General features: G+C 71.4%; 51 protein-coding genes and 1 tRNA gene (2 of these 52 only partly in view). 31 read left to right on the top strand and 21 right to left on the bottom strand.

From position 1 onward, the window contains the following. The 6 genes from ACIQGQ_RS10680 to ACIQGQ_RS10705 form a co-directional block, all read left to right on the top strand. Positions 1 to 175: the 3' portion of a DUF5063 domain-containing protein gene (locus ACIQGQ_RS10680; protein ID WP_402393224.1), read on the top strand. 485 nt of this gene lie to the left of the window's left edge; 175 of the gene's 660 nt are visible here — the last part of the coding sequence; its start codon lies beyond the left edge, outside the window; the stop codon is at positions 173 to 175. Positions 176 to 284: 109 nt separating this feature from the next. Further along, positions 285 to 2,408, top strand: a complete 2,124-nt coding sequence (locus tag ACIQGQ_RS10685; protein WP_402393226.1) for a LamG domain-containing protein — start codon at positions 285 to 287, stop codon at positions 2,406 to 2,408. 272 nt (positions 2,409 to 2,680) lie between these two features. Beyond that, a complete protein-coding gene (locus ACIQGQ_RS10690; RefSeq protein WP_366289068.1) occupies positions 2,681 to 3,952 on the top strand; it encodes an aspartate kinase in 1,272 nt (423 codons plus the stop codon). After that, complete coding sequence (locus ACIQGQ_RS10695) at positions 3,949 to 5,013, top strand: aspartate-semialdehyde dehydrogenase (protein ID WP_402393230.1); 1,065 nt, start codon at positions 3,949 to 3,951, stop codon at positions 5,011 to 5,013. The genes ACIQGQ_RS10690 and ACIQGQ_RS10695 overlap by 4 nt, the downstream gene beginning before the upstream one ends. A 367-nt stretch (positions 5,014 to 5,380) precedes the next feature. Next, on the top strand, positions 5,381 to 5,956 hold the full coding sequence (locus ACIQGQ_RS10700; RefSeq protein WP_366289167.1) for a SigE family RNA polymerase sigma factor: 576 nt from the start codon (positions 5,381 to 5,383) through the stop codon (positions 5,954 to 5,956). After that, entirely contained in the window at positions 5,953 to 7,257 is a 1,305-nt protein-coding gene (locus tag ACIQGQ_RS10705; protein WP_402393233.1) for a hypothetical protein, read from the top strand. The genes ACIQGQ_RS10700 and ACIQGQ_RS10705 overlap by 4 nt, the downstream gene beginning before the upstream one ends. A 91-nt stretch (positions 7,258 to 7,348) precedes the next feature. Here the strand turns inward: ACIQGQ_RS10705 and ACIQGQ_RS10710 are convergent, their stop codons facing one another. Further along, positions 7,349 to 8,236, bottom strand: coding sequence for an SURF1 family protein (locus ACIQGQ_RS10710; protein WP_402393236.1), 888 nt, complete (start codon positions 8,234 to 8,236; stop codon positions 7,349 to 7,351). A gap of 91 nt (positions 8,237 to 8,327) precedes the next feature. Beyond that, complete coding sequence (locus ACIQGQ_RS10715) at positions 8,328 to 10,187, bottom strand: S9 family peptidase (protein ID WP_402393238.1); 1,860 nt, start codon at positions 10,185 to 10,187, stop codon at positions 8,328 to 8,330. A 70-nt stretch (positions 10,188 to 10,257) separates the two neighbouring features. On the opposite strand from ACIQGQ_RS10715, the gene ACIQGQ_RS10720 reads away from it, so the two are divergent. Together ACIQGQ_RS10720 and ACIQGQ_RS10725 are read left to right on the top strand one after the other, a co-directional pair. Next, positions 10,258 to 11,094 carry a class I SAM-dependent methyltransferase gene (locus ACIQGQ_RS10720; RefSeq protein ID WP_402393241.1) on the top strand — a complete coding sequence of 279 codons (837 nt, stop codon included), beginning with the start codon at positions 10,258 to 10,260 and terminating at the stop codon, positions 11,092 to 11,094. A 77-nt stretch (positions 11,095 to 11,171) separates the two neighbouring features. Beyond that, positions 11,172 to 11,540 (top strand): nuclear transport factor 2 family protein, encoded by a 369-nt coding sequence (locus ACIQGQ_RS10725; RefSeq protein WP_402393244.1) that lies wholly within the window; start codon positions 11,172 to 11,174, stop codon positions 11,538 to 11,540. Positions 11,541 to 11,619: 79 nt separating this feature from the next. Here the strand turns inward: ACIQGQ_RS10725 and ACIQGQ_RS10730 are convergent, their stop codons facing one another. From ACIQGQ_RS10730 to ACIQGQ_RS10740, 3 genes are all read right to left on the bottom strand, one after another. Continuing rightward, a complete protein-coding gene (locus ACIQGQ_RS10730; RefSeq protein ID WP_402393247.1) occupies positions 11,620 to 12,426 on the bottom strand; it encodes an SGNH/GDSL hydrolase family protein in 807 nt (268 codons plus the stop codon). 348 nt (positions 12,427 to 12,774) lie between these two features. Continuing rightward, positions 12,775 to 12,954 carry a hypothetical protein gene (locus ACIQGQ_RS10735; RefSeq protein ID WP_402393250.1) on the bottom strand — a complete coding sequence of 60 codons (180 nt, stop codon included), beginning with the start codon at positions 12,952 to 12,954 and terminating at the stop codon, positions 12,775 to 12,777. Between the two features lie 108 nt (positions 12,955 to 13,062). Beyond that, positions 13,063 to 13,485, bottom strand: coding sequence for a hypothetical protein (locus ACIQGQ_RS10740; RefSeq protein ID WP_402393253.1), 423 nt, complete (start codon positions 13,483 to 13,485; stop codon positions 13,063 to 13,065). Positions 13,486 to 13,590: 105 nt separating this feature from the next. Between ACIQGQ_RS10740 and sigJ the strand changes: the two genes are divergently transcribed. Continuing rightward, positions 13,591 to 14,526 (top strand): RNA polymerase sigma factor SigJ, encoded by a 936-nt coding sequence (gene sigJ / locus ACIQGQ_RS10745; protein WP_402393256.1) that lies wholly within the window; start codon positions 13,591 to 13,593, stop codon positions 14,524 to 14,526. Between the two features lie 73 nt (positions 14,527 to 14,599). Here the strand turns inward: sigJ and ACIQGQ_RS10750 are convergent, their stop codons facing one another. Beyond that, positions 14,600 to 15,043 (bottom strand): hypothetical protein, encoded by a 444-nt coding sequence (locus ACIQGQ_RS10750; RefSeq protein ID WP_402393257.1) that lies wholly within the window; start codon positions 15,041 to 15,043, stop codon positions 14,600 to 14,602. Positions 15,044 to 15,434: 391 nt separating this feature from the next. Between ACIQGQ_RS10750 and ACIQGQ_RS10755 the strand changes: the two genes are divergently transcribed. Continuing rightward, positions 15,435 to 16,058: a hypothetical protein gene (locus ACIQGQ_RS10755; protein ID WP_402393259.1), complete on the top strand. Its 624-nt coding sequence runs from the start codon at positions 15,435 to 15,437 to the stop codon at positions 16,056 to 16,058. Positions 16,059 to 16,151: 93 nt separating this feature from the next. On the opposite strand, the gene ACIQGQ_RS10760 is transcribed toward ACIQGQ_RS10755, so the two are convergent. Continuing rightward, positions 16,152 to 16,225 (bottom strand) — tRNA-Pro (locus tag ACIQGQ_RS10760). Positions 16,226 to 16,326: 101 nt separating this feature from the next. Continuing rightward, positions 16,327 to 17,265, bottom strand: coding sequence for a metallophosphoesterase (locus ACIQGQ_RS10765; RefSeq protein ID WP_402393262.1), 939 nt, complete (start codon positions 17,263 to 17,265; stop codon positions 16,327 to 16,329). Positions 17,266 to 17,344: 79 nt separating this feature from the next. Between ACIQGQ_RS10765 and ACIQGQ_RS10770 the strand changes: the two genes are divergently transcribed. Then, positions 17,345 to 17,812: a GatB/YqeY domain-containing protein gene (locus tag ACIQGQ_RS10770; RefSeq protein WP_366299034.1), complete on the top strand. Its 468-nt coding sequence runs from the start codon at positions 17,345 to 17,347 to the stop codon at positions 17,810 to 17,812. 153 nt (positions 17,813 to 17,965) lie between these two features. Here ACIQGQ_RS10770 and ACIQGQ_RS10775 read toward each other — a convergent pair whose 3' ends face one another. Continuing rightward, positions 17,966 to 20,200 (bottom strand): transglycosylase domain-containing protein, encoded by a 2,235-nt coding sequence (locus ACIQGQ_RS10775; RefSeq protein WP_402393265.1) that lies wholly within the window; start codon positions 20,198 to 20,200, stop codon positions 17,966 to 17,968. 386 nt (positions 20,201 to 20,586) lie between these two features. Between ACIQGQ_RS10775 and ACIQGQ_RS10780 the strand changes: the two genes are divergently transcribed. After that, on the top strand, positions 20,587 to 20,937 hold the full coding sequence (locus ACIQGQ_RS10780; RefSeq protein WP_366299087.1) for a WhiB family transcriptional regulator: 351 nt from the start codon (positions 20,587 to 20,589) through the stop codon (positions 20,935 to 20,937). 12 nt (positions 20,938 to 20,949) lie between these two features. Here the strand turns inward: ACIQGQ_RS10780 and ACIQGQ_RS10785 are convergent, their stop codons facing one another. After that, positions 20,950 to 22,455, bottom strand: coding sequence for an ArsA family ATPase (locus ACIQGQ_RS10785; protein ID WP_402393267.1), 1,506 nt, complete (start codon positions 22,453 to 22,455; stop codon positions 20,950 to 20,952). Next, on the bottom strand, positions 22,452 to 23,438 hold the full coding sequence (locus ACIQGQ_RS10790; protein ID WP_402393270.1) for an ArsA family ATPase: 987 nt from the start codon (positions 23,436 to 23,438) through the stop codon (positions 22,452 to 22,454). Before ACIQGQ_RS10790 ends, ACIQGQ_RS10785 begins: the two co-directional genes overlap by 4 nt. Before the next feature lie 71 nt (positions 23,439 to 23,509). Between ACIQGQ_RS10790 and ACIQGQ_RS10795 the strand changes: the two genes are divergently transcribed. The 4 genes from ACIQGQ_RS10795 (at position 23,510) to ACIQGQ_RS10810 (ending at position 26,060) form a co-directional block, all read left to right on the top strand. Beyond that, positions 23,510 to 23,668, top strand: a complete 159-nt coding sequence (locus ACIQGQ_RS10795) for a DUF4177 domain-containing protein (RefSeq protein ID WP_003967454.1) — start codon at positions 23,510 to 23,512, stop codon at positions 23,666 to 23,668. Next, the gene (locus tag ACIQGQ_RS10800; protein WP_402393272.1) at positions 23,668 to 24,138 is read left to right on the top strand and encodes a RidA family protein; all 471 of its coding nucleotides are present in this window, start codon (positions 23,668 to 23,670) and stop codon (positions 24,136 to 24,138) included. The genes ACIQGQ_RS10795 and ACIQGQ_RS10800 overlap by 1 nt, the downstream gene beginning before the upstream one ends. A 174-nt stretch (positions 24,139 to 24,312) precedes the next feature. Beyond that, positions 24,313 to 25,233 (top strand): NUDIX hydrolase, encoded by a 921-nt coding sequence (locus ACIQGQ_RS10805; RefSeq protein WP_402393275.1) that lies wholly within the window; start codon positions 24,313 to 24,315, stop codon positions 25,231 to 25,233. Then, a complete protein-coding gene (locus ACIQGQ_RS10810) occupies positions 25,230 to 26,060 on the top strand; it encodes an MBL fold metallo-hydrolase (RefSeq protein ID WP_402393278.1) in 831 nt (276 codons plus the stop codon). Before ACIQGQ_RS10805 ends, ACIQGQ_RS10810 begins: the two co-directional genes overlap by 4 nt. Positions 26,061 to 26,197: 137 nt before the next feature. Here the strand turns inward: ACIQGQ_RS10810 and ACIQGQ_RS10815 are convergent, their stop codons facing one another. Continuing rightward, positions 26,198 to 26,872, bottom strand: coding sequence for a Crp/Fnr family transcriptional regulator (locus ACIQGQ_RS10815; RefSeq protein WP_014046869.1), 675 nt, complete (start codon positions 26,870 to 26,872; stop codon positions 26,198 to 26,200). 253 nt (positions 26,873 to 27,125) lie between these two features. Here ACIQGQ_RS10815 and nth point away from each other — a divergent pair, with 253 nt between their 5' ends. The 3 genes from nth (at position 27,126) to ACIQGQ_RS10830 (ending at position 30,262) form a co-directional block, all read left to right on the top strand. Further along, positions 27,126 to 28,070 (top strand): endonuclease III, encoded by a 945-nt coding sequence (nth, locus tag ACIQGQ_RS10820; RefSeq protein WP_402393280.1) that lies wholly within the window; start codon positions 27,126 to 27,128, stop codon positions 28,068 to 28,070. Positions 28,071 to 28,165: 95 nt separating this feature from the next. Then, the gene (locus tag ACIQGQ_RS10825; protein ID WP_402393283.1) at positions 28,166 to 28,969 is read left to right on the top strand and encodes an NUDIX hydrolase; all 804 of its coding nucleotides are present in this window, start codon (positions 28,166 to 28,168) and stop codon (positions 28,967 to 28,969) included. 87 nt (positions 28,970 to 29,056) lie between these two features. Beyond that, entirely contained in the window at positions 29,057 to 30,262 is a 1,206-nt protein-coding gene (locus ACIQGQ_RS10830) for a MarP family serine protease (protein ID WP_402393286.1), read from the top strand. 87 nt (positions 30,263 to 30,349) lie between these two features. Here the strand turns inward: ACIQGQ_RS10830 and ACIQGQ_RS10835 are convergent, their stop codons facing one another. The 6 genes from ACIQGQ_RS10835 to ACIQGQ_RS10860 form a co-directional block, all read right to left on the bottom strand. After that, entirely contained in the window at positions 30,350 to 30,553 is a 204-nt protein-coding gene (locus tag ACIQGQ_RS10835; protein WP_389878944.1) for a hypothetical protein, read from the bottom strand. A gap of 106 nt (positions 30,554 to 30,659) precedes the next feature. Continuing rightward, entirely contained in the window at positions 30,660 to 31,697 is a 1,038-nt protein-coding gene (locus tag ACIQGQ_RS10840) for an alpha/beta fold hydrolase (protein WP_402393291.1), read from the bottom strand. Continuing rightward, the gene (locus ACIQGQ_RS10845; RefSeq protein WP_402393293.1) at positions 31,694 to 32,227 is read right to left on the bottom strand and encodes a phage holin family protein; all 534 of its coding nucleotides are present in this window, start codon (positions 32,225 to 32,227) and stop codon (positions 31,694 to 31,696) included. Before ACIQGQ_RS10845 ends, ACIQGQ_RS10840 begins: the two co-directional genes overlap by 4 nt. A gap of 46 nt (positions 32,228 to 32,273) precedes the next feature. Then, positions 32,274 to 33,668 carry a Na+/H+ antiporter NhaA gene (nhaA, locus tag ACIQGQ_RS10850; RefSeq protein WP_402393296.1) on the bottom strand — a complete coding sequence of 465 codons (1,395 nt, stop codon included), beginning with the start codon at positions 33,666 to 33,668 and terminating at the stop codon, positions 32,274 to 32,276. Positions 33,669 to 33,965: 297 nt separating this feature from the next. Continuing rightward, complete coding sequence (gene acs / locus ACIQGQ_RS10855; protein WP_402393298.1) at positions 33,966 to 35,933, bottom strand: acetate--CoA ligase; 1,968 nt, start codon at positions 35,931 to 35,933, stop codon at positions 33,966 to 33,968. 239 nt (positions 35,934 to 36,172) lie between these two features. After that, on the bottom strand, positions 36,173 to 38,947 hold the full coding sequence (locus ACIQGQ_RS10860) for a SulP family inorganic anion transporter (RefSeq protein ID WP_402393301.1): 2,775 nt from the start codon (positions 38,945 to 38,947) through the stop codon (positions 36,173 to 36,175). 551 nt (positions 38,948 to 39,498) lie between these two features. Between ACIQGQ_RS10860 and ACIQGQ_RS10865 the strand changes: the two genes are divergently transcribed. Beyond that, positions 39,499 to 40,599 (top strand): hypothetical protein, encoded by a 1,101-nt coding sequence (locus ACIQGQ_RS10865; protein WP_402393304.1) that lies wholly within the window; start codon positions 39,499 to 39,501, stop codon positions 40,597 to 40,599. Positions 40,600 to 40,700: 101 nt separating this feature from the next. On the opposite strand, the gene ACIQGQ_RS10870 is transcribed toward ACIQGQ_RS10865, so the two are convergent. Further along, complete coding sequence (locus ACIQGQ_RS10870) at positions 40,701 to 41,696, bottom strand: ATP-binding protein (RefSeq protein ID WP_402393305.1); 996 nt, start codon at positions 41,694 to 41,696, stop codon at positions 40,701 to 40,703. Positions 41,697 to 41,798: 102 nt separating this feature from the next. Between ACIQGQ_RS10870 and ACIQGQ_RS10875 the strand changes: the two genes are divergently transcribed. Further along, the gene (locus ACIQGQ_RS10875; RefSeq protein WP_402393307.1) at positions 41,799 to 42,614 is read left to right on the top strand and encodes an oxidoreductase; all 816 of its coding nucleotides are present in this window, start codon (positions 41,799 to 41,801) and stop codon (positions 42,612 to 42,614) included. Between the two features lie 591 nt (positions 42,615 to 43,205). Here ACIQGQ_RS10875 and ACIQGQ_RS10880 read toward each other — a convergent pair. Then, complete coding sequence (locus ACIQGQ_RS10880) at positions 43,206 to 44,045, bottom strand: HAD family hydrolase (protein ID WP_402393310.1); 840 nt, start codon at positions 44,043 to 44,045, stop codon at positions 43,206 to 43,208. Between the two features lie 499 nt (positions 44,046 to 44,544). On the opposite strand from ACIQGQ_RS10880, the gene ssd reads away from it, so the two are divergent. The 7 genes from ssd to ACIQGQ_RS10915 all read left to right on the top strand — a co-directional run bounded on the left by ssd (position 44,545) and on the right by ACIQGQ_RS10915 (position 49,733). Next, positions 44,545 to 45,684 (top strand): septum site-determining protein Ssd, encoded by a 1,140-nt coding sequence (gene ssd, locus ACIQGQ_RS10885; RefSeq protein WP_402393313.1) that lies wholly within the window; start codon positions 44,545 to 44,547, stop codon positions 45,682 to 45,684. Then, entirely contained in the window at positions 45,681 to 46,829 is a 1,149-nt protein-coding gene (locus ACIQGQ_RS10890) for a TadA family conjugal transfer-associated ATPase (protein WP_402393315.1), read from the top strand. Before ssd ends, ACIQGQ_RS10890 begins: the two co-directional genes overlap by 4 nt. Beyond that, positions 46,823 to 47,701 carry a type II secretion system F family protein gene (locus ACIQGQ_RS10895; RefSeq protein WP_402393465.1) on the top strand — a complete coding sequence of 293 codons (879 nt, stop codon included), beginning with the start codon at positions 46,823 to 46,825 and terminating at the stop codon, positions 47,699 to 47,701. Before ACIQGQ_RS10890 ends, ACIQGQ_RS10895 begins: the two co-directional genes overlap by 7 nt. Further along, positions 47,698 to 48,501 (top strand): type II secretion system F family protein, encoded by an 804-nt coding sequence (locus ACIQGQ_RS10900; protein WP_402393317.1) that lies wholly within the window; start codon positions 47,698 to 47,700, stop codon positions 48,499 to 48,501. Before ACIQGQ_RS10895 ends, ACIQGQ_RS10900 begins: the two co-directional genes overlap by 4 nt. 83 nt (positions 48,502 to 48,584) lie before the next feature. Further along, entirely contained in the window at positions 48,585 to 48,785 is a 201-nt protein-coding gene (locus tag ACIQGQ_RS10905; RefSeq protein WP_366299089.1) for a DUF4244 domain-containing protein, read from the top strand. Continuing rightward, complete coding sequence (locus ACIQGQ_RS10910) at positions 48,772 to 49,131, top strand: TadE family type IV pilus minor pilin (protein WP_402393320.1); 360 nt, start codon at positions 48,772 to 48,774, stop codon at positions 49,129 to 49,131. The genes ACIQGQ_RS10905 and ACIQGQ_RS10910 overlap by 14 nt, the downstream gene beginning before the upstream one ends. Continuing rightward, positions 49,128 to 49,733, top strand: a complete 606-nt coding sequence (locus ACIQGQ_RS10915; protein WP_402393323.1) for an Rv3654c family TadE-like protein — start codon at positions 49,128 to 49,130, stop codon at positions 49,731 to 49,733. The genes ACIQGQ_RS10910 and ACIQGQ_RS10915 overlap by 4 nt, the downstream gene beginning before the upstream one ends. Here the strand turns inward: ACIQGQ_RS10915 and ACIQGQ_RS10920 are convergent. Next, positions 49,615 to 52,152 (bottom strand): DEAD/DEAH box helicase, encoded by a 2,538-nt coding sequence (locus ACIQGQ_RS10920; RefSeq protein WP_402393325.1) that lies wholly within the window; start codon positions 52,150 to 52,152, stop codon positions 49,615 to 49,617. The genes ACIQGQ_RS10915 and ACIQGQ_RS10920 overlap by 119 nt on opposite strands. A 78-nt stretch (positions 52,153 to 52,230) precedes the next feature. Here ACIQGQ_RS10920 and ACIQGQ_RS10925 point away from each other — a divergent pair, with 78 nt between their 5' ends. From ACIQGQ_RS10925 to ACIQGQ_RS10935, 3 genes are all read left to right on the top strand, one after another. After that, on the top strand, positions 52,231 to 52,584 hold the full coding sequence (locus tag ACIQGQ_RS10925; protein WP_003967428.1) for an STAS domain-containing protein: 354 nt from the start codon (positions 52,231 to 52,233) through the stop codon (positions 52,582 to 52,584). A gap of 429 nt (positions 52,585 to 53,013) precedes the next feature. Next, the gene (locus tag ACIQGQ_RS10930; RefSeq protein ID WP_402393328.1) at positions 53,014 to 53,487 is read left to right on the top strand and encodes an ATP-binding protein; all 474 of its coding nucleotides are present in this window, start codon (positions 53,014 to 53,016) and stop codon (positions 53,485 to 53,487) included. 307 nt (positions 53,488 to 53,794) lie between these two features. Further along, a protein-coding gene (locus ACIQGQ_RS10935; protein ID WP_402393331.1) for a sodium-translocating pyrophosphatase crosses the window boundary here: on the top strand, positions 53,795 to 55,665 show its 5' portion. Its footprint extends 517 nt past the window's final position; 1,871 of the gene's 2,388 nt are visible here — the first part of the coding sequence; its start codon is at positions 53,795 to 53,797; its stop codon lies off the right edge, out of view.

A 55,665-nucleotide genomic window follows, 5' to 3' on the forward strand; every position in this document is an offset into this window, starting at 1 on the left:
CACCCTGCGCGCCCTCCAGTCCCTGATCGCCCACATCCGCCTCAACCAGCCCCTCCAGGAGCTGGACGGCCTGGACACCGACTCGGAGACCCTCGACGACGAGCTGGCCGAGGAGGCGGGCCGCGTCATGGCCGAGGAGATCGCGGGCCCGCTGGGGCTGCGCCCGGTGCAGTAGCGGGGCCGTTCCCCCTCACTTGCATGCATAACCCACGTGCCGTTCCCGACGCGCGTTGCTAGCCTCCCGGTGAGCTGTGAGTTTCACAGACAGTGACTGGGGAGGGCGCATGCGTGAAATGAACGGTCCGGGGCGTCGAAGAACGGCCCGGCTGGGGGCGTTGTCGCTGGCCACGGCGGCGATGCTGGCGGTGCAGGGGATGGCGGTCGCGGTCGCCGATCCGGCCCCGGGCGGCTCGTGGGCCTCGGAGCTGGAGACCGGCAGCCGGGCGTGCGCGGCCGGGGACGCCAAGGCGTATGTCCGCAGCATGCCGGTGCTGCGCGCGGTGCTGTCGGACCCGGCGGGCGTGGGCGGGGCGGACAAGCCCCCGGTCGCGGCCGAGTTCGAGGTGTGGTGGGCGGCCGACGGAGGTGTCGAGCGGCGGCAGATGACCTCGACGTCCAAGCCTCAGGGATCGGCGTTCTCCTGGCATCTGTCCGAGGACCTCGGCATCCCGGCCGACACCGTCGTCTCCTGGCACGTACGGGCCGTCAGCGGGACGAACACCTCGCCCTGGAGCTCCGTGTCCGGCGTGGGCTGCGAGTTCGTCTACGACGGGGAGAGCCCGGCGGCCCCGGTGGTGACGTCCACCGACTACCCGGACGGCGACGACTGGACGGACGGCGTCGGCGTTCACGGCACCTTCCGCGTCGTCTCCTCCTCCGACGACGTCGTCATGTACAAGGTCAGCTTCGGGGGCGGGCCGCAGCGGGAGGTGGCGGCGCCGGGACCCGGGCAGGCCGTCGACATCGACTTCGTCCCGCAGGCAGCCGGCCTTCAGCGGCTGGAGGCCCAGGCGTTCGACCGGGCGGGCCGCAGCAGCGCGCCCACGACCTACTTCTTCCGGGTGGGGTCGGGGCGCGCCCCGGTCGCACGCTGGAAGCTCGCCGACGCGGCGGGCTCGCAGACGGCGGCGGCCGAGTCCGGCACGGCGGCCCGTGCGGGCAGCGGCACCGCCTTCGGCGCGGACGCCCCGTCCGGCACGGATCTGACCTCCACGGCGCTCCTGGACGGTACGGACGAGGGCTACATCACCCCGGACGCGCCGGCCGTGCGGACCGGGGACGACGGGTCGTTCTCGGTGGGCGCCTGGGTGCGCCCCGCCGCCGTGGACGGCACACGGACCGTCGCCGGACAGGACGCCGGGGACGGCTCCGCGTTCACCCTGGGGCTGCGGCAGGACGCCGGGCAGCCGGTCTGGTCGTTCGCCGTGGGGGACGAGCGGCTGGACGGCGGACGCCCCGTCGCGGACAGGTGGACGTATGTGCTCGGCCGGTACGACGCGGTGACCGGCAGCGCCCGGCTGTACGTCGACGGCAGCCCCGTGGGGGAGGAGCGGAAGGTGACGCCGGGCGGCGTCGACGGGCCCTTCCAGATCGGGCGGTCGAAGAGCGCGACCGGCTATCAGGACCACTGGCGGGGCGAGATCGGCGACGTCCGGGTCCACGACCGGGTACTGGTCCCGGGTGAGATCGCCGGGCTCGCCGTCCGGAAGGCCGAACGGCTGGCCCACTGGGACATGGAGACGGCGGCGGACGGCGTCAGCCCCGAGGTGGGCGGCGGGCAGCCGCTGAGGCTCGCCCCGGGAGCGTCGGTCCGGCGCTACGACGACGTGTGCGAGCCGGCGGACCCGGACTGCGACCCGCTGGACACGATCCTCGCCGGCGACGGTCACCTGCGGCTGGACGGGGTGTCCGGCCACGCGACCACCGACCGGCCCGTCGTCGACACCGGCGGCAGCTTCTCGGTGAGTGCGACGGTGCGGCTGGCCGACGACGAGCCGGACCACCCGATGACCGTCCTCTCCCAGGGCGGGAAGCACGGCGACGCCTTCAAGGTGCGCTACCAGCCGTCCACGTACAGCTGGGAGCTGGTGATGTCCCACGCGGACGAGCCGGGGGCGGCCGAGACGGTGGTCTCCCGGTACAGCCAGCCGGACGGCGGCTTCGGGGCGGGCCACCAGATCGCCGTGGTGTACGACGAGGCGGCGGGCGCGGTCACGCTCTACGTCGACGGCTACGCCGAGACCGAGGGCACCGCCGAGTTCCACGACGCCTGGACCGGCGACGGCGGCCTCCAGGTGGGCCGGGGCCGGACGGCCGACGGCTGGGGCGAGTACTTCCACGGTGCCGTCGACCAGGTCCGGGCCTTCTCCGGAGCGCTGACCGCCGGCGAGGTCCAGGCCCTCTGGTAAGGGCCACGGGCCCCGGTTCCGGCCCGGTCCGGCCGGAACCGGGGCCCGTCGGGCCGCAGCCGTTGTGGGGTGAGGCACATCCGGGGGCGTTCGGGAGTACGGAGGGGCTCGGTGGGCAGGCAGGACTGGGCGGGTGTCCCGGTGCGGCCCGGTACGGAGCGTCGATGATCGCTTGGTGAGCGAAACATCTCACCATGTGGTATCAACGGGGCGTTTTCGGACCGCTCGTTAGACTGAGTCGACCGCAGTAATGGACTGAGCGAGGAGCGCACGTGGGCCTTGTCGTGCAGAAGTACGGAGGCTCCTCCGTAGCCGATGCCGAGGGCATCAAGCGCGTCGCCAAGCGAATCGTCGATGCCAAGAAGAACGGCAACCAGGTGGTTGTCGTGGTGTCCGCGATGGGCGACACGACGGACGAGTTGATCGATCTCGCGGAGCAGGTTTCCCCGATCCCTGCGGGGCGCGAGTTCGACATGCTGCTGACCGCCGGAGAGCGGATCTCCATGGCCCTGCTGGCGATGGCGATCAAAAACCTGGGCCACGAGGCCCAGTCGTTCACGGGCAGCCAGGCAGGCGTCATCACCGACTCGGTCCACAACAAAGCGCGCATCATCGATGTGACGCCGGGCCGGATCCGCACGGCGCTGAACGAGGGGAACATCGCGATCGTCGCGGGGTTCCAGGGCGTGTCCCAGGACAAGAAGGACATCACCACCCTCGGCCGCGGCGGGTCCGACACCACCGCCGTCGCCCTCGCGGCCGCGCTGGACGCCGAGGTCTGCGAGATCTACACCGACGTGGACGGCGTCTTCACCGCCGACCCCCGGGTCGTCAAGAAGGCCCGGAAGATCGACTGGATCTCCTTCGAGGACATGCTGGAGCTGGCCGCGTCCGGCTCCAAGGTGCTGCTGCACCGGTGCGTCGAGTACGCACGCCGCTACAACATCCCGATCCACGTCCGCTCGTCCTTCTCCGGACTGCGCGGCACCTGGGTCAGCAACGAGCCGCAAGGGGACCAGAAGGTGGAGCACGCGATCATCTCCGGAGTCGCCCATGACGTCTCCGAGGCCAAGATCACCGTCGTCGGGGTGCCGGACAAGCCGGGCGAGGCCGCCGCGATCTTCCGCACGATCGCGAACGCGGAGATCAACATCGACATGGTGGTGCAGAACGTCTCCGCCGCGTCGACCGGGCTGACCGACATCTCGTTCACCCTGCCCAAGGCCGAGGGCCGCAAGGCCATCGACGCCCTGGAGCGCAACCGCGACGGCATCGGTTTCGCGTCGCTGCGCTACGACGACCAGATCGCGAAGATCTCGCTGGTCGGCGCCGGTATGAAGACCAACCCGGGGGTCACCGCGGGCTTCTTCGAGGCGTTGTCGGACGCCGGGGTCAACATCGAGCTGATCTCGACCTCCGAGATCCGCATCTCGGTCGTCACCCGCGCCGACGACGTCAACGAGGCCGTGCGCGCCGTGCACACCGCCTTCGGCCTCGACAGCGACTCCGACGAGGCCGTCGTCTACGGAGGCACCGGCCGATGACCGCCCGCCGCCCCTCGCTCGCGGTCGTCGGTGCGACCGGGGCGATCGGCGGCGTCATGCTCCAGATCCTTTCGCAGCACGCGGATGTCTGGGGCGAGGTGAGACTGGTCGCCTCGCCGCGCTCGGCCGGCCGCAAGCTGGTCGTGCGCGGCGAGGAGAGCGAGGTCCTCGAACTCACCGAGTCCGTCTTCGACGGGGTCGACGTGGCGCTGTTCCTGGTCCCCGACGAGGTCTCCGCGCGGTGGGCGCCGATCGCCGCCACCAAGGGCGCGGTCGTCGTCGACGACTCCGCCGCCTTCCGGCTGGCCCCGGACGTCCCGCTGGTCGTCCCCGAGATCAACCCCCATGCCGCACGGATCCGGCCGCGCGGCATCGTCGCGAGCCCGAACTGCACCACGCTCGCGCTGATCGTCGCGGTCGGCGCGCTGCACGCCGAGTTCGGGGTGCGGGAACTGGTCGTCTCCTCGTACCAGGCGGTGAGCGGGGCCGGCCGGGACGGCGTCGCGGCACTGCGCGAGCAGTTGTCGCTGGTCGCCGGTACGGAGCTGGGTACGAAGCCGGGCGATGTGCGCCGGGTCCTGGGCGACGCGGAGGCCGGCCCGTTCGCCGCGCCCGTCGCGCTCAACGTGGTGCCCTGGGCCGGGACGGAGGCCGGGGACGGCTGGTCGTCGGAGGAACTGGCGATCCGCGAGGAGTGCCGCAAGGTCCTCGACCTGCCGGAGCTGCGCATCTCGGCCACCTGCGTGTACGTACCCGTCGTCGCGACGCACTCGATGTCCGTCCACGCCAGGTTCGAGAACGAGATCGCGGTCGACCGGGCCCACGAGATCCTGGCGACGGCACCGGGCGTCGTGCTGTACGACAACCCGGCGGCGGGCGACTTCCCGACACCGTCCGACGTCGTCGGCACCGACCCGACCTGGGTCGGAAGAGTGCGCAGGTCGATGGATGATCCGCGCGCCCTGGAACTGTTCGTCTGCGGCGACAACCTCCGCAAGGGGGCCGCGTTGAACGTGGCCCAGATCGCCGAATCGGTGGCCGCGGAGTTCCCCCGGTCCTGAACGAACCGCTTTTGTGCGGTCTGTGAACACTCTGTGAGTAAGTTGAAACTCTCAACCTCTTGAGCTGGGGCGTCGCGGTGTCCGACGATGATTTCCGGCCTGCTGCAACCACTGGCCCGGAGGGGTGCGTCTCTGTCGTCACCCCTGGCGCGGCGGGGCGCGCATTCGGGGCATCCGGGGTCTTCGGGGAAGAGCAGGTTCGTATGAGGGCATTTCGCACGGCGGGGAACGCGGTGCCGCGCGCGTACAACCCTGACGGGGGGAAATGTGTCCAACTGGCGTGGCAGAGGTTCTCGACATCACAGTGGTGGGCCCGTTGCGCGGCGCTTCGGTGCGCCCGCTCCGGCGGCCCCGCGCGCCCGGCGGCATGCCGGTGATCGCGCCCATGCCCGCAGCCCGCTCCACCAGGTTCCCCTCGCAGCGCGGGGGCGTTGAGGAGGGCGTGGCCGCCGGAACGACGGTCGACCACCTCACCGAGACCTACCGGGCCCATTACCGGTCGCTGCTGGGCCTCGCCGCCCTGCTCCTGGACGACACGGCCTCCTGCGAGGACGTCGTGCAGGAGGCGTTCATCCGGGTGCACTCGGCGCGCAACCGGGTGCGCGACCCGGAGAAGACGCTCGCGTATCTGCGCCAGACCGTCGTCAACCTCTCCCGCTCCGCGCTGCGCCGCCGCATCCTCGGGCTGAAGCTGCTCTCCAAGCCCATGCCGGACATGGCGAGCGCGGAGGAGGGGGCGTACGACCAGCTGGAGCGGGACGCGCTGATCAAGGCGATGCGGGGGCTGCAACGGCGCCAGCGGGAGGTGCTGGTGCTGCGTTACTTCGCGGACATGACGGAGGCTCAGGTCGCCGAGACGCTCGGGATATCCCTGGGCTCGGTCAAGGCGTACGGATCACGCGGGATCGCCGCGCTGCGGGTCGTGATGGAGGCACAGGCATGAGCCGCCGTACGCACGGGAACGGTCCCGAGCACGAACACGAACATGAACGCGGGAACGGGAACGGGACTCCCCGCCCCGCCGGCGCCGAGGACCGGAACGAGCCGGTCGGCCCCGAGGAGCTGGTCGGTCCCGAGGAGCTGGGTGACCTGAGTGATCCGCGGGCTCTGAAGGACCTGCGCGACCTGCGGAACGTGCGGGACCTGCGAGGGCTCTTCGGAGCGGGGGCGGACGACACCCCGGACGACTCCCCGGGCGGGGCCCCGGACGGTGACGGCGACGGGCGCGGTTTCGACGGGGACGTGCTGCGCGACCTGATGCACGGCGCCGTCAAGGACCTCAAGCCCGTCGACGGCACGCTCGACCACCTCAAGCGCGCGGTTCCCGCCCGGCGGGCGAAGCGGCGGCAGGCCGTCGTCGGTATGGCCGCGGCGGCGCTGCTCATCGGCACCGCCGTACCGGCCCTCGTCCACGTCGCGAACTCGGACGGGTCCAGCACCGCCAAGACCGCCATGGCCGGACACGGCGAGCAGGCGCAGGGCGGCAACGGAACGGACCGCGGCGCACAGGCCGACGGGAAGAACACCAACGGCACCACCGACGGCCAGGGCGACGGAGACCCGGACCGGCCCGCGAGCGCCGACGGCCCCGCGGACACCAACGGTTCCGGCGGAGGCGGGGAGCTGTCCGGCGGCACCGCCGACCCGAACGGCGCCTCGGCCGACTCCCTGCCGAACTGCGACCCGGGTCAGCTCGGCGTCGCCTCGGCCGAGACCGGCACGGCCGGCCCCGACGGCACGGTCTACGGCACCTTCCGGATCGCCAACGTCTCCGGTACGGAGTGCTCGGTCAGCACCGGCGGCAGCGTGGGCTTCCAGGCCATCGGCGCGGCCGACCCGTCCAGGATCGCGGTCGTCCAGCACACCGCCGGTGACGCCGCGTCCGGGCTGCCCGACCCCTCGCAGGAGGAGCGGACGGTGCTGCTGAAGCCGTCGATGGCGTACGAGGTGAAGTTCGCCTGGGTGCCCAAGGACACCTGCCCGTCCACCGGGGCCTCGCCGAGCCCGACGCCGAGCGACGACCCGGGCGGTGCGGGCGGCGCCGCGGCCGGAGCGGGCAGCGGCGACGGGAACGCGGCCACCGGCACGCAGCTGGGCAGCGAGGACGGCAGCGGCGGTACGCAGGACGGCAGCATCGCCGTGACCCACACCCCGGAGGCCGGGGCACCGGTCGCACAGACCCGGATCGCCAACGCCTGCTCGGGCACGATCTACCGGACCGGAGTACTGACCCCGGCTTCCTGACCCCCGCCCGGCACACGCGGCACGTATGGCGCACGCGGTACGCACGGGTCCCGTGCGTACCGCGTGTCGTGCGCGTACGGCACACGGGCCCTCAGGCCGTCCGGGACGGGGCCTCCGCCTCGTCGTCCCCGTGGGCGGCGGCCGCGCCCTCCCGGGCTTCCGGCCCGGTCTCCGCGTCCGCCCCGGCTCCGGCCCCGGTCTCCGTGACCAGACCCAGCCGCTGGTCACGTGCCGCCTCGGCCTCGCGGCGGACCAGCCGGAACCACATGAAGAGCACGAACCCGGCGAAGACGAACCACTCGCCGGTGTAGCCGAGGTTCTGGAACGCCTTCAGGTCGAGCCCGGTGCCCTGCGCCAAAGCCGCCGGTACGGGCCGCAGCGCCCCGGACGCCTTGGCCGCCCCCGGGTCCCCGGTGTCCTGGACCGTCACCCACGCGTCGTAGACGTCGTACGGGACGAGGTTGACCAGGGACGCGGCGCTGATCATGCCCAGCTGGTCGTCGGGGAGCCCGCCCCGCGTGTCGACCCCGTCGGTGGAGGCGGTCTCGGACGCCTGGAGGTCGCCGGTCACGGTGACCGTGCCGGTCGGCGCGGCGGGCACGGCGGTCCGGCCGGGCTCACCGGGCAGCCAGCCCCGTACCACCGGCAGTGCCTTGCCGCTGTCCGTGCGGAGCATGTTCAGGACGTAGAAGCCGGGCTTCTTGTCCAGCTCCCGACCGGGCACCAGGAACTGGTCGGCGTACCGGCCGGTGGCGGTGGCGGGCCGGCCCGAGGTCACCGTGCTCACGGGCAGCAGCCGGTCGATCGGTTCGGCGGCTCTCGAACCCGGGGCCGGCTGCTTCTCGGCCGCGTCGTGCGTCTGCACGCGATCCTCGAAACGGCCGAGCTGCCAGGTGCCCATGAACACGCAGAACGGAATGGCCAGCACGACGAAGAGGTTGATCCCCCACCAGCGCGGGGTCAGCAGGAACCGGTACACCCCTCCACGGTACGGTCCTCCCTCCGCCCGCCAGGAGCGGGGTGCCCGCCCACGCACCCGCACCCCGCCCCTCGGCCTTCGGCCCTCCCGCCTACGCGCCGGGCGCCTCCGCCCCGCCCAGGTGGCGCCGGGCGAAGTCCAGCTCCAGGCGGACCTGCTTGATCCGCTCCTCCACCACGAGCGAACCGTGCCCCGCGTCGTACCGGTACACCTCGTGCGGCGCGTCCCGCTCCTTCAGCCGGTCCACGTAGTTCTCGATCTGACGGATCGGGCAGCGCGGGTCGTTGACACCCGCCGAGATGTAGACCGGCGCCCGCACCGCGTCGACGTACGTCAGCGGGGACGAGGCCTCGAAACGCTCGGGCACCTCCTCCGGCGTACCGCCCAGCAGCGTGCGGTCCATCGCCTTCAGGTCCTCCATCTCGTCCTGGTACGCCGTGACGTAGTCGGCGACCGGGACCGCCGCGAGGCCGAGGGCCCAGACGTCCGGCTGCGTACCGAGGCCGAGCAGGGTCAGGTAGCCGCCCCACGAGCCGCCGGACAGCACCAGCCGCTCCGGGTCCGCGAGGCCGGACTTCACCGCCCACTCCCGGACCGCCGCGACGTCCTCCAGCTCGATCAGCCCGATCCGGTGCTTCAGCGCGTCCGTCCACGCCCGGCCGTATCCGGTGGAACCGCGGTAGTTGACCCGGACGACCGCGTAGCCGTGGTCAACCCAGGCGGCCGGGCCGGAGGCGAAGGCGTCGCTGTCGTGCCAGGTCGGGCCGCCGTGCAGCTCGAACACCGTCGGGAACGGCCCCTCGGCCGGGGCGGCGGGGCGCTGCACGAGCGCATGGATCCGGCCACCGGGCCCGTCCACCCACACGTCCTCCACCGGGACCGACCCCGGAGCCTTCGGGCCCGGCGGATCGAGCACCACCGCTCCCGAGGTGGAGCGGATCACCGGCGGCTGCGCGGCCGAGGACCACAGGTACTCCACCGTGCCGTCCGGCCGGGCCGTGGCCCCCGACACCGAACCGGCGGGCGTCTCCACCCGGACGGGCCCGCCCTCCGCCCCCGGCACGTACCGCCACAGGTCGCTGCGGGCCTCGAAGGCGTGCACGACCAGCAGCGCCGAGGCATCCGGATACCACTCGGCGACCACGTCACCGGGCAGGCCGATCGGGAGCTCCGTCTCCTCGCCCGTCGTCGGGTCCCAGATCATCGGCTCCCAGCGGCCCCGGCGCTGATGGCCGACCAGCAACCGGGTGTCCCCGGCCACCGGCGCGAAGCCCAGCACGGTCAGCCCCAGCTCCTTCGTACCGCCCTCGGTGTCGTCCAGCTCGGCGACCGTCGACCCGTCCGGCCGGACCACGCGCAGCGCGGAGTGCATCGCGTCGCCGTGCTCGGTGTGCTCCAGGGCGATCAGCGTCCCGTCCTGGCTGAGATCGCCGACGCCCGCCGACTCGCGGTGGCGGTAGATCTCCACCGGAGGCTCCCCGGGCCGCACGACATGGACCGTCGTGCCGTCCTCGTCGGTGGAGCGGCCGATCACCGCCGTGCCGTCCCGGCCGATGGCGAGCCCGGCCGGGTACGCGGGCCCGAGACCGGGCGCCGCCGGCTCGTCGGCCGGGGCACCGGTCCCGGCGCCGTGGAACGGCCGTCGCATCCACACCCCGAACTCGTCCCCGTCGGTGTCGTCGAACCACCAGATCGACTCCCCGTCGGGCGTCAGCGCCCCGTCCGTCGTGCCGTTGGGGCGGTCGGTCACCTGACGCTGCTCGCCGGTGGCGCGGTCCCACGCGTACAACTCGTACGTACCCGTCGCGTTGGAGACGAACAGCGCGCGGTCGGGGGCGTCCTCCGCCCAGTCGGGCAGCGACACCCGCGGCGCCCGGAAGCGCTGCTCCCACGTCGGAGCGGAAGCGGGAGCGGGTGTTGTCGGTCCGGTCGAGCCGGTGGTCTCAGTCATGCCCCCATTCTGCGCGGCGACGCCGACAATTCGTTCGCCCCGCCCCCAGCCTGTGGATAACCTCCGGAACATGCATCTACCGACGCCTGCCGACTGGCACGAGGCGAACCGCGCACACTGGGACGAGCGGGTCCCCATCCACGCCGGGAGCGACTTCTACGACCTCGCCGCCTTCCGCGCGGGCAAGGAGGCCCTGCGCGATTTCGAACTCTCCGAGGTCGGCGACGTCACCGGCAGGTCGCTCCTGCACCTCCAGTGCCACATCGGGGTCGACACCCTCTCCTGGGCCCGGCACGGCGCCGCGCAGGTCGTCGGCCTGGACTTCTCCGAACCGGCCGTCGAGACCGCGCGCTCCCTCGCCCACGAGCTGGGGTTCTCCCCGGACCGGGCGGCGTTCGTCGCGGCCGACGTCTACGACGCGGCGCAGGCTGTCCCCGACTCCTCGTACGACATCGTCTACACCGGCGTCGGCGCGCTCAACTGGCTTCCCGACATCGTCCGCTGGGCGGAGACCGCCGCCTCGCTCGTGGCGCCGGGCGGCTTCCTCTACCTCGCCGAGTTCCACCCGATGACGGACTGCCTGGACGACGGGACCGGGACGCGGGTCGCGTACGACTATTTCAGCCGCGACGCCTGGGTGGACGAGACGCCGGGCACGTACGCGGACTTCGACGCGCCCACCGTCCACAACCGCAGCGTCGAGTGGACGCACCCGATCGGCGAGGTCGTCTCGGCGCTGGCCGCCACGGGGCTGCGGATCGAGTTCCTGCACGAGCACGACGTCTCGCTCTTCGCCCGGTTCCCGACGCTGGAGCGGCGCGACGACGGCTTCTACCGCTTCCCCGCCGACCGGCCGCGCATTCCGCTCATGTACTCCATCAAGGCGTCGAGGGCCGCCGGTTCCTGAGACCCGGAGCGGATCCCGGGACGCATCCCGGCCCTGATCCGGGCCGGTTGTCAGTGCCGGGGTCCACACTCGGATCCATGACGACGACTGCCGATCTGCGTGCCGCGGTGGAGACGTACTGGAGCGCGGCCGAGGCCCGCGACTGGGACGCCCTCGCCGCCACCCTGGCCGACGACGTGCTGTACGAGGTGCCGCAGACACGTGAGTACGTGCGCGGGAAGGAGCCGTACCTCCGGTTCAGCCGCGCGTGCCCGGAGGGCCGGAGAGTGCGCGTCGAGTCAGTGGTGACCGACACCGGGGCACGGCGGGCCGCCGTCCGCACCCGCTTCGCCGCGGACGCGGAGACGGACACGGACCGGTCGCCGGGGGAGTCGCTCGCCCTGCACTTCTTCCTGTTCGACGAGGCGGGGCGGATCAGCGCGATCACCGGCTTCCGGCCCGAGTAGCGCGGGTAGCCGGGTACGGCGGGCCGCCGGGGGAGAACCCGGGCGGCCCGCCGTACCCCGTACCTCCGTCGCCCGCGTCCTACGCGGCCGAGCGGAAGGCCGGCAGATAGCCGCCGGACTGACCGGCGGCCTTGGGGTGGTACGAGTTGTAGACCGGCAGCGTCACGCTGTTCAGCCACGCGTCGCCGGAGCACAGCTCGTGCCCGGTGAACTCGTCGACCACGCTGGAGAAGGTGAACCCGGCGTTGGCGGCCTGCTTGGCGATGACTCCGTTCAGTACGTCCGACGCGTTGTTGATGGCGGACCGCTCCTTCTCGGTGAGGCCCGCGATGCAGCTGCCGCTCAGCTGGTAGAAGCGCGGATAGCCCAGCACCACGACATGGGCCTGCGGTGCCCGCGAACGGATCGAGGCGTAGAGCGAACCCAGGCCGGAAGGCAGTGAGTTGTTCATCTGGGAGACGGCGGTGGAGATGCTGCTGAGGCAGGCGGTCTCACCGGACAGCACGCAGTCCTGCATGACGCTGGCGAAACCGACGTCGTTGCCGCCCGCGGTGACGCTGACCAGGCCGGTGGACGAGCTGAGCGACCCGAGCTGGGTCGAGGCCACCGAACTGGTCGTGGCGCCCGAGCAGGCCACGAAGGCGAACGAGGAAGGCGAGTTGGCGGCGGCCCAGAGGTAGGGGTAGGCCTTGGTGCTGCGGCGGCAGTCGCCGCTGTCCGAGATGTAGCTTCCGGAACCTACGCCGGAGGAGTACGAGTCGCCGAGGGCGACGTACCCGCCGGTGGCGGCCGAGGAGCTTGCCGAAGCGGGCTGGGCAACGCCCAGCGCGGCGACGGCGGCGAGGGCCAGGGTGGATGCGGACGCCCAGAATCTCCGTACTGACATGGCTGTCAGCCCTCCGAAATGTGGGGGGTGGGTGGGGGGTTGATCGAGCGCCACGTTTCTAGCAGTTGTCAGTACCGGCCGGTAATAGCTGCGGAAGAACTAGTCTGATATGCCCGAATGATCGTTCGGGTGTCATAGCTCCGCGCGTAGACAAACCCCCGTCCGGGCCCCGGACGGGGGTGGTGCGGAGGTGTGTGGAGTCAGGAATTCACCACGTGAAACCGCCCTCCGCGGCGGCACCCGGTGGGGGTGCCGCCGCGGAGGGCGGTTGTGGTGGCGGTTCGGGGGCTGCCCGGTGGATCAGCTGCGGGTGTGGCCCGATTCCGCCATCGCTTGGTGACGGGAAGATCAGTTGTGGCCGAACCTCCGCTGCTTCCGGTGGGAGACCTGCTCCGAGATCGAGCGCACCGTTTCCTGGGCGGCCGTCGGTCGCGCCTGCTCCTGGGTCTCCTTCGTCTCCGGAGCGGAGCTGCGTTCGTGGCCGCCGGTGCGGGCACCGCGATTCTGTCGAGTCTGCTTCTTGCCCACGATCGTGCCTCCTGTTGCGGCTTTCGGACGATGGGCCATGACCAGACTCGCACGCGGTGACAAAAGGTGCATTCCGGGTTGTGTCCGCCGAGTGCGGCTCTCTCCGGATCACGCCCTCGGGCGGCGGATCAGCGCCTTGGCCAGCACCAGCACGCTCAGCCCGAACATCAGCACGCCGAGCGGCACGTGGACCGAGGGGACATGCGCGATCCCCAGCACCACCTGCACCGAGGCGAGAACGAGAAAACCGGACGCGTAGAGGATCGACCGGGGCGAACCGCCGCCCGGCCGCCAGAGGAGTACCGCCGCGAGCACGTACAGCATCGACGCCCCGTACATCACCCGCGCGCCGACACCGTGCAGCGTCTCGCCGTAGGAGGTGGCGAGCAGCAGCCCCGCCGTTACCGCCTGGAAGAAGATCGCCAAGGTCTGTAGAACCGTCGCGACCTGCACAAAGGTGACCAGACCCCCCGAAGTCGAGCCCGCGTCCGCTTCCGCCGTACCCGGTGTTTCCGTCGTCCGTATGGCCATGACACGGTCCCCTCTTCTGCCTCGCGGCGGTGGTCAGTAACCTCTCGATGATTCGACGAAGCAGCCCCACGGAATGTGAGGCGGCAACGGGGGGCGATCATGGTCATGAGCACGACGTTCGACAGAGACCCCGGGGTGATGGACGGCGAACGGCGCCGGTTGATCAACCTCGCCTACCGGCTCCTCGGCTCGCTGGCCGAGGCCGAGGACGCCGTACAGGAGACGTACGCCCGCTGGTACGCGCTGTCGCCGGGGCGGCGGGACGCCGTCGAATCACCTGCCGCCTGGCTGACGACGGTGGCGAGCCGCATCTGCCTGGACGTGCTCGGCTCGGCACGGGTCCGGCGCGAGGCGTACGTCGGCGCGTGGATCCCCGACCCGCTGCCCGACCGGATGGAGTGGTTCGGCGGACGGCCGGTCGGCGGCGGCGCGGAGGCGGCCGACCCGGCCGACCAGGTCACCCTGGACGAGTCGGTGGACATGGCCTTTCTCGTCGTACTGGAGTCGATGACGCCCGCCGAGCGCGTGGCGTTCGTCCTGCACGACGTCTTCCGGTACAGCTTCGCGGAGATCGCCGGGATCATGGACCGTACGCCCGCGGCCTGCCGGCAGCTGGCCTCCTCGGCGCGTCGGCGGATCGGGGCCGAACGGGCGCGGACCCCGGCCGTTCCGGTGTCCGGCCAGGCCGGACTGGTGCGGCACTTCAAGGAGGCGTGGGAGGCCAAGGACATCAGGGCCCTGGTCGGCCTCCTCGATCCCGACGCCGCGCTGACCGCCGACGGCGGCGGCCTGGTCAGCGCCGTGCTCCGGCCGGTCGAGGGCAGCGAGCGCATCGCTCAGTACATGGTCCACATCGCCGACAGGGCCCCGGGGCTGAAGCTGCTGGAACGCTCGGTCAACGGCCGCCCCGGTCTGGTCGCCCAGCTCGCGGGCGTCACGCTGACCGTGGCCGCGTTCCAGCTCACGGGCGACCGCGTCAGCCGCATCTGGGCGGTCCGCAACCCGGAGAAGCTCCGCCCCTGGACCGAGGGCCTGGGGTGAACGGGAAGGTCGGCCCCCGCTCGGTGTCTCCGGTTTCGTAGTTGGGTGAGGCGTCCTGGGTGCCTCGGAAGCCTCAGGCGTCTCCGTCACCCCGGGCGTCCCGGGCGGGCGCGCCGTAGGTCATATGCGTGGTCATGTTCGAGAAATTGCTCCCCTGGAACACCGAACCGCCATGGGGCGTGCCACTGAAGTTGTTGTGCACGACGACGCTCGGCGACACGTCCTGGGCCCGCTGCCACCACTCGTCGAGCAGCGTGCGGAACTCCCCGTCCAGAGCGGCGCGTACGCCGAGCGCCGTGGCCAGCGCCTGCGCCCGCATCGGGTCTGCCGGGTCGCCCACCAGGGCGGAGAGCTCCGGCTCGCCGGAGCTGACCTGAAGAGCCCCGTCGTCCGGCGCGGCAGGTCCGCGGAACGGGCGCCGCACCAGAGCGGTGAGTCCCTGCCACGCCTGACGCCCAGCCTCGCTGCCGAGGCTGCCTGCCATCGCGGCAAGGCCCGCCGCGGTAATCGGATCCATCCTGGGCTCCCTCGGTCGGTGTCCGGTGCGCCGGATCGTCCACTGCCAGCCTAAGCGGCCCGGGGCAAGGGGATGCGGTCGAAAGGGCCGAACGCATCGTCATGTGACGCAAGAGGCCCAGGGGTTGGGGTAATCCCGAGAAGGCACGGAACAGCAGGGAAGCATCCGGCAGTTCCGCAGCACGTGCACGGCATGGTGGCAACGCCCGGACCGTGCCCCTCCAAGTCCCTTCCTCCCCGGTCTGGTTCGAGAGCGGACGGTGCGAGCAGCGCGTCGACCGGACGGTACGGGGAGGACGGGCTCGTGATCGAGGAACTCCTCCCCGTGACCTGGCACAGCTCTGCCCGAAATCTCGTCGCACGCCCGACCCCGGCGGAGAACACTTCCGGGCATGGGGACAGACATGTACGGGTTCATCGAGTGCCGCTGGGATCGCTGGCTGGACGAGGACGACCGGAGCTGGGCGGGGGCCATCGACCTCGTGCACCTCTACAACGGGCGGTCCTACGTTGCCTTCGGGGCCCTGTTCGGTGTCCGCGACACCACGTCATTCCGCCCACTCGCCGATCACCGCGGCCTTCCTTCCGACGTGTCGCGGGAGGCATTTGCCGACTTCGGGCCCAGCGGCTCGGACGCATTTGGCGCGTCCTGGATCACCTGGGCGGAGCTGGCTGCCACGGACTGGGAGGAGGTCGCGAACAAGGTCGACGACTGCATTCACGAGTACCGCCGGAGCCCGGACGGCACGTGGGAGATGCACGGCCGGAACTCCAGCCTCACCCGCTTTGCCGAGCTCTCCGGCATCACCGACCCCCACACCCTTCACCGGGCCGGCACCGCCTACGCCGAGGGCACCGAGTGGCCGGACGGCGACCGCCTCTTCCGTATCGGCCGCCTCCGACGAAGGCACGCCGTGCCGGACAGCGACTGGGGCGCCGTCTGGTCGGTGATGCGCACCCTGGCGAACCTGCACGGCGACGAGGGCGTCCGCCTGGTCGTCTGGTTCGACGGCTGACCCCGCCGGCTCTCTGGCCCACACAGGGGCAGACACAAAGCCAGAGGGCCGGTACTGGAATCAGTACCGGCCCTCTGACCTGCTACTTAGCTGTCGGGGTGGCGGGATTTGAACCCACGACCTCTTCGTCCCGAACGAAGCGCGCTGCCAAGCTGCGCTACACCCCGATCGTCGCTGGTGTCCCGGCGACATCGATTACTTTAGCCCACCCGCGCCCGCAGACGAAATCCGGTTTCTGCGGAGCGGGGCGGGGAAGGGGTTCGGCGGTTCAGTCCTGGGCCGTCAGGGTCAGGAGCGTCGCCTCCGGGGGGCAGGCGAAGCGGACCGGGGTGTAGCGGTTGGTGCCGCAGCCGGCGGATACGTGGAGGTAGGCGCGGCGGCCGTCCACGGAGTGGGTGGAGAGGCCCTTGACCCGGTCCGTGTCCAGGTCGCAGTTGGTGACCAGGGCCCCGTAGAAGGGGATGCAGAGCTGGCCGCCGTGGGTGTGACCGGCCAGGATCAGCGGGTAGCCGTCCATGGTGAAGGCGTCCAGGGAGCGCAGGTACGGGGCGTGGACGACGCCGATGGAGAGGTCGGCGCCGGTCTCCGGGCCGCCCGCCACCTCGGCGTAGCGGTCGCGCTTGATGTGCGGGTCGTCCAGGCCGGTGAAGGCCAGCTCCATGCCGTCGATCTTGAGGCGGCCCCGGGTGTTGGACAGGCCCAGCCAGCCCGCCTCGTCGAAGGCGTCGCGCATGGGCTCCCACGGGTTGTGGACGACGCCGACCGCGGGGGCGTTCCCGTTGAGGCCGTGCTTGCCGCGGGCCTTCTCCACCAGGTAGCGGGCCGGGTTGCGCAGCTTCGGGCCGTAGTAGTCGTTGGAGCCGAAGACGTACACCCCCGGGAACTCCATCAGGGGGCCGAGCGCGTCGAGCAACTCGGGCACGGCCTCGGGGTCGGAGAGGTTGTCGCCGGTGTTCACGACGAAGTCCGGGCGCAGGCCGGCCAGCGACTGGAGCCAGGCGCGCTTCTTGCGCTGGCCGCTCACCATGTGGACGTCGGAGACCTGGAGCACCCGCAACGGGCGTGCCCCGTGCGGCAGCACAGGGATGGTGACCCGTCGGAGCCGGAACGAGCGGGCCTCGAACCCGGCGGCGTAGGCGAGACCGGCCGCGCCGATCGCCGCGCCGACTGCCGTGACTTTCAGGGGGACTCCGTAGCGTGCGCGCATGTGTCCATCGTCGCAGACACCGTGCGGCCAGCGGAAAACCTGCGGGCGCGGGCTGCCCCGTACCTGCCACAATCAGCACATGACCACCACGCTCAAGTCGCAGCTCAAGGAAGACCTCACCACGGCCATCAAGGCGCGGGACGAGCTGACCTCGTCCACGCTCCGGCTGACCCTCACGGCCATCACGAAGGAGGAGGTCAGCGGTACCGCGGCCCGCGAGCTCTCCGACGACGAGGTGCAGAAGGTGATCGCCAAGGAGGCGAAGAAGCGCCGCGAGGCGGCCGAGGCCTTCGCGCAGGGCGGCCGGACCGAGCAGGCCGAGCGGGAGAAGGCGGAAGGCGTGGTGCTTGAGGCGTACCTGCCGAAGCAGCTGAGCGACGACGAGCTGGGCGCGATCGTGGCCGCCGCCGTCGAGGAGGCCAGGGCCGCCGGGGCCGAGGGGCCGCGCGCGATGGGCGCCGTCATGAAGATCGTGAACCCGAAGGTGGCGGGGCGTGCGGAGGGCGGCCGGGTGGCCGCCTCGGTGAAGAAGCTCCTCGCGGGCTGAGTCCGGCCGGGCGGCGGTCCGCGCACGGAGCGGTCCGGGCACGCGGCACGCAGCGGAACAGATCACGCGGCACGGAACAGAACAGATAACAGAGCGGGGGCCTCCCGCGGATCCAGTGTCCGCGCGAGGCCCCCGCTCTGCTGTCGTGGCCGCTCAGGGGCCCTGCGTGCCGCCGTTGGTCTGGCCGCGGTGGCCGCCGTTGTTGCCGCCGTTCATGTTGGGCGGGATGGTGATGCCGGGGAAGGGGTTCCCGTCGTCGGGCTTCCCGCCCCCGTTTCCGGGCCGGTTGTGATCGCGGCCCTTGTCCTTGTTCTTGTCCTTGTCGTTCTTCTGCGGGTCCGGGATGTTCACCGTGTTGAAGGCGGGGGCGTCCACTCCCGCCAGCGCTCCCGTCATGGCGTCGCGCCAGATCGGTCCGGGGACCTGACCGCCGTAGACCTTCGGCTGGAAGACGCCGCCGATCGTGATGTTCTCCATCTTGACGCTCTGGGTCGGGCTGCCGACCCAGACGGCGCCGGACATGTTCGGCGTGTACCCGACGAACCAGGCGTTCTTACGGAAGTCCGTGGTACCGGTCTTGCCCGCGTTGTCGCGGTTCTGGAGGCCGGCCTGCTGGCCCGTACCGGAGTCGATCACGCCGCGCAGCAGGGTGTTCACCGTGTCGGCGGTCGTCGGGGACATGGTCTGCGAGCAGGAGGTCTTGGGCACCGGGAGCGAGCGGCCGTTCGCCTTGGTGACCGAGAGGACCGCGACCGGCGTGCAGTACGTGCCGCGGTTGGCGAAGGCGGCGTACGCGCTGGCCATCGTCAGCGGGGACATCCCCTCCGTGCCGAGCGCGATGGCGGGGGTCTGCGGCAGCTTCGCGCCGTTGCCCTGGATCACGCCGAGCTTGTCGGTCAGCTGCGTCACGGGGCAGAGCCCGATGTCCTGCACCATCTGGATGAAGTAGGTGTTGACGGACTTCGCCATCGCCTCCTTCAGCGCGTACGGCCCGCGCTCCGACTCGTCCTCGTTCGGCACCGTCTCGCCGGTCGTGTTCACGTACGGCTTGGAGCAGGTCTGGACGGACGGGTAGGGCATCTCGTACGGCGAGGAGTAGACCTGGGTGGCGGGCCTGCCCCGCTCGATGGCGGCCGCGGCGACGAACGGCTTGAACGTCGAGCCGCTCGGGAAGCCGTAGTTCGAGCCGCCCATGTCCTTGTTGACCGAGTAGTTGTACTGGGTCTCGTTGTTCCCGAAGCCGTACGGCTTGGACTGGCCCATGCCCATGATCCGGCCGGTGCCCGGCTGGACCAGGGTCACCGCCGTCGCGACCTTGTCCGTCTTGTAGACGTGCTGGGCGATCGAGTTCTGCACCGACTGCTGGGACTGCGGGTCGAGCGTGGTCCGGATCGTCAGGCCGCCCTGGTTCCAGAGCTTGGCCCGGTCCTCCTTGGTCTTGCCGAAGACCGGGTCGGTGAGGAAGACGTGGCGCACGTAGTCGCAGAAGAAACCGGCGCCGCTGACCGCGGTGATGCAGCCGTTCTTCGGCTTCTTGATGTGCAGCTTGATCGGGGTCTTCTTCGCCTTCTCGGCGGTGTTCTGCGAGATGTTCCCGACGTCGGCCATGCGCTGGAGCACCATGTTGCGGCGCTTGGTCGCCTCGGCCGAGTCGTTGACCGGGTCGAACCGGCTCGGCGACTGCACCACGCCGGCCATCAGCGCGGCCTCCTCCAGCGTCAGGTCCTTCGCGGACTTGGAGAAGTAGCGCTGCGAGGCGGCCTCGATGCCGTAGGCCTGCTGCCCGAAGAAGGTGATGTTGAGGTAGTTCTCCAGGATCTTCTTCTTGCCCAGCTCCTGCTCGACCTGGATCGCGTACTTCAGCTCCTGGATCTTGCGGCCCATCGTCTGCTGGGTGGCCTGCGCGACCTTGTCGGGGTCGTCGCCCGCCTCCTCGACGAAGACGTTCTTCACGTACTGCTGGGTCAGCGTCGACGCGCCCTGCGCGGTGCCGCCCGACTGCACGTTGCGGTTGAGTGCGCGCAGGATGCCCTTGAGGTCCACGGCCCCGTGCTTGTAGAAGCGGGCGTCCTCGATCGCGATGATCGCCTGCTGCATGTACGGCGAGATGTCCTTCAGCGGGACGACGGTGCGGTCGCGCGAGTACACCGAGGCGATGAGGCCGCCCTTGCTGTCCAGGATCGTGGTGCGCTGGCTCAGCGGCGGAGTCTTCAGATTGGAGGGGATCTCGTCGAATCCCTCCACTGTTCCCTTGGTCGCGAGACCCAGTGCTCCGGCGGCCGGCAGCGCGATGCCCGCGAGGACGACTCCGGAGAGGGCGGCGACACCGAGGAACTTGGCGGCCTGCTGGGTCGTCGAGAGACCCCCGCCCGAGCGCTTCTTTGGCATGGGGGCAGCCTACGTTCTCATTCGCCGGACACACGTATATGCCTTGGCCTAAGCTGCTCCCAACTGTCACAGCAGCCCGGTTCCGCATCAACCCCCGTGCACGGCCCGGTCCCGATCCAAGGCGCACCCGAATTCGCCTTGTGTGTCATGGAATGCCCGTTGTGAACCAGGAAGAGTGTCCCGGTTCGCAGGGGATCTTCTTATATGCCCCCGCCTCACTCCTCTGGGTGATCTGCCGTATACGCATAGTCCGTTCGGGCCATTCAAGATTGGGCCCGAAGGGGGTGTTGTGCTGTCGCCACCTTCCGTAACGTCCTCAACTGGCAGCGGTGAATATGCCGCTGCCGCCGTGGGGGAGCCTCGATTCGGGAGAGGACGGCGCCGTGATGGGCTGGGTAACCGACTGGAGTGCGCAGGCAGCCTGCCGCACTACCGATCCGGATGAACTGTTCGTACAAGGGGCAGCGCAGAACAGGGCCAAGGCGGTGTGCACCGGATGCCCGGTGCGGACCGAGTGCCTGGCCGACGCGCTGGACAACCGCGTCGAGTTCGGCGTGTGGGGCGGGATGACCGAGCGGGAGCGCCGCGCACTGCTGCGCAGGCGTCCCACCGTGACGTCCTGGCGCCGCTTGCTGGAGACCGCGCGCAGCGAGTACGAGCAGTCGACGGGCATCCTGCCCGTGGCGATCGGACTGGACGACGACGAACTGCACGCGAGGTACGCCGCGGTGGGATAGGACGGACGAGCGCTACACGGCTCCGGCCGACGAGGAAGCGGAAGAAGCGGAATCGGCGGAACCGGTCGAGAGCCTGTCACCCACGGCCCGGAGTCCTTCCAGGTCGTGCACGTCACCGGGCAGCGCGGCGACATGGGCCACCGCGACCTCCGGATGCAGCGCGGTGAAGTGATCACGTGTGCGCTGTTCCCGCGCGACCATCTGCATGCGTTCGGCGTGCAGGCGCAGCAGCCCCGCGGTCAGCTCCTCGATGCTCTCCGTGCTTTCTGCGCGCTTCGTGGTCCTCGTGCGTTCGTCGGTCCCGTCGTTGTTGCCGTTCTCGCCGTTCTCGGTCTCCGCAGTATCGACGCTCTCCGTCTTCTCGACGTGCTGGGCGTTCTCGGTGTGCGCGTGCTCGGACGTGGCAGCGGGGGCGACGGCGGCTTCGGGGGAGTTGGCCGCCAGGTCGGCCCGGTCACGAAGTCCAGCCTTCCCGGCCGTCTGATCCACAATGCCGATTTCGGAAAGATTTTCCGCGGCGGCGAGGGCCTGCTCCGCGGAGAGCCGGGCGGCGTCGCTGCCCTGGACCCGGTTGAGCACCAGCCCGGCCAGCGGCATCCGTTCCGCGGCCAGCCGCTCCACGAAGTACGCCGCCTCGCGCAGCGCGTCCCGCTCCGGCGTCGCGACGACCAGGAACGCCGTACCCGGCGCCTGGAGCAGCCGGTACGTGGCATCGGCGCGGGTACGGAATCCGCCGAACATGGTGTCCATCGCCGCGACGAAGGTCTGTACGTCGCGCAGGAACTGCCCGCCGAGCAGCTTGCCCAGGGTGCCCGTCATCATCGACATGCCGACGTTGAGGAACTTCATCCCGGCCCGGCCGCCCATCTTCGCCGGGGCCATCAGCAACTTGATGAACTTCCCGTCGAGGAACGACCCCAGCCGCTTCGGCGCGTCCAGGAAGTCCAGCGCGGAGCGCGACGGAGGGGTGTCGACGATGATCAGGTCCCACTCGTCGCGCGCACGCAGCTGCCCGAGCTTCTCCATCGCCATGTACTCCTGGGTGCCCGCGAAACCGGCCGACAGGGACTGGTAGAAGGGGTTCTCCAGGATCGCGCGGGCCCGATCGGGGTCCGCGTGCGCCTCGACGATCTCGTCGAAGGTCCGCTTCATGTCGAGCATCATGGCGTGGAGCTCCCCGGTGTCCCCGGCCCCGGCCGCGCCCGCGTCGTCACCGGCGGCGTCTCCCTTGATGCCCGGCACCCGGCGAGGGACGTTGTCCAGCGAGTCGATGCCCATGGACTGGGCGAGCCTGCGCGCCGGGTCGATGGTGAGGACGACGACCTTGCGGCCGCGCTCGGCCGCCCGTACGCCGAGGGCCGCGGCGGTCGTGGTCTTGCCGACGCCGCCGGAGCCGCAGCAGACGACGATCCGGATGTCCGGGTCGTCGAGGAGCGCGTCGACGTCCAGGGCGGGAGCCTCGGCGGGGGCGTCGGCCTCCTGGGCCTCCTCGGTCTCCTGGGCCTCGTGCCGCGTCATGCGTCCACCGCCTGTGCCGCTTCGTCGGCCACGCCCTGTTTGCGGAGCTCGATCGCCAGCTCGTAGAGGCCGGCCGGGTCCATCCCCTCGCCGATCAGCGGGAGTTCGTACCCGGGCAGTCCCAGCTCGCCCAGTACGGCGCGCTGTTCGCGTTCCAGCCCGACGCGCTGGGCGTGCTCGGCGGCCTGCTCGACCAGGGGGCGGACGAGCGCGGCGGAGCCGGTCACCCCGGCGCGGGTCAGGGCCTTGGCGATCTCCTTGCGGCGGCCGGTCGCGGCGGTGCGCAGGGTGTCCTCGTCGAGCAGATGGGGGCGGACCATGTTCACGATCACCCGGCCCACCGGCAGCTCGGCGGCGCGCAGCTCGGCGATGCCGTCGGCGGTCTCCTGTACCGGCATCTCCTCCAGCAGCGTCACCAGGTGGACGGCGGTCGCGGGGGACTTCAGCACCCGCATCACGGCCTGGGCCTGGTTGTGTATCGGACCGATCCGGGCCAGCCCGGCCACCTCGTCGTTCACGTTGAGGAAGCGGGTGACGCGGCCGGTGGGCGGGGCGTCCATGATCACGTGGTCGTAGACGTACCGGTTCTGCTTGTCCTTGCGGCGTACGGCCTCGCACGCCTTGCCGGTCAGCAGCACGTCCCGCACGCCGGGCGCGATCGTGGTGGCGAAGTCGATCGCGCCGAGCTTCTTGAGCGCCCGGCCCGCGCTGCCCAGCTTGTAGAACATCTGGAGGTAGTCGAGCAGGGCGCGCTCCGCGTCGATCGCGAGGGCGTACACCTCGCCGCCGCCCGGAGCGACGGCGATCTTGCGCTCCTCGTACGGAAGGGGCTCCGTCTCGAAGAGCTGGGCGATGCCCTGCCTGCCCTCGACCTCCACGAGGAGAGTGCGCTTGCCCTCGGTCGCGAGGGCAAGCGCGAGGGCGGCGGCGACCGTGGTCTTACCGGTACCGCCCTTGCCGCTGACGACCTGGAACCTGCTCACGTATTCGAGCCTAACCAGTCGTGCCGCACGCTACGCACGAGGCCGTGCGTGCCAGGTATTACAGTCGGGCCATGACCAAGTGGGAATACGCGACCGTGCCCCTTCTCGTGCACGCGACCAAGCAGATTCTGGACACCTGGGGCGAGGACGGCTGGGAGCTGGTCCAGGTCGTTCCCGGCCCGAACAACCCCGAGCAGCTCGTGGCCTACCTGAAGCGGGAGAAGGCGTAGTGGCGGGCGCGGTAGAGGCGAGGCTTGCCGAGCTCGGGCTGACGCTGCCGGACGTCGTGCCGCCGCTGGCCTCGTACCAGCCGGCCGTGCGGTCCGGGGCGTACGTGTACACCTCCGGCCAGCTGCCGATGGTGGAGGGCAAGCTCGCGGTCACCGGCAAGGTCGGTGCGGAGGTCACGCCCGACGAGGCCAAGGACCTGGCGCGGACCTGCGCGCTCAACGCGCTGGCCGCCGTGAAGTCCGTCGTGGGCGACCTGGACCGGATCGCCCGGGTGGTGAAGGTCGTGGGCTTCGTCGCCTCGGCCTCCGACTTCACCGGGCAGCCGGGCGTCATCAACGGTGCCAGCGAGCTGCTGGGCGAGGTCCTCGGCGAGAAGGGCGTGCACGCGCGGAGCGCGGTGGGCGTCGCGGTGCTGCCGCTGGACGCGCCGGTCGAGGTCGAGATCCAGGTCGAGCTGACCGGAGCCTGAGCCCCGGGCCCTTGTTCCCCGTTGTTTTCCGTTGTCCCTCCTGTTTTCTTCGATGTGCTCGATCCCGTCCGGTCACGACGACCGGGCGGGATCACGCGTACACGGCCAGCGCGCGCCCGTGCGCGGATCCGTTCACCTCTCGAACATCGGCGTGGTTCCGGATAGCCTCCGGCCATGTCCAATGGTCAGTGGTACCCACCGGAATGGCCCGACCGGATCCGGGCACTTGCCGCAGGTGAGCTGAGGCCCGGGACCCCGAAGCGGGCCGCCACCGTGATGCTGCTCCGGGACTCCGCCGCCGGTACGGGCCAGGGCCCCGCCGTCCACATGCTCCGCCGGCGCACCTCCATGGCCTTCGCCGGAGGCGCGTACGCCTATCCGGGTGGCGGGGTCGACCCGCGCGACGACGACCGGCTGGTCGGCTGGGCCGGGCCCGCGCTGGAGAGCTGGGCGGAGCGGCTGGGCGTCGACACCCCGGCCCAGGCCCAGGCCATCGTGTGCGCGGCGGTCCGCGAGACGTACGAGGAGGCGGGCGTCCTGCTCGCCGGGGAGAGCGCCGGCACGGTGGTGGGCGACACCACGGGCGCCGACTGGGAGGCCGACCGGGCGGCGCTGGTCGCCCGGGAGCTGTCCTTCGCGGAGTTCCTCGACCGGCGGGGCCTGGTGCTCCGCTCCGACCTGCTGGCCGCCTGGGCGCGCTGGATCACCCCCGAGTTCGAGCCCCGCCGCTACGACACCTGGTTCTTCGTCGCCGCCCTCCCCGAGGGCCAGCGCACCCGCAACGCCTCCACGGAGGCCGACCGCACGGTCTGGATCGGCCCCGGCGAGGCGGCGGACGGGTACGACCGGGGCGAGCTGCTGATGATGCCGCCGACCGTCTCCACGCTGCGGTCGCTGAGGCCGTACGGGACGGCCGCAGAGGCCCTGAAGGCGGCGGAGGCCCAGGACCTCACCCCCGTACTGGCGCGGGCGCGGCTGGAGGGGGACGAGCTGGTGCTGAGCTGGCCGGGACACGACGAGTTCACCAAGCGCATCACACACACCACGGACACCACGCGCATACCGGGCGGCGGCGCGAGCGGTGAGGCCGGATGAGCGGGGCCTCGGCCCTTCCCGGGCAGCCGCGGGGCGGGGTGCTGTCCGGTCCGGCCACCAGCCGTGCCGTCAACGTCCTCGCCCCGAACGCCTCGCCCATGACGCTGGACGGCACCAACACCTGGATCGTGGCCGAGCCCGATTCCGATCTCGCCGTCGTCATCGACCCCGGTCCGCTGGACGACGGGCACCTGCGGGCCGTGATCGACGCCGCCGAACGGGCCGGGCGCCGGATCGCGCTCACCCTGCTCACCCACGGGCACCCCGACCACGCGGAGGGCGCGGCCCGCTTCGCCGAGCTGACCCGTACGAAGGTGCGGGCCCTGGACCCGGCGCTGCGGCTGGGCGACGAGGGGCTGACCACGGGCGACGTGATCACCACCGGCGGCCTGGAGCTCCGAGTGGTGCCGACCCCGGGCCACACCGCGGACTCGCTCTCCTTCCACCTGCCCGCCGACCGTGCGGTGCTGACCGGGGACACCGTCCTCGGGCGCGGCACGACGGTCGTCGCGCATCCGGACGGGCGGCTCGGCGACTACCTCGACTCGTTGCGGCGACTGCGCTCACTGACCGTGGACGACGGTGTGCACACGGTGCTGCCGGGACACGGGCCGGTGCTGGACGACGCCCAGGGCGCGATCGAGTTCTACCTCGCGCACCGCGCGCACCGGCTGGCCCAGGTGGAGTCGGCGGTCGAAGCCGGTTACCGGACAGCGCCGGAGGTGGTGGCGCGGGTCTACGCGGACGTGGACCGCTCGCTGTGGCCGGCCGCGCAGCTCTCGGTGCTGGCACAGCTGGAGTACCTGGCCGAGCACGGGCTGGTCTGAGCACGGGCCGGTCCGAGCACGCGGGTCGGTCCGAGCACGCGGACCGGGACGCGCGCGAGGCCCCCGCCGAAACGGCGGGGGCCTCGTACGTCACGCGGCGCGTACGGGGCGTACGCGCGGTCCTGGCGGGGTCGCTCTCAGCGGGACCGCTTCGCCAGGCGCTCCACGTCCAGCAGGATCACGGCACGGGCCTCCAGGCGCAGCCAGCCGCGCCCGGCGAAGTCGGCGAGCGCCTTGTTGACCGTCTCGCGGGAGGCGCCGACCAGCTGGGCCAGCTCTTCCTGGGTGAGGTCGTGGACGACGTGGATGCCCTCCTCCGACTGGACGCCGAAGCGGCGCGACAGGTCGAGCAGGGCGCGGGCGACCCGGCCCGGGACGTCGGAGAAGACCAGGTCGGACATCTGGTCGTTGGTCTTGCGCAGACGGCGGGCGACGGCGCGCAGCAGGGCCGTGGCCACCTCGGGGCGGGCGTTCAGCCAGGGCTGGAGGTCGCCGTGGCCGAGACCGAGGAGCTTGACCTCGGTCAGCGCGGTGGCGGTGGCGGTACGCGGGCCCGGGTCGAAGAGCGACAGCTCACCGATCAGCTCGCCGGGGCCGAGGACCGCCAGCATGTTCTCGCGGCCGTCGGGGGAGGTGCGGTGGAGCTTCACCTTGCCCTCGGTGACCACGTAGAGGCGGTCGCCCGGGTCGCCCTCGTGAAAGAGCGCGTCACCGCGTGCGAGGGTCACCTCACTCATCGAGGCGCGGAGCTCCGCGGCCTGCTCGTCATCGAGCGCCGCGAAAAGCGGGGCGCGCCGCAGAACGTCGTCCACGAAATCTCTCCTTGTCGGCCTGTACAGGGAACCGTGGTCCCCATCATGCCGGACGGTAAAACAGTGCGATCAATCACAAACCAGTTTGACGCACAGGCGTGCCGAACAGTGCGGCAGGGGGCCGATCGGGGGCGGATGCATGGTGACAGGGGCGGATGTCAGTGCGTGGCTCTAGGCTGGCCGGGTGTCCAAACCGCCGGTGACAGCGCAGGCCAAGGGGGCTGATGGGGTGTCGGGAGGACGTGATTCCGCTGTGGGCGAACAGGGCTCGATTCGCACGGGAAGAGCGGTGAGAACCGGAGCGGCCAAGTCCGGAAAGCCCGGGTCCGATACGTCCGGGGCTGCGGCGCCCAAGGGCGGAACCGCGGCGTCCAAGGGCCGGGCCAAGGCGGGGGCGGTTCCCGGCGCGGCCAGGACCGCAGCCGGGTGGAAGTCGGAATCGCGACTGGCGATGGTGCGCCGGGCCCGCCGGATCAACCGCGAGCTGGCCGAGGTCTACCCGTACGCCCACCCCGAGCTGGACTTCAGGAACCCCTTCGAGCTCCTGGTCGCCACGGTCCTCTCCGCCCAGACCACCGACCTGAGGGTCAACCAGACCACCCCCGCGCTCTTCGCCGCCTACCCCACCCCCGAGGACATGGCCGCGGCCGTCCCCGAGGAGATGGAGGAGCTGATCCGGCCGACCGGATTCTTCCGGGCCAAGACGAAGTCGCTGATAGGGCTCTCCACGGCGCTCAGGGACAACTTCGGCGGAGAGGTGCCGGGGCGGCTCGACGACCTCGTCACGCTCCCGGGGGTCGGCCGCAAGACCGCCAACGTCGTGCTGGGCAACGCCTTCGGTGTTCCCGGGATCACCGTCGACACCCATTTCGGACGACTGGTCCGCCGCTGGCGGTGGACGGAACAGGAGGACCCGGAGAAGGTCGAGGCGGAGATCGCCACGATCTTCCCCAAGAGCGAGTGGACGATGCTCTCGCACCGGGTCGTCTTCCACGGCCGCCGCATCTGCCATGCCCGCAAGCCCGCTTGCGGCGCCTGCCCGATCGCCCCGCTCTGTCCCGCGTACGGCGAGGGCGAGACGGACCCGGAGAAGGCCCAGAAGCTGCTGAAGTACGAGATGGGCGGCCAGCCGGGGCAGCGGCTCAGCCCGCCGGCCGACTACCCCGGCAAGCCCGCGCCGCCGCTCGGGGCCGGCTGACGGACGGGCCCGGTCCCGCGCGTCTGCTTTCGGTCGCTGTCGGGGCGGCCGGAACGAAATGCGTGACGACAGCCGTTGTGAGACGAGGGGTGCCTATGAAGACGCATGAACAGAGCACGGCGGCGGGGCCGGACGCCGACGCCGCCGGACAGCCCGCCGCCGACCGGCCCGCTGCCACGGGCCGGGGCGCCGCGACCGGCGGCGTCGCGGCTGACGGAGCCGCGGCCGACGGGACGATCGGTGTCACGACCGAGGGGCTGCCGTCCTGGCTCGATCCCGTCGTGCACGCCGCGCGGACGGTCCAGCCCGACCAGCTCAGCAGCTTCCTGCCGCCGGAGAGCGGCGCCGGGCGGCAGTCCGCCGTGCTCGTCCTCTTCGGGGAGGGCGAGCGGGGCCCCGAGCTGCTGCTCATGGAGCGGTCCGGCAGCCTGCGTTCGCACGCCGGGCAGCCGTCCTTCCCCGGCGGCTCCCTGGACCCGGAGGACGGCGACCAGGCGACCACCGGGCCGCTCAGAGCGGCGCTGCGGGAGGCCAGGGAGGAGACCGGCCTCGACCCGCAAGGGGTCCAGATCTTCGGGGTGCTGCCCCGGCTCTACATCCCGGTGAGCGGCTTCGTCGTGACGCCGGTCCTGGGCTGGTGGCGCTCGCCGAGCCCGGTCGGTGTCGTCGATCCGGGTGAGACGGCCCGGGTCTTCACCGTGCCCGTGGCGGATCTCACGGACCCGGCCAACCGGGCGACCGCGGTCCATCCGAGCGGGCACAGCGGCCCGGCGTTCCTGGTCGAGTCCGCTCTGGTCTGGGGTTTCACGGCCGGGGTGATCGACCGCATCCTGCACTTCGCGGGCTGGGAGCGCCCCTGGGACCCGGCCCGGCAGGTGCCGCTCGACTGGCGTGCATGACAGGCTGATCCGTACTGCGCTGTCCGGCCCCGCCCGGACCCAGTCGAAGGGAACGGGCCCGGTGACGAATCTGCGAGGCTATAGACGGTGAACGTGCTGGACATCCTGCTGCTGGTCGCCGCCGTGTGGTTCGCGGTCATCGGCTACCGACAGGGGTTCGTCGTCGGCATCCTGTCGGTGATCGGCTTCCTGGGCGGCGGGCTCGTCGCCGTCTACCTGCTGCCGATCCTGTGGGACCAGCTGACGAACGGCTCCGAGGTCTCGTCGACGGCCGCCGTCGTCGCCGTCGTCATCGTGATCGTCTGCGCCTCGGTGGGCCAGGCGTTCACCACCCACCTCGGCAACAAGCTGCGGCGGCACATCACCTGGTCGCCCGCGCGCGCCCTCGACGCCACCGGCGGCTCCCTGGTCAACGTCGTCGCGATGCTGCTGGTCGCCTGGCTGATCGGCTCCGCGCTGGCCGGTACGACCCTGCCGACGCTGGGCAAGGAGGTCCGCAGCTCGTCGGTCCTGCTCGGGATCTCCCGGGTGATGCCCAACCAGGCCTCCAGCTGGTTCACGGACTTCTCCTCGGTCCTCGCGCAGAACGGATTCCCCCAGGTCTTCAGCCCGTTCGCCAACGAGCCGATCACCGAGGTCCGGGCCCCGGACCCGGCGCTGATCGGAAGCCCCGTCGCGGCCCGCGCCCAGAAGTCGATCGTCAAGGTCGTCGGTACGGCCCCGAGCTGCGGCAAGGTCCTCGAAGGCACCGGCTTCGTCTTCTCCGACCGCCGGGTGATGACCAACGCCCATGTCGTCGGCGGCGTGGAGGAGCCGACCGTCCAGATCGGCGGCCAGGGCCGGCTGTACGACGCGAAGGTCGTCCTCTACGACTGGCGCCGCGACATCGCTGTGCTCGACGTACCGGATCTCGACGCGAAGCCGCTGAAGTTCGCCGACACCGACCGCGACGCCCGCAGCGGCGACAGCGCCATCGTCGCGGGCTTCCCGGAGAACGGCTCGTACGACGTACGGGCCGCGCGGGTACGCGGCCGCATCGACGCCAAGGGCCCGGACATCTACCACCGGAGCACCGTCCGCCGCGATGTGTACTCCCTGTACGCGACGGTCCGTCAGGGCAACTCCGGCGGGCCGCTGTTGACCCCCGAGGGTGATGTGTACGGCGTTGTCTTCGCCAAGTCGCTCGACGACCCCGACACCGGCTACGCGCTGACGGCCGACGAGATCCGCCAGGACATCGAGCGCGGCCGTTCCGCCAACCAGCAGGTCGACAGTCAGGCGTGCGCCCTCTGAGCCACCGCCGCCCGCGGGGGCGCGGGAGAGTGCCGGGACCAGCCCCCGTCCGGCCGGTGAGCCCTCACCGGCCGGACGAGGCAGAGGTCATCCGCGTGGATGGCGCAATCGCGCCGAGACCCAGCGGGCCCGACGGCGCAGAATGCGCGGAATGCCCAACTGAGGATCGTGCAGACCATGCATTTCGCGCACCCGGCCCTGCGGGCCGTCCCCCTCGTGAGTGCTCGGACCGGCCGTGGCGGTCGAGCGGCGGTTGCGTGCTGCGTCACCGAAGTCGTGCGTCCAGCCCATACCGGGACGTCTGCCCGGGCCTCATGGTCGGTAATCGCCCATCCGCCAGCCAATTGGCCTATGCGCCGGGCAATTGGCCGCTCACCGGACAACTGCGCCCGTACGGCTACCGATCGGGCTCGGGATCCTTGAGCCAGTTGATGAGTTCGGCCGAGAAGCCGATCGGGTCCTCCTCGTGCGGGAAGTGCCCCAGACCGTCGAAAAGTCGCCACCGGTAAGGCGCTTCGACGTACTCGCCGGAACCGGCCGAACTGCGTGTGCGCATCGCCGGATCGAGCGAACCGTGCAGATGCAGGGTCGGTACCCGGACCGGCAGCCGCATCCGCCGGTTGAACTGGATTCCGTCCGGACGGGCGAGGGAGCGCACCATCCAGCGGTACGGCTCGATCGAGCAGTGCGCCGTCGAGGGGATGCACATGGCGCGCCGGTAGACGTCCAGCGTCGCGTCGTCGGGGAAGTCCGGGGTACGGGGCCCGGCCCAGTCCCGGATCAGCCGGCCGACCAGCGCGGCGTCGTCCGCGACGAGCTGACGCTCCGGTACCCAGGGGCGCTGGAAGCCCCAGACGTACGAACCGGCCCGGGTCTGCGCGGGGTCGGAGAGCATCGAGGAACGCCAGCGGCGCGGGTGCGGCATCGACGAGACCACCAGCCGGCGCACCAGCTTCGGGCGCATCACGGCGGCCGTCCATGCGAGGTAGCCGCCCAGGTCGTGGCCGACCAGGGCCGCGTCCGGTTCGCCGAGCGAGCGGATCACGCCGGTGACGTCGAGCGCCAGGTTGGCGGGGTCGTAGCCCCGGGGGGTGCGGTCGCTGCCGCCGACCCCGCGCAGGTCCATCGCCACGGCCCGGAAACCCGCGTCGGCCAGCGCGGTGAGCTGGTGGCGCCAGGTCCACCAGAACTGCGGGAAGCCGTGCAGCAGCAGCACCAGCGGCCCCTCGCCGGCCTCGGCGATGTGGAAACGGGCGCCGTTGGCCGCCACGTCCCGGTGGGTCCAGGGCCCGTCGATCCGCACCGGCCCGCCGGAGCCGCCCGGCACCCCCGAGGCACCCGGGCCGGGAGGGCCGTCGGGGCTGCCCGGGCCGACGGGGTCGGGGGGGCCGGGCGTGGCGCCGTGGCCGGCGGAGCTGGAATCGCGGACCGTCATGCAGACGAGCGTGCCACACCGGAGGGCTTGTCCCCGCCCGGTGCCTTCTCCGTGCCGGTGCCCGCCAGCGTGCTGCCCGAGACGGCCGGACGGCGCGCCCCGGCGGGAACGACCGGCCGGGGGTGCGGCTTGACGCCCTGGAGCACGGCCGCCGTCTGCCTGGCCGAGGCGATGGACTTCTCCGGAGGCTTGACCTTCTTGAACTTGGCGACGGCGAACAGCGCGAACAGCACACCCAGGAGGATGAACGCGCCGCCCACGATCAGGAACGACCAGGCAAGTCCGAGCCCCAGATTGTGGATCCCGTACGCCGCCGCGAAGCTCAGTACCGGGATCGAGAAAAGGAGGAGCACACCCGCGACGATGATCACCACGCTGCCGGTGACGCCGCGCTTGACGTCCTGTCGCACCTCGGCCTTGGCCAGGGCGATCTCGTCGTGCACCAGTGCGGACATCTCGGCCGTCGCCGTGGCGACCAGCTGCCCGAGACTGCGGTCGGCGTGGCCCGCGTTGTTGCCGGGGTCGCTCATCCCTGACTCCCTCTTCTGCTCTCCTGCCAACACATCTGGTGTCAGATCATGCCGGACTGTCCGGCTTGCTGCTCGCTGCCCCCGCCAGTTCGGCAAGGCGCCGGTGCTCCGCCGCCTTCTTCTCGTGGATCTCGGCCATCCGCAGGTGGTACTCCGGATCGTCCTGCTCGTAGACGTCGGGCACCCCGTCCGCGTCCTCGTCGAGCTCCTCCGCCTCATGCAGTTCGCGGTACTTCCGTACCCGGAGTTTGAGCAGCACCGTGGCGAGGACGGCGGCCGTCAGGGAACCGAACAGTACGGCGGCCTTGACCTCGTTGATCATGCCCTGGTCCCCGGCGAAGGCCAGCTCGTCGATGAGCAGGGAGACGGTGAAGCCGATCCCGGCGAGGGTGGCGACCGCGAAGACGTCCGCCCAGGCCAGCTCCTTGTTCAGCTCCGCCTTGCTGAAACGGGTGGCCAGCCATGTACCGCCGAAGATGCCCACGGTCTTGCCGACGACCAGGCCCAGGACGACCCCGAGCGTCTCGGGACGGGTGAAGATGTGCGCCACCGCGTTGCCGGAGAGGAAGACACCGGCGGAGAAGAGCGCGAACAGCGGTACGGCGAAACCGGCCGACAGCGGGCGGATCAGATGCTCGATGCGCTCGCCGGGCGACTGGCTCTCGCCCTCGTGCCGGGTGCAGCGGAGCATCAGGCCCATGGCGACACCGGCGATCGTGGCGTGGATGCCGCTGTTGTACATCAGGCCCCAGATGACCAGGGCCAGCGGCACGTAGACGTACCAGCCGTGTACGTTCTTCCGCAGCAGCAGGTAGAAGACGACCAGCCCGACGAGGGCGCCGCCGAGGGCCATGAAGTTGATCTGCTCGGTGAAGAAGACCGCGATGATCAGGATGGCGAAGAGGTCGTCGACGACGGCGAGCGTCAGCAGGAAGGCGCGCAGCGCGTTCGGCAGCGAGGTGCCGATGACCGCGAGCACGGCGAGCGCGAAGGCGATGTCGGTGGCGGTGGGGACGGCCCAGCCGTCCGTCGAACCGCCACCGACCACGTTGACCAGGAGATAGACGAGGGCCGGAACCGCCATACCGCACAGAGCGGCGACGACCGGGAGCGCGGCCGCCTTGGGGTCGCGCAGCTCGCCCGCGACCAGCTCCCGCTTGAGCTCCACGCCCGCGACGAAGAAGAAGATCGCGAGCAGGCCGTCCGCCGCCCAGTGCGCCACGGAGAGGTTGAGCCCCAGGGACGTGGGACCGATGTGGAAGTTGCTGACGGCGGCGTAGCTGGAGCCGAAGGTGTTCGCCCACACCAGGGCGGCCACCGCGGCGACGAGGAGTATGACGCCACCGACGGTCTCGGTGCGCAGGGCGTCGGCTAGGTAGTTCCGCTCAGGAAGGGAGAGCCTGCCGAGAAACGTACGGCGGCTGGGGGTGGGCGCGGCCACGAGTGGGATCCTCCGGGTCGGTTCGGCAGCGATGGCATGGCTGATGCACTTGCCGACCAGACTTCCCGGCACCCCTGTGGAGATTTTTGTATGAAGTTGTTGGGCGTAACCGCCACTCTACCCGGGGTGCGCGGGGCTGTACCCGACGATCTTCGCCCTGATTTCCTGGGAAACCCACGGGAAACGCCCGAGGGGCACCCGGCGTGTTGCCGGATGCCCCTCGGGGGCCGCTGGTCGGACCTCGCGGTCCTGCGGGCTCTCCGTCCCGTCCCGGTGGCTGCTCAGCCCCGGTGCCGCTCAGTCCTCGGAGGAGGACGACGGCAGCTGGTTCTGGATGAGGTCCATGACCGAGGAGTCGGTGAGGGTCGTCACGTCGCCCAGCTCGCGGTTCTCGGCGACATCGCGCAGCAGACGCCGCATGATCTTGCCGGAGCGCGTCTTCGGTAGCTCCGCGACGGGAAGGACCCGCTTCGGCTTGGCGATCGGGCCGAGCGTGGCGCCGACATGGTTGCGGAGGTCGGCGACGAGCTCGTCGGAGGCCTCGGCCGAACCACGCAGGATCACGAAGGCAACGATGGACTGGCCGGTCGTCTCGTCGGCGGCACCGACCACGGCCGCCTCGGCGACCGAGGAGTGCGACACGAGCGCCGACTCGACCTCGGTGGTCGAGATGTTGTGCCCGGACACGAGCATCACGTCGTCGACCCGGCCGAGCAGCCAGATGTCGCCGTCCTCGTCCTTCTTGGCACCGTCGCCCGCGAAGTACTTGCCCTCGAAGCGGGACCAGTAGGTGTCGATGAAGCGCTGGTCGTCGCCCCAGATGGTGCGGAGCATCGACGGCCACGGCTCGGTGAGGACGAGGTAGCCGCCCCCGCCGTTCGGGACCTCGTTGGCCTCGTCGTCGACGACGGTGGCCGAGATGCCGGGCAGGGCGCGCTGGGCGCTACCGGGCTTGGTCTCCGTCACGCCCGGCAGCGGCGCGATCATCATCGCGCCGGTCTCGGTCTGCCACCAGGTGTCCACGATCGGGCACCTGTCGGCGCCGATGTGCTTGCGGTACCACATCCACGCCTCGGGGTTGATCGGCTCACCGACCGAACCGAGGATCCGGAGGCTGCTCAGGTCGAACTTGGCGGGGATGCCGTCACCCCACTTCATGAACGTACGGATCGCGGTCGGCGCGGTGTAGAGGATCGTGACGCCGTACTTCTGCACGATCTCCCAGAAACGTCCCTGGTGCGGGGAGTCGGGCGTGCCCTCGTACATGACCTGCGTCGCACCGTTGGCCAGCGGACCGTAGACGATGTACGAGTGGCCGGTCACCCAGCCGATGTCGGCCGTGCACCAGAAGACGTCGGTCTCCGGCTTGAGGTCGAAGACCGCGTGGTGGGTGTACGCGGCCTGCGTCAGGTAGCCGCCGGAGGTGTGCAGGATGCCCTTCGGCTTACCCGTCGTGCCGGACGTGTAGAGGATGAAGAGCGGCTGCTCCGCCTCGAACGCCTCGGGGGTGTGCTCGGCGGACTGGCGGCCGGTGATCTCGTGCCACCAGATGTCGCGGCCCTCGGTCCACGCGGTGTCCTGGCCGGTGCGCCGGACCACGACGACGTGCTCGACGGTGTCGATACGGGACACGGCGTCGTCCACGGCGGGCTTCAGCGCGGACGGCTTGCCGCGCCGGTAGCCGCCGTCGGCGGTGATGACGACCTTGGCGTCCGCGTCCTGGATACGGGCGGCGATGGCGTCGGCGGAGAAGCCGCCGAAGACCACCGAGTGCGCGGCACCGATGCGGGCGCAGGCCAGCATCGCGATGGCGGCCTCGGGGATCATCGGGAGGTAGACCGCGACCCGGTCGCCCTTGCCGACACCGAGCTCGATGAGCGCGTTGGCGGCCCGGGAGACCTCTTCCTTGAGCTGCGCGTAGGTGATGGCGCGGCTGTCGCCGGGCTCGCCCTCGAAGTGGATGGCCACCCGGTCGCCGTTGCCGGCCTCGACGTGGCGGTCCACGCAGTTGTACGCGACGTTGAGCCTGCCGTCCGCGAACCACTTCGCGAAGGGCGGGTTGCTCCAGTCGAGCGTCTCGGTCGGCTCGGTGGCCCAGGTCAGGCGGCGGGCCTGCTCGGCCCAGAAGCCCAGCCGGTCCGCCTCTGCCTGCTCGTACGCCTCCGCCTTGACGTTGGCGTTCGCGGCCAGATCGGCAGGCGGTGCGAACCTCCGCTCCTCACGAAGCAGATTGGCCAAGCTTTCGTTGCTCACGACATCTCCCATTCCCAGGGTGTCCGTTGTGTCCCGGGCATAGCTCATCAGGCCAAAGGCCGGGTGACAAGGGGCTGCCCGGAAATGGTTTAGACCTGTGTCCCTTGAGATGCGTCTGTCCGGTGCACCTCACTCACGCTCGGGACGTGGTCCTGCCGTCCGCGTCGCGTACGACGTGGTGCCGTGCGCAGTGGTGCGGCGCGGCGCGGGGGCAGGACCACAAGGTGTCACGGACCGGGGACGGCGGCGGTTCAGACGCCGGTGCGTTCCCGTTCGTCCGAACCGGTGGGTCCGGCGGGCTCCGCCGGGTCCACGCGGTCGAAGACCTCGTCGGGATCCAGCCCGCTGCTCGCGCCCTCGGTCAGCAGATACGCCTGCGCCTCGCCGACATGGAAGTACATGCCGTGCAGCCGGAGCGTTCCCTCGGTGAGCCGTCGTGCCACCGACGGGTGTTGCCGCAAATGGTCCAACTGCTGGACCACATTGGTCAGGCAGAGCTGCTCCAGCGCATCGGTCGGCAGCCGCCCGGAGATCCGGGCCCAGGCATGATGCCGGGACGACATCCGCTTCAGGCTCGGCAGCCCGTGTCTCAACCACCGCCACAGGGACGTGGGAGGATGCTCCGCCTCCGGCCCGGCGCCGAGCAGCGCCTGCATCGCTCCACAGCCGGAGTGCCCGCAGATGGTGATCGACTCCACCTTCAGCACATCCACCGCGTACTCGATCGCCGCGCCCACCGAATGGTCGCCCGAGTCGGCGTTCGGCGGCGGCACCAGGTTGCCGATGTTCCGCACGGTGAACAGATCGCCGGGACCGCTTGCCGTGATCATGCTGGTGACCAGGCGGGAGTCCGCGCAGGTGATGAACAGCTGGGACGGGCGCTGCCCCTCGGCGGCCAGCCGGGCCAGCTCGTCGCGTACCAGCGGGGCGGTGTGGCGCTGGAACGAACTGAGGCCGCTGATCAGCCGGTGGCCGCCCGTGCCGTGCCGGGGCCCGGGCGCGGCACCGGCGCCGGAGGCTTCGGACCGGGAGCCGGCGGAGTGACCGGCGCGAGGATCGGTACGGGGACCGGGACCGGTGTGGGCAGCCGTACGGGGTGCGGTGTGGGGTACAGGCATGGGGCCGGTGGAGTGGCGGAAGCCGGGAGCCGGGCCCCCGGCCGAATCCTGACCCTGATCCGGGGGAGGGGTTGGGGCCGGACAGGCACTCGGGACCGTGCGCGGAGCCGCGTCCTCGGGTGGGCCCGCGTCCGTGTCTTGAGGCGGGGCCGGGGCGGCGGGGAGGAGAGCGGGGGCGTCGTGGCAGTGATGGTTGCGCCACGGAGTCCAGGGGCGGCAGCAGGAGTCCGCCGCCGAGGTGGGCTCCGCGATCCGGCCACCGGACCGGCCGGTGAACACGACCTTGCCTCCGTGGGCGGTCTGGGCGTTGCTCCAGTCCTGGATCGCCTCGTACGCCGCGTGGTCCATGAAGAAGCCGTCCAGTTCGACGACGACGCTCCCGTCCTGGGGCAACTGCCCGAGCGTGCGGCTGAGCCGGGGCACGGCGAGGAACGTGAGCTGCCCCCGTACGACGACCAGGTGCAGGCCCCCCTGATCGGTGACCGTGATTCCGGTCCTGGCCAGGCGGTGCAGCGCGACCGCTACCGCCACCGCGATGCCGATCGCCACCCCTTTGAGCACGCCGAAGAGGATCACTCCGGTGATCGTCGCTCCGTACACCAGGAATTCGCGGTGCTTGTGGACGTTCCGGATGTGGGCGAGGCTCACCATCTGGATGCCGACCATCATCACCAGCGCGGCGAGCGCGGCCAACGGGATCCACTCCAGCACTGTGACCAGCAGCCCGGTGGCGAGCAGCACCCAGACGCCGTGCAGCACGGTGGCGGCCCGGGTCCTGGCCCCGGCCCGCACGTTCGCCGAGCTGCGCACCGCACCTCCGGACACGGCCAGCCCGCCGACCAGCCCGGACAGGACGTTCGCGATGCCCTGGGCGCGCAGCTCACGGTCGAGATCGGCGCGCCTGGCGGGCAGCGCGGGCGCGGCGGAGGGCGGGGGGCCGGCGGATGCGGTGGCAGCGGAGGGCGGAGCGGCCGGCTGGGCCGCGGGCCCGGGCGGCGGCGCGGGTGGGGCCGATGCCGAGGACGCGGCAGACAACTTGTCCACCGCCACCGCCGCGAGCAGTGATTCCAGGCTGGCCACCAGCATCATCGTGAACATGGCCGTGGCCAGGGCGAGCACCGGGCCCTGGGGCAGTTCCGGCAGGACGTGCGAGCGCCAGGACGGAAGATCGACCCGGGCGATCCCGGGTGCTGCCACCGCGGCCACCGCCGTGGCCGTCACTACCGCGGCGAGGGCGGTGGGAGCGCGTCGCAGGCCTCTGCCGATCCGCCCCGGAATCCGGGGCCACAGGACGAGAACGGCGATGGTCAGCAACCCGATGAGCGGGGCGGCCGGACTCACCCGGCCCAACTGGTCCGGAAGGGCCAGGGCGTTGGCGACAGCGGAACTCTGCGGTGAGCCGCCGAGCACGATGTGCAGCTGGGCGAGGGCGATGGCCACGCCGATGCCGGCGAGGGTGCCGTGCACGATGGCGGGGCTGACGGCGAGAGCACTGCGCGCCGCCCGTAGGGAGCCCAGCAGGATCTGCAGAAGCCCGGCGCCGATGGTGATCGCGCAGGTGGTGCGCCAGCCGTAGATCTGGATCAGCTCGGCGGTGACGACTGTCAGCCCGGCGGACGGGCCGCTGACCTGGAGCGGGGTGCCGCCGAGCAGCCCGGCGACGATGCCGCCGATCGCGGCGGAGATGAGGCCGGCCTCCAGCGGGGCGCCCATGGCGACGGCGAGGCCGAGCGACATGGGGACGGCGAGCAGGAAGACCGTGATCGATGCGGACAGGTCGGAGCCCGCGATGCGGAAGCGTCCGCCGCGAGGTGGCGGCGGGCTGTGCGGTTGCTTGATTCCCGAGGCGCGCGAGGGGCGCGAACTGCGGGACGTGCGGTCATGGCGAGTGGGGACGCAAGCGAACATGTTCCCGTCTCCTCCGGGGCAGCGCGGTCGCGGAATGTGGGGCGCGGCCGTGGGTCACGGCGTGCAGCGGCGGGATTTCTCAACTCTCAGTAAACGAACAGTAATGGAGAGTAAAGATTCGTGTCCATGCTTGGAGGTAAATAGCCAATTTGACCACCCGTTCAGGTGAATAAGCATCTTTTCATTCGGCCTGTCGTGCTGAACAGGCGAAGCCATGTGCGAACTTGGCCGCGCCGCGTCGGCACTTCGATGCGGATCACCTGCAGGGAAGGGGTGGGCCGATGATGGCCGCCACGACGGGAGCCGCCGCGAAGAGGTGCGCCACCAGGGAGGGCTCCGCGAGGAGGAACCCCGGAAGGAAGGGCCCTGCGGCGCGGGCCGTTACGGGGCGGGTCGCGCTGGGGGCCGTGGCCGTCGTGCTCACCGCAGGCGTGGCCGGCTGCTCCTCATCCGGCGAAGGCGGCGGGGCGGGAGCGGCGAAACAGGCCCCCGGCTCGAAGGGACTCCCTGCGGGTACGAAGGGGGAGGCGCCGGAAGCCGCGCCCAAGCGTGTGTTCCGCCTCATCGGCGACGGCTCCACCGCCTTCACCGGAAGTCAGCCGGAGCAGCCCGTTCCCACACGTCTGGCGCCGGGACGGAAGCCCCCGCAGTTCGTGGTCTTCTCCTGGGACGGTGCGGGCGAGGACAGCCAGAAGCTGTTCTCGCACTTCCGTGAGGTCGGGAGGAAGCACCACGCGACCATGACGTACTTCCTCAGCGGTGTGTACATGTTGCCGGAGGAGAAGCGGAAGCTGTACGACCCGCCCAAGCACAACGCCGGCAGCTCCGACATCGGGTTCAACGACACCGGGGGGATCCGCGACACCATCGCCCAGGTACGTGGGGCATGGGAGGACGGCAACGAGATCGGCACCCATTTCAACGGCCACTTCTGCGGGCCCGAAGGCGGCGGCACCTGGTCGGTCGACCAGTGGAGGAGCGAGATCCGCCAGGCCAAGACCTTCGTGAAGGAATGGAAGTCCAACGACCCCGGACTCGCTGCCGAGAAGCCGCTCCCCTTCGACTACGACAAGGAACTCGTCGGTGGCCGCACCCCTTGCCTGGAAGGGCGGGAGAACATGGTGGCCGCCGCGCGGACGATGGGCTTCCGCTACGACTCCAGCGGGGTCGGCAACCAGGTCTGGCCGAAGAAGAAGGGCGGCATCTGGGACCTGTCGATGCAGCTCGTCCCCGTCCCTGGCCGCGCGTTCGAGACGCTCTCGATGGACTACAACTTCATGTTCAACCAGTCGGGCGTGACCCAGGGCGACCCGGGCATGCACGAGTACTGGGGGAACCAGATGCGCGACGGCCTGCTGCAGGCCTTCGACCGCTCCTATGCGGGGAACCGGGCCCCGCTGATCATCGGAAACCACTTCGAGTCCTGGAACGGCGGCACCTACATGCGTGCCGTCGAACAGACCATCGCGGCGGTCTGTACCAGGAAGGAGGTGCGCTGCGTCTCCTTCCGGCAGTTGGCCGACTGGCTGGACGCACAGGCCCCCGCGACACTCGCGAAGCTCGGCACGCTCGGTGTCGGCCAGGCTCCCGAGCCGGGGTGGAAGGCGTTTCTCGGCGGTACGGACGGCGGCGCGGACAACGCCGGTCACTAGCCCAGGAGCCCAGGAGCCCAGGAGCCGGGTTCCTGGTGCCGGCCCGCCGGGCGCCGGTCCGCCGGGCAGGTCCCGGGCGGACGCGGCGCCCCGCGCGAGGCTCAGGCGGGCTGGACCGCGCCGTCCCGCGCGTACCGCTCGTCGAGGACGAAGGCGGGGTCGACCTGCGCGGCCAGGTCGGCGCCCGTCTTCTCGTTGCCCCAGCTCTCCGCGTTCTTCAGGTGGAAGTGCACCATCTGCCGCGTGTAGCGCCCCCAGTCCCGCTGGCCGTACGAGTCCTCCGCGGCATCCTGCAGCGCCTGGAGTGCCATCCGGTTCTCGGCCTCCAGCAGTTCGAAGCGGGCGGGGCGGCCCTTCTCCATCGCCCGCACCCAGTCGGAGTGCCCGACGGTGACCAGGAGGTCGTCGCCCACCTCGGAGCGCAGGAACTCCAGGTCGTCCTCGCCCTGCACCTTGTTGCCGATGACCTTCAGCGCGACCCCGAAGTCCCGCGCGTACTCCTTGTACTGGCGGTAGACGGAGACGCCCTTGCGGGTCGGTTCGGCGACCAGGAACGTCATGTCGAAGCGGGTGAACATCCCCGAGGCGAAGGAGTCCGAACCGGCCGTCATGTCGACGACCACGTAGTCGTCCAAGCCGTCGACGAGGTGGTTGAGGCACAGTTCGACCGCGCCGACCTTGGAGTGGTAGCACGCCACACCCAGATCCGACTCGGTGAACGGGCCGGTGACCATCAGCCGGATCTCCCCGTCGTCCAGCCCGACCGTGCGCGCGCAGGCGTCGTAGACCGGATTGTCCTCGCGGACCCGCAGCAACCGGGAACCCTCGCCGGGCGGGGTCGTCTTGATCATCGTCTCGCTGGAGGCGATGCGGGGGTTGGTGCCGCGCAGATAGTCCTTGATCAGAGGCAGGTGCGCCCCCATCGCGGGCAGTGCGGCGGCCTCCCGGTCGTCGAGGCCGAGCGCGGCCCCCAGATGCTGGTTGATGTCGGCGTCCACGGCGACGACATGGGCTTCATTGGCGGCGAGGTGGCGGATGAAGAGCGAGGACAGCGTCGTCTTGCCGCTGCCGCCCTTCCCCACGAAAGCGATCTTCATGTTCACCTAGGGTAGCGGTGCAATCGCGGTGTGCTGTCGAGCTTCGTGAAGAAGGCCACTCCCGGGCGGTATCGGTGCGGGGTGCGCGTAGCCTCCCTACTTATGAGTACGACTGCCTCTGATCCGCTCGCCGCCCTGCCGGGCGTCGCCGACGCTGTGGACTCCGTACGCAAGGCCGTCGACCGGGTCTACGGTCACCGCGTCATGCGGCGCCGCAGCAACGAGGTCACCGCGGAGGCCGCGCTGCGCGGAGCCCGCGGTTCGGCGGCGCTCTCGGGTGCCGACTGGAGTCTGGAGGAGGTGCGTCGGCGCACCGATTTCAGCGGTGACGACGAGGCACGGGTGGTCGGCGCGGCGCTGCGGCTGACGGCCGAAGCGGGCCAACTGCTCTCCATCTGGCGGCAGTCGCCCTTGCGGGTGCTTGCGCGGCTGCACCTGGTCGCTGCCGGTGGGGCGACTCCCGACGACGCGGTCGGTCGGCCGCGGCTTGCCGGTGAGTCCGTGGACGAACCGTTGATCGAGGCGGCGCTGCCGTCGGCCGATGAGATGGCCGGGCGGCTTGAGGGGCTTTCCGGGCTGGTGCTCTCGGGCACGTCGGCGCCCGCGCTGGTGCTGGCGGCGGTCGTGCACGGCGAGCTGTTGGCCCTGCGCCCGTTCGGCTCGTACAACGGTCTCGTCGCGCGGACCGCCGAGCGGATCGTGCTGGTCGGGAGCGGACTCGACCCCAAGTCGATCTGCCCCGCCGAGGTGGGACACGCCGAGCAGGGGCGGGCGGCCTACGCCGCGGCGTTCGCGGGCTATCTGTCCGGGACGCCGGACGGGATGGCGGCCTGGATCGCGCACTGCGGCCGCTCGGTGGAGCTGGGCGTCAGGGAGTCGACGGCGGTGTGCGAGGCGTTGCAGCGTGGTGCCGCCTGACGGCGCGGCGGTTCGGCGGCCGGTGGTAGAGGCGGCCGACCGGTGGGGTGACCGGCAGCTGTGTCGGCCGGAGGGCGTGTCGGCCGACAGGCGTGAGGAGAAGAATCCACCGGAGTAACTTCACCGGGGTGTTTCCGGAAAATATCCGTGAGGTGTCGGCATGGCCCCTGGTGTGCCGCATCGGCTCAGGGGCTCGGCGGGGCTTTGCTATCGGCAAAAGGGTTGCGGCGGCACCGTCCTCGGTACCGCCGCTGGCATGTCCGCCCAGTTACCATGCGTCCTCGAAATTTGCCCATCAGGCCGGGATTCTTTGCCCGTTCCCTGGTGCGGCTGGCCCGTAATCGACGGGTCGACGTCGCGTGGGTGCTCGGTTTTCATGCTCGGTCCGTGGGGCCGTCTCTGCGTTAAAGGTAATCCTCTCGGATGTCCTTGGTCTCGCGGGCCGTTGAGTCATTTGTACTCCAGAGCCGGGGTGAGCGGTAGTGGAGGCCCCACTTCTTTACTTTTGGGTTCAATTACGGGTGAGTTGGATAATTCGATGCCCGCTGTTCCGCCGCCCGTGCCTGTTGGGCGGCGGAACAGCGGGCCGCGTCAGGCGGTGCCGGCCGCGGCCCGCCTGCGGGAGGTGTACCAGACGAGCCCCGCGGTGACGGCCGCTGCTCCCACCGCTGCCGCCGCGACCAGCGCCGGGCGCGGCGGCAGGGAGAACGTGGGCAGTCGCTGCTTGAGCCGGACCGGCCGGTTGAAGACGAGGACCGGCCACTCGCGCAGCGTCGCCTCGCGCCGCAGAGCGCGGTCCGGATTGACCGCGTGCGGATGGCCCACCGACTCCAGCATCGGTACGTCCGTGGCCGAATCGCTGTAGGCGTAGCAACGCGCGAGGTCGTACCCCTCCGACACGGCGAGGGATCTGATCGCCTCGGCCTTGGTGGGCCCGTACGCGTAGTACTCGACCTCGCCGGTGAAACAGCCGTCGTCCCCGACGACCATGCGGGTCGCGACGACCCGGTCGGCGCCGAGCAGCTCGCCGATCGGCTCGACGACTTCGGCGCCGGAAGTCGACACGATCACCACATCGCGCCCGGCGGTGTGGTGTTCCTCGATGAGTGTCGCGGCTTCGTCGTAGATGATCGGGTCGATCAGATCATGGAGGGTTTCGGCAACGATTTCCTTCACTTGCTGGACGTTCCAGCCCTTGCAGAGCGCGGAGAGATATTCCCGCATCCGCTCCATCTGGTCGTGATCTGCACCCCCGGCAAGGAACACGAACTGTGCGTACGCAGTGCGCAGTACTGCGCGGCGGTTGATCAGACCGCCTTGGTAGAAGGACTTGCTGAAGGTCAGCGTCGAAGACTTCGCAATGACCGTCTTGTCCAGGTCGAAGAAGGCTGCTGTGCGCGGCAAGAAGCGGTTTTCCACAAGGCAGAGCATAGGGGGACACCATTCGGCGTAAACCCCGGCGCGTGGGTTTGCTTGAGAAGGCCCTCGGGTACACCATGGAAGTCACGGATCGTTCGCGACCGTGCTAACCCGGTCCGGCTCCTCCCCCCCCGAGTCGGCCGTGGGGACGACCCCCGCTCTCCCCCCCGGCGGGGGTCGTCGCATGTCCGGACGTGTTTCTTCCGTTCGGGATCACGCATTCCGCCTCCATTCCGACCGCGGCGATTCGTCGGTCGAGCCGACCTCCACCACCATGCATCGTGACTGTGCGTAGCGGAAGTGCTGCGCTGTGGAGATCGCCGGTATGGGCGACGGAGTTATTCACAACGGCGGAGTTATCCACAGTTCTCAAGCAAGATCCACACGATTTTCCGCATCGCTGCACGGTGATTCCCAGCCGCGAAGTCCGCGGTTCGTGGAATCGCCCGTCCCGGATCACTCCGGGACGCCGCGGGTCACGACGCAGGTGCAGTGGGAAGAGGTGGGGATCGTGGCCGGGACCCGTGCGGGGGATCGTCCGCAGGCCGCCGGAGTGCGGCGGGGTGGACCGCTGATCGTGACCGAGGACGTGGAACTGCTCGACGACCTGCTGCGGCTGTGCGCCGCGGCCGGGGCGGAGCCGGAGGTGTGCCCGTCGCCGCCCGAGGGCGGGGACGGGGACGGGGACGGCTGGGAGCGGGCCCCGATGGTTCTCGTGGGCGACGACGCCGCCCAGCGTTGCCGAGGCGCGGTGCGCAGGCGGGGCGTGATGATCGTCGGCAGAGGGCAGGACGTGCCGGAGATCTGGCGACGGGCCGTGGAGATCGGGGCCGAGTACGTGCTGCGGCTGCCCGAGTCGGAGAGCTGGCTCGTCGACCAGCTCGCGAACGCGGCGGAGGGGGTGGGCCGGCCGGCGCTCACCGTGGGGGTGATCGGTGGCCGGGGCGGCGCGGGTGCGTCCACGCTGGCCTGCGCCCTCGCGGTGACCGCTGCCGGGGCAGGGCGGCGGACCACGCTGATCGACGGTGATCCGCTCGGCGGTGGCATCGACGTACTGCTCGGCGGCGAACGGGCCGAAGGCAAACGATGGCCTGACTTCGCCCATTCCCGAGGGCGGGTCGGCGGGGGTGCGCTGGAGGAGTCGCTGCCCGAGCTGCACGGGTTGCGGGTGCTCAGCTGGGGGCGCGACGACTGGGTGGCCATCCCGCCGCAGGCCATGAGGGCCGTGCTGGCCGCTGCCCGCCGACTCGGCGGTGTGGTGGTGGTCGATCTGCCGCGCCGGTTCGACGAATCGGTGGCCGAGGCGCTCGCTCAGCTGGACCTCGGGCTGCTGGTGGTGCCGGGCGAACTCCGCGCCGTCGCCGCGGCGAAGCGGATCGCGTCGATGGCCGGGGCAGCCCTCGACGACCTGCGGGTGGTCTCCCGCGGGCCGTACGCGGCGGGCCTCGACGCCCCGTGGGTGGCGCAGGCGCTGGAGCTGCCCCTGGCCGGTGAACTCCCGCTCGACAACGGGCTGTCGACGGCCCAGGACGGCGGCGCGCCGCCGGGCGGCAGCGCGCGCGGGCCGATGGCCAGGTTCTGTACGGCGTTCTGGGAGCAGGCCCTCGCGGAGGAGCGCTCGGCGGGAAGCGCCAGGGGCGGTGCGTCATGACGGAGACGCTGCTCGACGCCGTACGGCAGCGGCTCGCACAGAGCGGCACGGCGCCGACGCCGGCCGGGGTGGCGGCCGCGCTGCGCGCCCAGGGGAGGTTGCTCGGTGATACGGAAGTGCTCGGTGCGGCCGATGAGTTGCGTGGCGAGCTGGTCGGTACGGGGGTGCTGGAGCCGCTGCTCGCCGATCCGGCGGTGACGGACGTGCTGGTGTCCGCTCCGGACCGGGTGTGGGTGGATCGGGGCGGCGGGATCGAGCTCACCGGGGTGACCTTCACGGACGCCGCCGCGGTGCGCAGGCTGGCGCAGCGGCTGGCCGCCGTGGCGGGGCGGCGGCTGGACGACGCCCGCCCCTGGGTGGACGCGCGGCTGCCGGACGGCACCCGTATGCACGCGGTACTGCCGCCGGTGTCCGTGGGCTCGACGTGCCTGTCGCTGCGGGTCGTACGGCCGAGGGCCTTCTCGCTGGCGGAGCTGGTGGCGGCGGGGACGGTCCCGCCGGGTGGCGACCGGATGCTGCGGGCCCTGGTCGAGGCCCGGGTCTCGTACCTGATCAGCGGGGGCACCGGAGCGGGGAAGACGACGCTGCTGTCGAGTCTGCTGGGGTCGGTCGGGGAGCGGGAGCGGATCGTGCTTGCCGAGGATTCGGCTGAGCTGCGGCCGGACCATCCGCATGTGGTGCGGCTGGAGTCCCGCCCCGCGAACCAGGAGGGGGCGGGCCGGGTGACGCTCCGGGACCTGGTGCGGCAGGCGCTGCGGATGCGGCCTGACCGGCTGGTGGTCGGGGAGGTGCGGGGCGCCGAGGTCACCGATCTCCTGGCCGCGCTGAACACGGGCCACGAGGGCGGTTGCGGCACCGTGCACGCCAATGCCGCCGAGCATGTACCGGCCCGTCTGGAGGCGTTGGGCACGGCGGCGGGGTTGGACCGGGCGGCGCTTCACAGCCAGCTGGCGGCGGCGCTGTCGGTGGTGGTGCACCTTGCGCGGGACCGGTCCGGTCAGCGGCGGATCGCCGAGGTGCAGGTCCTGGAGCGGGATGCGTCCGGGCTGGTGGTGACCGTGCCCGCGCTGCGCTGGGGTGCCGACGGGTTCGTGCGGGAACGGGGCTGGGAACGGCTGCGGTCACTGGTCGGGGGTGCCTGGTGAGCGGGGGAGCGTCCGCGGGGCTGTCGGTGGGCGTGAGCTGCGCGGTGGCCCTGTGCGCCGGGGCGGCGGCCTGGCTGGTGGTGGCGCGGGACCACGGGCGGTGGCGGGCCGATGCGTTGCTCGCCACCCCGGGTGGTTCCCGGTCGGTGTGGTGGGAGAAGGCCGGGGCGCGGGTGCGGCAGCGGTTGTCGGGGCGGTGGGAGCTGCTCTGCCTCGTTGCGGCGGCGGTCGTCGCGGTGCTGGGGCGGTCGGTGCTGCCCCTGCCGGCCGGTGCGGTGGCGGTGCCGGTGGTACGGAGGTGGCTGCGGCGGCGGGCCCGGGGCCGCGAGCGGGAACGCCGCGCGGCCGGTGTGGTGGCGCTGTGCGGTGCGGTCGTGGGCGAGCTGCGGGCCGGGCACGAACCGGGACGGGCGTTGCTCGTGGCCGTCCGCGACACCGGAGCCCTGGGCGCGGAGGAGGCCGCTGTGTCCGCCGCGGCGCGGTTCGGCGGCGATGTTCCGGCGGCGCTCCGGCGGGCGGCGCGCGAACCGGGGCTGGAGGGGCTCGCCGGGGTGGCGGCCTGCTGGCGGGTGGCGGCGGACCGCGGTGCCGGGCTCGCGGCGGGGATGGACCGTCTGGAAGGCGCGTTGCGGGCGGAGGCGCGTGGCCGGGCCGAGTTGCGGGCGCAACTGGCGGGGGCCTGGTCGACGGTGGCCGTACTGGCGCTGCTTCCGGTGCTGGGGCTCGGGCTCGGGGCGGCACTCGGGGCCGATCCGTTGCGGGTGCTGCTGCACACCCCGGCCGGGCTGGCCTGCCTGGCGACGGGCGGGCTGCTGGAGGCGGCCGGGCTCCGCTGGGCCGCCGGGATCGTACGGGCGGGGGAGGCGGCATGAGCGCGGGGGCCGGCGAGGTGGTCCGGCAACTGGTTGCGGTGTGCGCGGTGTCGAGTGCGGTCGTGGCGGTGGGCCTCGTCCTGGCCGGGACGGGCCGTCGGCGGGCGGTACGTCGTCGCGGCGCGGCGCTGATGGCGGTCGGGGGGAGAGAAAAGCCCCGGGGCGGGCCAGGACCGTGGCGTGCCGTGTCCGGTGCCCGGGTGAAGGAGTGGGCCATGCCGTTGGGGGTCGTGGCGGCGGGCTGGGTCCTGATCGGCGGCCTGCCGGGGTGCCTGGTGGGGCTGGCCGGGGCGTACGGGGCCCGCCGGTGGCAACGGGCCCGGCGAGGTCATGCGGCCGGGGCGGCGGATACGGCGGAGATGAGGCGTCAGCTCCCGCTGGCGGCCGATCTGCTGGCCGCCTGCCTCTCCGCCGGGGCCGGCCCCCGGGAGGCGGCGGAGGCGGTGGGGGAGTCACTGGGCGGACCGGTCGGGGACCGGCTGGCGCGGGCGGCCGCGGAGATCCGTCTGGGCGGTGACCCTTCGGAGGCCTGGGGGAGGTTCGGGGAGATACCGGGGGCCGGCCCGCTGGCCCGTTGTCTGGACCGTGCGGGGTCGACGGGGGCACCGGCGGCGGAGCCGGTGGCGCGGCTGGCCGAGGCGATGCGGGCGGAACGGGCGAGCGCGGCCGTGGCGCGGGCCCAGCGGGCGGCCGTGGCGGTCACCGCCCCGGTGGGGCTCTGCTTCCTCCCCGCGTTCCTGCTGGTCGGTGTGGCACCGGTGGTGTTCGGCCTGGCGACCGGGCTGCTGCGTACGGGGTGACGCGGGCGGCCACGTACGGAACAGCTGAAAAGTACGTATGCAAACAATTTCAGGGTAAATCAAGAGTTTCACGGGGGTTTGGAATGATGCGGCGAATCAGGAACTGGGTACGGGGCATGGTGCGCCGGGGCCGGTCGGACGACGGAATGACGACATCCGAATACGCGGTGGGAACCATCGCGGCCTGCGCCTTCGCGGCTGTTCTCTACAAGGTGGTGACCAGCCAGCCGGTCATGACCGCGTTGCAGTCGCTGTTGAAGGAAGCGCTCGATGCGAAGTTCTGAGAACGACCGGGGTGCGGTGACGGCGGAGGCGGCCATGGCGATTCCGGTGCTGGTGGTGTTCGCGATGACGCTGGTCTGGGCGCTGGTGGCCGCTTCCGCCCAGATCCGGTGCGTGGACGCGGCACGGGCCGGGGCGAGGGCGGCGGCCCGGTCCGAGCCGGAGCCGCAGGTGCTGGAGGCGGCCCGCTCGGCGGCCCCCGGAGGGGCGGACGTCGCGCTGGAGCGGGCCGGGGAGCTGTGGCGGGTGCGCGTGGCGGCGTCCACACCCGGTCCGGGCCCGCTGGCCCTGACGCTGCACGTGGAGGCGGTCGCACTGGCCGAGGACACGGTGGGGGCGGCGCCATGACTCCGACGGAGGGACGGGGCGAACAAGGCGTACGGGGGCGGGCGGCTGTCCCCGTACGGGCAGCCACCGCGTCCCTGGCCCGGCTCCGTACGGCGGCTTCGGCCCGGTCGCGCGAGGACCGGGGCCTGGCCACGGTGTGGGTGGCGATGACGACGGCCACGCTGTGCGCGGTGTTCGCGGTGGTACTGGCCCTCGGGCAGGTGGTGGTCGTCCGGCACCGGGCGGGCGGCGCGGCGGACCTGGCGGCCCTGGCCGCGGCCGACCGTGCCCTGCGCGGCCCCGCGGAGGCGTGCGAGGCCGCCGGGCGGGTGGCCGCGGCGCAGGGAGCGACGGTGGTCCGGTGTTCGGTGAGCGGGGAGATCGCCGATGTCACGGCCCGGGTCGCCTTCGGCCGGTACGCGCCGGAGGTCAGGTCCCGGGCCGGCCCTCCGGCGGCTGGTCCCGGCGGTCCGGGGTCCGTCGGCCCTCCGGCGGCTGGGCACGTCATTCCTGGGCCCGCTGGCCCTCCGGCGGCCGGTCCCGGTGCTCCGGGGGCGTCGGCGCCGGCCGGACCGCTTCCGGCTTCGCGGGGTCCGGGGGAGCGGACCGCAGGAGTTCGGTGAGCAGGCGTACGGCGCCGCGCTTGTGCAGCGGTTCGTTGCCGTTGCCGCACTTGGGGGACTGTACGCAGGACGGGCAGCCCGCCTCGCACTCGCAGGAGGCGATCGCCTGACGGGTCGCGGTCAGCCAGGCACGGGCGGTGTGGAAGGCCCGCTCGGCGAACCCGGCACCGCCCGGGTGGCCGTCGTACACGAAGACCGTGGGCAGCAGGGTGTCGGGGTGCAGCGGTACGGAGACGCCGCCGATGTCCCACCGGTCGCAGGTGGCGAAGAGCGGCAGCATTCCGATCGAGGCGTGCTCGGCGGCGTGCAGGGCGCCGCCGAGGATCTCCGGGTTGATCCGGGCGGCGTCGAGCTGGTCCTCGGTGACCGTCCACCAGACGGCGCGGGTGCGCAGGGTGCGGGGCGGCAGGTCCAGCTTGGTCTCGCCGAGGACCTCGCCGGTGAGCAGCCTGCGCCGCAGGAAGGAGACGACCTGGCTGGTGACCTCCACGGAGCCGTAGCAGAGCCGTCCGTCACCCCACGGGATCTCGGCGTCGGTCTCCAGGACCGCGATGGAGGTGGTGTCGCGCGCCGTGGTCGAGTACGGAGGGGCGGCCTCCTCCACCAGTGCCACCGCGTCCTCCAGGTCGAGCTTCCGGACCAGGTAGGTCCGGCCCTGGTGGAGGTGGACCGCGCCCTCGTGTACGGAGGCGTGCGCGTCCGATTCGTCGACGGTGCCCAGCAGCCGGCCGGTGCCCTCCTCGACGATCTGGACGGGGCGGCCGCCCCCGCCGCGGATGTCGGTGAGGTCGGCGGCGCGCTCGCGGCGGGTCCAGTGCCAGCCCGACGCCCGCTTCCGCAGCAGCTTCGCGGCCTCCAGTTGCGGCAGCAGCCCGGAGGCGGCCGGGCCGAAGAGTTCCAGGTCGGGCCCGGTGAGCGGAAGCTCCGACGCGGCGGCGCACAGATGGGGGGCGAGGACGTACGGATTGTCGGGATCGAGGACGGTCGACTCCACGGGCTGCTGGAACAGCGCCTCGGGGTGGTGGACGAGGAAGGTGTCCAGCGGGTCGTCACGGGCCACCAGGACGGCCAGCGCGCCCCCACCGGAGCGGCCGGCGCGGCCAGCCTGCTGCCACAGCGACGCCCTGGTGCCGGGGTAGCCCGCGATGACGACGGCGTCCAGTCCGGAGACGTCGATGCCGAGTTCGAGGGCGGTGGTGGCGGCCAGTCCGAGCAGCTGCCCGGAGTGCAGGGCGCGCTCCAGGGCCCGGCGCTCCTCGGGGAGGTAGCCGCCCCGGTAGGCGGCGACCCGGTCCGGCAGGGAGCGGTCCACCTCGGCGAGACGCTCCTTCGCGATGACGGAGATCAGCTCGGCGCCGCGCCGGGAGCGTACGAAGGCGACCGAGCGGACGCCCTGGACGGTGAGGTCGGTGAGGAGGTCCGCGGTCTCGGCGGTGGCGGTGCGCCGGACGGGGGCGCCCTGCTCGCCGTTCAGCTCGGTCAGGGGCGGCTCCCACAGGGCGAAGACCATTTCGCCGCGGGGCGAGGAGTCGTCGGCCACCTCCTGGACCGGCAGGCCGGTGAGGCGGCCCGCCGCCACGGAGGGCTCGGCCGCGGTGGCGGAGGCGAGGAGGAAGACGGGATCGGCGCCGTAGCGGGCGCACAGGCGGCGGAGCCGGCGTATCACCTGGGCGACGTGGGAGCCGAAGACGCCGCGGTAGGTGTGGCACTCGTCGATCACGACGAAGCGCAGCGCGCGCAGGAAGGAGGACCAGCGGGGATGTGCGGGGAGTATCCCGCGGTGCAGCATGTCGGGATTGGTCAGGACGTAGTTGGCGTACTGCCGGACCCACTCGCGTTCCTCGACCGGGGTGTCGCCGTCGTAGACCGCGGGCCGGACGGCGTTGCCGAGGGGGGCGGCGAGCTGTTTCACCCCCCGCCTCTGATCGGCGGCCAGGGCCTTGGTGGGGGCCAGGTACAGGGCGGTCGTGCCGCGGCCGTTCGGGGCCTCGGAACCGTCGAGCAGGGTGCTGAGGACCGGGGCGAGATAGGCGAGCGACTTGCCGGAGGCCGTGCCGGTGGCGATCACGACGGATTCGCCGTCCAGGGCGTGCTCCGCGGCGGCCGCCTGGTGTACCCACGGGTGTTCGATTCCGGCCTTCTGGATCGCGGCGACGACTTCCGGCCGGATGCGATCGGGCCATATGGCATGGGTTCCCGTACGCGGGGGCAGGTGCTCCGTATGAGTGATGCGCGCGGATCGGCCCGCCACGGCGGCGAGCCGGTCGAGGACCATGGCGGGAGAGGGTCTGGGGTCGCTGTTCCCGGGTGGTCGACCGGGGCGGTGATTCTTGGCCATCGGCATCGAGTGTGTCACTGGCGTGACGGACAATGGTCCCAAGGCGTCGTGCATGGCTGCTGGTAAGTGATTGAATGCCATCGCGGCTGGCGATCCGTCCCCCGGCTCCGCCGGGGAGACCGAGGGGCGACCGCTCGATAGCAAGGTGCTGGAGGATCCGTGGACCTGTCCTTGTCGACTCGCAATGTGTCCGGCCCTGGTGGCGACCGTACGGTCGTCGAGGTCGGTGGCGAGATTGATGTGTATACCGCGCCCAAGCTGCGCGAGCAGTTGGTCGAGTTGGTGAATGACGGCAGCTACCACCTGGTTGTCGACATGGAAGGCGTCGACTTCCTCGACTCCACCGGCCTCGGCGTGCTCGTGGGCGGCCTGAAGCGTGTCCGGGCCCATGAGGGCTCGCTGCGTCTGGTCTGCAACCAGGAGCGCATTCTCAAGATCTTCCGGATCACCGGTCTGACCAAGGTGTTCCCGATCCACACCACGGTCGACGAGGCCGTGGCGGCCACCGACTGACCGTCGGTCCGCAGCCGGGCCACCGGCCGGAGGGCGAGACGTTCGGAGGAACGTCGGCCAGTCGGCCGGTGAGGCGTTCGCCGATGACCGGGCAGATGCTGCCCGGTCGGCCTTCGTCTGCCCGCCCGCCGTCGCTCGGTCGGCCGCCGACCGCTGTCCACCGGCTGCCGTCCGCCGTTCGCCGTCCGCCGTTCAGGTGTCCGGCGGATGTCGTCCGGTGGGGCCGCTCCTCGGCCGCTGTCCGGGGCGCCCGCCGCCGTGGCGGCCACCGGCCGGGTCCGGCGGTGGTCGACGGCCCGCCCCGACCGGCGGGCGATGACGCGACCGGGGCGCCGCCGGTGCCGGAAGATGGAACGCGGAAGAAGAACAGGGACGCCGGGCCGTGCGCCCGGGGCCCGGATGCACGCCCGTACGTCTGAGGGGGATCGCATGGCCACCGTTGAACTCCGCTTCAGTGCCCAACCCGAACATGTCAGGACGGCCCGCCTCGTGGCGGCCGCCGTGGCGCGCCGGGCCGGGGTCGACGAGGCCGTGCTCGACGAGGTCAGACTCGCCGTCGGTGAGGCCTGCAGCCGTGCGGTCGGGCTGCACCGCACCCATGGCATCACCACACCCGTCTCCGTTGCCCTGATCGAGGGGGAGAAGTCCTTCTCCGTCGAGGTCGGCGACGAGGTGCCGGGGCCGGGGGCCGATTCCGCCGGATCCGAGGGCGGCGCGCGCGGTGCCGCGGACGGCCCGGCGGGGCTCGACGAGCCGGATCGCGAGAGCGGGGCGGACGGCGAGGACGAGATGGGGCTCGCGGTCATCAGCGGCCTCGTCGACGACATGGAGGTGCTGTCGGGGGCCAACGGTGGAGTGATCCGTATGAGCTGGCCGAAGGCACCCGCGCCGGTGCTGCCGTAACTCCGTGCTGCCGTAACTCCGTGCTGCCGTAGCTTCGTGCAGCGGGAGCCCCGCGCGGCCCGCTGCGGTCCCGGTGTTGCCGCCCGATTTTCGAGGCCCTGCTGAGCAGGGCCTCTTTCGTTTGTCCGTGATCAATGATCTGCGGAGAACGCGCCTGCCCCATTACTGCATTCGGGTCGATACCGAGGCGCGATCATTTATCGGCCGTTCGGTCGCGGGTAATTACATTTACCCGCACGCTGTTTTGATCGGCTCCCGCTCCCTACAATTCGTCCACGTCTTGAGCGCTGAGCTTCAAGGAGGACGTATGGCGGAGTTCTTCAACACCCCACTGGCCGTACTGGCGCAAGAATCCGCATTCTCAGCACCCTCCGGCCGGTCCGCTTCCGCGGCGGCCGTGGTTCTCACCGACGGCAACCGGGCCATCGTGGTCGGTGTCGCGGTTGTCGCCCTCGCCGCGCTGGTGGTCGCCGGACTGCTGGTACGGCAGGTGCTGGCGGCCGGTGAAGGGACCGAGCGCATGAAGTCGATCGCGGCGGCCGTCCAGGAAGGCGCGAACGCCTATCTGGCCCGGCAACTGCGCACGGTCGGCCTCTTTGCCGTGGTGGTTTTCTTCCTGCTTCTGCTGCTTCCGGCCGACAACTGGTCGCAGCGCGCGGGCCGTTCGTTGTTCTTCCTGGTGGGTGCTGCTTTCTCGGCGGCCACCGGATACATCGGAATGAGGCTCGCCGTACGCAGTAATGTCCGTGTGGCGGCTGCTGCGCGTGAGGCGACTCCCGGTGAGGGCGAGCCGGAAAAGGACCTCACCACCGTCGCGCACCGGGCGATGAAGATCGCATTTCGTACCGGTGGCGTGGTCGGCATGATCACTGTCGGGCTCGGTCTGCTCGGCGCGTCCTGCGTCGTGCTCGTCTACGCCGCCGACGCCCCGAAGGTGTTGGAGGGCTTCGGCCTCGGCGCCGCGCTGATCGCCATGTTCATGAGGGTCGGCGGTGGCATCTTCACCAAGGCGGCGGACGTCGGGGCCGACCTCGTCGGCAAGGTCGAGCAGGGCATCCCGGAGGACGACCCGCGCAACGCGGCCACCATCGCGGACAACGTGGGCGACAACGTCGGCGACTGCGCGGGGATGGCGGCCGACCTCTTCGAGTCGTACGCCGTGACGCTCGTCGCCGCGCTCATCCTCGGCAAGGCCGCGTTCGGCGACTTCGGACTGGCCTTCCCGCTGATCGTTCCGGCGATCGGGGTGATCACCGCGATGATCGGGATCTTCGCGGTCGCCCCCCGGCGTGCCGACCGCAGCGGGATGACCGCGATCAACCGCGGCTTCTTCGTCTCCGCGGTGGTCTCGCTGGCACTGGTGGCCGTGGCCGCCTTCGCCTATCTGCCGTCCTCGTACGCGGAGCTGGACGGGGTCACGGACCGTGCCATCACCTCGCACAGCGGCGATCCGCGGATCTTCGCCCTGGTCGCCGTCGCCATCGGTATCGTGCTGGCCGCCCTGATCCAGCAGCTGACCGGCTACTTCACCGAGACCGACCGGCGCCCGGTCCGGGACATCGGGAAGTCCTCACTGACCGGCCCGGCCACCGTCGTCCTCGCCGGTGTCTCCATCGGGCTGGAGTCCGCCGTCTACACGGCGCTGCTGATCGGCCTGGGCGTGTACGGGGCGTTCCTGCTGGGCGGCACGTCGATCATGCTGGCGCTCTTCGCCGTGGCCCTGGCGGGGACGGGGCTGCTCACCACCGTCGGTGTCATCGTCGCCATGGACACCTTCGGCCCGGTCTCGGACAACGCGCAGGGCATCGCCGAGATGTCCGGCGACGTGACGGGGGCCGGTGCGCAGGTCCTGACCGATCTGGACGCCGTCGGCAACACCACCAAGGCCATCACCAAGGGCATCGCCATCGCCACCGCCGTGCTGGCGGCGTCGGCGCTCTTCGGCTCGTACCGCGACGCGATCGCCACCGCGGTCGACGACGTCGGGGCACGGGCCGGGGAACTGACGCTCAGCCTGGACATCTCGCAGCCCAACAACCTGGTGGGCCTGATCCTCGGGGCGGCGGTCGTCTTCCTCTTCTCCGGACTCGCGATCAGCGCGGTGTCGCGGTCGGCGGGGGCCGTGGTCTACGAGGTGCGGCGGCAGTTCCGCGAGCATCCCGGGATCATGGACTACTC

The sequence above is a fragment of the Streptomyces sp. NPDC092952 genome (assembly GCF_044754785.1).
GTDB lineage: Bacteria > Actinomycetota > Actinomycetes > Streptomycetales > Streptomycetaceae > Streptomyces.

Excerpts from the sequence above, each read along its gene's own strand:
- ACIQGQ_RS10685 (WP_402393226.1), top strand. The coding sequence starts at position 285 with ATGCGTGAAATGAACGGTCCGGGGCGTCGAAGAACGGCCCGGCTGGGG.
- ACIQGQ_RS10695 (WP_402393230.1), top strand. The coding sequence starts at position 3,949 with ATGACCGCCCGCCGCCCCTCGCTCGCGGTCGTCGGTGCGACCGGGGCG.
- ACIQGQ_RS10700 (WP_366289167.1), top strand. The coding sequence starts at position 5,381 with ATGCCGGTGATCGCGCCCATGCCCGCAGCCCGCTCCACCAGGTTCCCC.
- ACIQGQ_RS10705 (WP_402393233.1), top strand. The coding sequence starts at position 5,953 with ATGAGCCGCCGTACGCACGGGAACGGTCCCGAGCACGAACACGAACAT.
- ACIQGQ_RS10715 (WP_402393238.1), bottom strand. The coding sequence starts at position 10,187 with ATGACTGAGACCACCGGCTCGACCGGACCGACAACACCCGCTCCCGCT.
- ACIQGQ_RS10720 (WP_402393241.1), top strand. The coding sequence starts at position 10,258 with ATGCATCTACCGACGCCTGCCGACTGGCACGAGGCGAACCGCGCACAC.
- ACIQGQ_RS10725 (WP_402393244.1), top strand. The coding sequence starts at position 11,172 with ATGACGACGACTGCCGATCTGCGTGCCGCGGTGGAGACGTACTGGAGC.
- ACIQGQ_RS10730 (WP_402393247.1), bottom strand. The coding sequence starts at position 12,426 with ATGTCAGTACGGAGATTCTGGGCGTCCGCATCCACCCTGGCCCTCGCC.
- ACIQGQ_RS10740 (WP_402393253.1), bottom strand. The coding sequence starts at position 13,485 with ATGGCCATACGGACGACGGAAACACCGGGTACGGCGGAAGCGGACGCG.
- sigJ (WP_402393256.1), top strand. The coding sequence starts at position 13,591 with ATGAGCACGACGTTCGACAGAGACCCCGGGGTGATGGACGGCGAACGG.
- ACIQGQ_RS10750 (WP_402393257.1), bottom strand. The coding sequence starts at position 15,043 with ATGGATCCGATTACCGCGGCGGGCCTTGCCGCGATGGCAGGCAGCCTC.
- ACIQGQ_RS10755 (WP_402393259.1), top strand. The coding sequence starts at position 15,435 with ATGGGGACAGACATGTACGGGTTCATCGAGTGCCGCTGGGATCGCTGG.
- ACIQGQ_RS10765 (WP_402393262.1), bottom strand. The coding sequence starts at position 17,265 with ATGCGCGCACGCTACGGAGTCCCCCTGAAAGTCACGGCAGTCGGCGCG.
- ACIQGQ_RS10770 (WP_366299034.1), top strand. The coding sequence starts at position 17,345 with ATGACCACCACGCTCAAGTCGCAGCTCAAGGAAGACCTCACCACGGCC.
- ACIQGQ_RS10775 (WP_402393265.1), bottom strand. The coding sequence starts at position 20,200 with ATGCCAAAGAAGCGCTCGGGCGGGGGTCTCTCGACGACCCAGCAGGCC.
- ACIQGQ_RS10780 (WP_366299087.1), top strand. The coding sequence starts at position 20,587 with ATGGGCTGGGTAACCGACTGGAGTGCGCAGGCAGCCTGCCGCACTACC.
- ACIQGQ_RS10785 (WP_402393267.1), bottom strand. The coding sequence starts at position 22,455 with ATGACGCGGCACGAGGCCCAGGAGACCGAGGAGGCCCAGGAGGCCGAC.
- ACIQGQ_RS10795 (WP_003967454.1), top strand. The coding sequence starts at position 23,510 with ATGACCAAGTGGGAATACGCGACCGTGCCCCTTCTCGTGCACGCGACC.
- ACIQGQ_RS10805 (WP_402393275.1), top strand. The coding sequence starts at position 24,313 with ATGTCCAATGGTCAGTGGTACCCACCGGAATGGCCCGACCGGATCCGG.
- ACIQGQ_RS10810 (WP_402393278.1), top strand. The coding sequence starts at position 25,230 with ATGAGCGGGGCCTCGGCCCTTCCCGGGCAGCCGCGGGGCGGGGTGCTG.
- ACIQGQ_RS10825 (WP_402393283.1), top strand. The coding sequence starts at position 28,166 with ATGAAGACGCATGAACAGAGCACGGCGGCGGGGCCGGACGCCGACGCC.
- ACIQGQ_RS10835 (WP_389878944.1), bottom strand. The coding sequence starts at position 30,553 with ATGGGCTGGACGCACGACTTCGGTGACGCAGCACGCAACCGCCGCTCG.
- ACIQGQ_RS10840 (WP_402393291.1), bottom strand. The coding sequence starts at position 31,697 with ATGACGGTCCGCGATTCCAGCTCCGCCGGCCACGGCGCCACGCCCGGC.
- ACIQGQ_RS10845 (WP_402393293.1), bottom strand. The coding sequence starts at position 32,227 with ATGAGCGACCCCGGCAACAACGCGGGCCACGCCGACCGCAGTCTCGGG.
- acs (WP_402393298.1), bottom strand. The coding sequence starts at position 35,933 with ATGGGAGATGTCGTGAGCAACGAAAGCTTGGCCAATCTGCTTCGTGAG.
- ACIQGQ_RS10860 (WP_402393301.1), bottom strand. The coding sequence starts at position 38,947 with ATGTTCGCTTGCGTCCCCACTCGCCATGACCGCACGTCCCGCAGTTCG.
- ACIQGQ_RS10870 (WP_402393305.1), bottom strand. The coding sequence starts at position 41,696 with ATGAAGATCGCTTTCGTGGGGAAGGGCGGCAGCGGCAAGACGACGCTG.
- ACIQGQ_RS10875 (WP_402393307.1), top strand. The coding sequence starts at position 41,799 with ATGAGTACGACTGCCTCTGATCCGCTCGCCGCCCTGCCGGGCGTCGCC.
- ACIQGQ_RS10880 (WP_402393310.1), bottom strand. The coding sequence starts at position 44,045 with ATGCTCTGCCTTGTGGAAAACCGCTTCTTGCCGCGCACAGCAGCCTTC.
- ACIQGQ_RS10890 (WP_402393315.1), top strand. The coding sequence starts at position 45,681 with ATGACGGAGACGCTGCTCGACGCCGTACGGCAGCGGCTCGCACAGAGC.
- ACIQGQ_RS10900 (WP_402393317.1), top strand. The coding sequence starts at position 47,698 with ATGAGCGCGGGGGCCGGCGAGGTGGTCCGGCAACTGGTTGCGGTGTGC.
- ACIQGQ_RS10905 (WP_366299089.1), top strand. The coding sequence starts at position 48,585 with ATGATGCGGCGAATCAGGAACTGGGTACGGGGCATGGTGCGCCGGGGC.
- ACIQGQ_RS10910 (WP_402393320.1), top strand. The coding sequence starts at position 48,772 with ATGCGAAGTTCTGAGAACGACCGGGGTGCGGTGACGGCGGAGGCGGCC.
- ACIQGQ_RS10915 (WP_402393323.1), top strand. The coding sequence starts at position 49,128 with ATGACTCCGACGGAGGGACGGGGCGAACAAGGCGTACGGGGGCGGGCG.
- ACIQGQ_RS10920 (WP_402393325.1), bottom strand. The coding sequence starts at position 52,152 with ATGGCATTCAATCACTTACCAGCAGCCATGCACGACGCCTTGGGACCA.
- ACIQGQ_RS10930 (WP_402393328.1), top strand. The coding sequence starts at position 53,014 with ATGGCCACCGTTGAACTCCGCTTCAGTGCCCAACCCGAACATGTCAGG.